This is a genomic window from Gammaproteobacteria bacterium (genome assembly GCA_036381015.1).
Lineage (GTDB): Bacteria > Pseudomonadota > Gammaproteobacteria > Steroidobacterales > Rariloculaceae > ZC4RG20.
In genome coordinates this window covers 1-56616 of sequence record DASVDR010000009.1, presented here as the reverse complement: position 1 = coordinate 56616, position 56616 = coordinate 1, and the positions used below count along the sequence as shown (strand labels likewise).

Annotated in this window: 54 protein-coding genes, 2 tRNA genes and 1 pseudogene; 24 read left to right on the top strand and 33 right to left on the bottom strand. The window is 68.3% G+C overall.

Annotated elements, in window-relative coordinates; genetic code table 11:
• Positions 1 to 52: 52 nt before the first annotated feature.
• The 8 genes from VF329_03415 to VF329_03380 form a co-directional block, all read right to left on the bottom strand.
• Complete coding sequence (locus VF329_03415) at positions 53 to 271, bottom strand: hypothetical protein (GenBank protein ID HEX7080042.1); 219 nt, start codon at positions 269 to 271, stop codon at positions 53 to 55.
• Positions 272 to 323: 52 nt separating this feature from the next.
• Positions 324 to 803: a hypothetical protein gene (locus tag VF329_03410; GenBank protein HEX7080041.1), complete on the bottom strand. Its 480-nt coding sequence runs from the start codon at positions 801 to 803 to the stop codon at positions 324 to 326.
• Positions 804 to 1006: 203 nt separating this feature from the next.
• Entirely contained in the window at positions 1007 to 1342 is a 336-nt protein-coding gene (locus tag VF329_03405) for a hypothetical protein (GenBank protein ID HEX7080040.1), read from the bottom strand.
• A gap of 99 nt (positions 1343 to 1441) precedes the next feature.
• Positions 1442 to 1518, bottom strand: a tRNA-Pro gene (locus tag VF329_03400).
• Between the two features lie 229 nt (positions 1519 to 1747).
• Complete coding sequence (locus VF329_03395) at positions 1748 to 2224, bottom strand: DUF2269 domain-containing protein (protein HEX7080039.1); 477 nt, start codon at positions 2222 to 2224, stop codon at positions 1748 to 1750.
• 2 nt (positions 2225 to 2226) lie between these two features.
• Complete coding sequence (locus VF329_03390; protein ID HEX7080038.1) at positions 2227 to 3513, bottom strand: SDR family oxidoreductase; 1287 nt, start codon at positions 3511 to 3513, stop codon at positions 2227 to 2229.
• Positions 3510 to 4673: an AI-2E family transporter gene (locus VF329_03385; GenBank protein HEX7080037.1), complete on the bottom strand. Its 1164-nt coding sequence runs from the start codon at positions 4671 to 4673 to the stop codon at positions 3510 to 3512. Before VF329_03385 ends, VF329_03390 begins: the two co-directional genes overlap by 4 nt.
• Positions 4670 to 6022 (bottom strand): replication-associated recombination protein A, encoded by a 1353-nt coding sequence (locus VF329_03380; protein ID HEX7080036.1) that lies wholly within the window; start codon positions 6020 to 6022, stop codon positions 4670 to 4672. The genes VF329_03385 and VF329_03380 overlap by 4 nt, the downstream gene beginning before the upstream one ends.
• Before the next feature lie 184 nt (positions 6023 to 6206).
• Here VF329_03380 and VF329_03375 point away from each other — a divergent pair, with 184 nt between their 5' ends.
• The 3 genes from VF329_03375 to VF329_03365 are packed head-to-tail and all read left to right on the top strand — an operon-like array spanning position 6207 to position 9131.
• A complete protein-coding gene (locus VF329_03375; protein ID HEX7080035.1) occupies positions 6207 to 8135 on the top strand; it encodes a gamma-glutamyltransferase in 1929 nt (642 codons plus the stop codon).
• A 34-nt stretch (positions 8136 to 8169) separates the two neighbouring features.
• On the top strand, positions 8170 to 8643 hold the full coding sequence (locus VF329_03370; protein HEX7080034.1) for a hypothetical protein: 474 nt from the start codon (positions 8170 to 8172) through the stop codon (positions 8641 to 8643).
• A 14-nt stretch (positions 8644 to 8657) separates the two neighbouring features.
• On the top strand, positions 8658 to 9131 hold the full coding sequence (locus VF329_03365) for a DUF6644 family protein (protein HEX7080033.1): 474 nt from the start codon (positions 8658 to 8660) through the stop codon (positions 9129 to 9131).
• 5 nt (positions 9132 to 9136) lie between these two features.
• Here VF329_03365 and VF329_03360 read toward each other — a convergent pair whose 3' ends face one another.
• Positions 9137 to 9580: a host attachment protein gene (locus VF329_03360; protein ID HEX7080032.1), complete on the bottom strand. Its 444-nt coding sequence runs from the start codon at positions 9578 to 9580 to the stop codon at positions 9137 to 9139.
• A gap of 122 nt (positions 9581 to 9702) precedes the next feature.
• Between VF329_03360 and VF329_03355 the strand changes: the two genes are divergently transcribed.
• A complete protein-coding gene (locus VF329_03355; protein HEX7080031.1) occupies positions 9703 to 10590 on the top strand; it encodes a sulfotransferase domain-containing protein in 888 nt (295 codons plus the stop codon).
• 17 nt (positions 10591 to 10607) lie between these two features.
• On the top strand, positions 10608 to 10904 hold the full coding sequence (locus VF329_03350) for a DUF1244 domain-containing protein (GenBank protein HEX7080030.1): 297 nt from the start codon (positions 10608 to 10610) through the stop codon (positions 10902 to 10904).
• A 90-nt stretch (positions 10905 to 10994) separates the two neighbouring features.
• Here the strand turns inward: VF329_03350 and ispB are convergent, their stop codons facing one another.
• Complete coding sequence (gene ispB, locus VF329_03345) at positions 10995 to 11993, bottom strand: octaprenyl diphosphate synthase (protein HEX7080029.1); 999 nt, start codon at positions 11991 to 11993, stop codon at positions 10995 to 10997.
• Between the two features lie 240 nt (positions 11994 to 12233).
• On the opposite strand from ispB, the gene rplU reads away from it, so the two are divergent.
• The 3 genes from rplU (at position 12234) to obgE (ending at position 14128) form a co-directional block, all read left to right on the top strand.
• The gene (gene rplU, locus VF329_03340) at positions 12234 to 12557 is read left to right on the top strand and encodes a 50S ribosomal protein L21 (GenBank protein ID HEX7080028.1); all 324 of its coding nucleotides are present in this window, start codon (positions 12234 to 12236) and stop codon (positions 12555 to 12557) included.
• A 38-nt stretch (positions 12558 to 12595) separates the two neighbouring features.
• The gene (rpmA, locus tag VF329_03335) at positions 12596 to 12853 is read left to right on the top strand and encodes a 50S ribosomal protein L27 (protein ID HEX7080027.1); all 258 of its coding nucleotides are present in this window, start codon (positions 12596 to 12598) and stop codon (positions 12851 to 12853) included.
• Between the two features lie 117 nt (positions 12854 to 12970).
• Complete coding sequence (obgE, locus tag VF329_03330; GenBank protein ID HEX7080026.1) at positions 12971 to 14128, top strand: GTPase ObgE; 1158 nt, start codon at positions 12971 to 12973, stop codon at positions 14126 to 14128.
• On the opposite strand, the gene rpsT is transcribed toward obgE, so the two are convergent.
• The gene (gene rpsT / locus VF329_03325) at positions 14111 to 14374 is read right to left on the bottom strand and encodes a 30S ribosomal protein S20 (GenBank protein HEX7080025.1); all 264 of its coding nucleotides are present in this window, start codon (positions 14372 to 14374) and stop codon (positions 14111 to 14113) included. The genes obgE and rpsT overlap by 18 nt on opposite strands.
• A 128-nt stretch (positions 14375 to 14502) precedes the next feature.
• On the opposite strand from rpsT, the gene murJ reads away from it, so the two are divergent.
• The 4 genes from murJ to lspA all read left to right on the top strand — a co-directional run bounded on the left by murJ (position 14503) and on the right by lspA (position 21065).
• Positions 14503 to 16092: a murein biosynthesis integral membrane protein MurJ gene (gene murJ / locus VF329_03320; protein ID HEX7080024.1), complete on the top strand. Its 1590-nt coding sequence runs from the start codon at positions 14503 to 14505 to the stop codon at positions 16090 to 16092.
• 2 nt (positions 16093 to 16094) lie between these two features.
• Entirely contained in the window at positions 16095 to 17024 is a 930-nt protein-coding gene (locus VF329_03315) for a bifunctional riboflavin kinase/FAD synthetase (GenBank protein HEX7080023.1), read from the top strand.
• Between the two features lie 366 nt (positions 17025 to 17390).
• Positions 17391 to 20531 carry an isoleucine--tRNA ligase gene (ileS, locus tag VF329_03310; GenBank protein ID HEX7080022.1) on the top strand — a complete coding sequence of 1047 codons (3141 nt, stop codon included), beginning with the start codon at positions 17391 to 17393 and terminating at the stop codon, positions 20529 to 20531.
• A 3-nt stretch (positions 20532 to 20534) separates the two neighbouring features.
• On the top strand, positions 20535 to 21065 hold the full coding sequence (lspA, locus tag VF329_03305; GenBank protein HEX7080021.1) for a signal peptidase II: 531 nt from the start codon (positions 20535 to 20537) through the stop codon (positions 21063 to 21065).
• A gap of 12 nt (positions 21066 to 21077) precedes the next feature.
• Here the strand turns inward: lspA and VF329_03300 are convergent, their stop codons facing one another.
• The 8 genes from VF329_03300 to VF329_03265 all read right to left on the bottom strand — a co-directional run bounded on the left by VF329_03300 (position 21078) and on the right by VF329_03265 (position 28730).
• Entirely contained in the window at positions 21078 to 21578 is a 501-nt protein-coding gene (locus VF329_03300; GenBank protein ID HEX7080020.1) for a type IV pilin protein, read from the bottom strand.
• Between the two features lie 91 nt (positions 21579 to 21669).
• Positions 21670 to 25074 (bottom strand): PilC/PilY family type IV pilus protein, encoded by a 3405-nt coding sequence (locus VF329_03295; protein HEX7080019.1) that lies wholly within the window; start codon positions 25072 to 25074, stop codon positions 21670 to 21672.
• Positions 25075 to 25114: 40 nt separating this feature from the next.
• Positions 25115 to 25492, bottom strand: coding sequence for a hypothetical protein (locus VF329_03290; protein ID HEX7080018.1), 378 nt, complete (start codon positions 25490 to 25492; stop codon positions 25115 to 25117).
• Between the two features lie 18 nt (positions 25493 to 25510).
• Positions 25511 to 25963, bottom strand: a complete 453-nt coding sequence (locus VF329_03285; protein ID HEX7080017.1) for a PilX N-terminal domain-containing pilus assembly protein — start codon at positions 25961 to 25963, stop codon at positions 25511 to 25513.
• On the bottom strand, positions 25960 to 26988 hold the full coding sequence (locus VF329_03280; protein HEX7080016.1) for a PilW family protein: 1029 nt from the start codon (positions 26986 to 26988) through the stop codon (positions 25960 to 25962). Before VF329_03280 ends, VF329_03285 begins: the two co-directional genes overlap by 4 nt.
• Positions 26981 to 27430: a type IV pilus modification protein PilV gene (pilV, locus tag VF329_03275; protein HEX7080015.1), complete on the bottom strand. Its 450-nt coding sequence runs from the start codon at positions 27428 to 27430 to the stop codon at positions 26981 to 26983. The genes VF329_03280 and pilV overlap by 8 nt, the downstream gene beginning before the upstream one ends.
• Before the next feature lie 52 nt (positions 27431 to 27482).
• On the bottom strand, positions 27483 to 28100 hold the full coding sequence (locus VF329_03270) for a GspH/FimT family pseudopilin (protein HEX7080014.1): 618 nt from the start codon (positions 28098 to 28100) through the stop codon (positions 27483 to 27485).
• Positions 28101 to 28193: 93 nt separating this feature from the next.
• Positions 28194 to 28730 (bottom strand): GspH/FimT family protein, encoded by a 537-nt coding sequence (locus tag VF329_03265; GenBank protein ID HEX7080013.1) that lies wholly within the window; start codon positions 28728 to 28730, stop codon positions 28194 to 28196.
• A gap of 239 nt (positions 28731 to 28969) precedes the next feature.
• Between VF329_03265 and VF329_03260 the strand changes: the two genes are divergently transcribed.
• Positions 28970 to 29386: a Fur family transcriptional regulator gene (locus VF329_03260; GenBank protein HEX7080012.1), complete on the top strand. Its 417-nt coding sequence runs from the start codon at positions 28970 to 28972 to the stop codon at positions 29384 to 29386.
• Positions 29387 to 29465: 79 nt separating this feature from the next.
• A tRNA-Thr gene (locus VF329_03255) sits at positions 29466 to 29541 on the top strand.
• Positions 29542 to 29658: 117 nt separating this feature from the next.
• On the opposite strand, the gene VF329_03250 is transcribed toward VF329_03255, so the two are convergent.
• The 4 genes from VF329_03250 to VF329_03235 form a co-directional block, all read right to left on the bottom strand.
• Positions 29659 to 30366: an ABC transporter ATP-binding protein gene (locus VF329_03250; GenBank protein HEX7080011.1), complete on the bottom strand. Its 708-nt coding sequence runs from the start codon at positions 30364 to 30366 to the stop codon at positions 29659 to 29661.
• Positions 30359 to 32320, bottom strand: a complete 1962-nt coding sequence (locus tag VF329_03245; GenBank protein ID HEX7080010.1) for a branched-chain amino acid ABC transporter ATP-binding protein/permease — start codon at positions 32318 to 32320, stop codon at positions 30359 to 30361. Before VF329_03245 ends, VF329_03250 begins: the two co-directional genes overlap by 8 nt.
• Positions 32321 to 32330: 10 nt before the next feature.
• Positions 32331 to 33290: a branched-chain amino acid ABC transporter permease gene (locus tag VF329_03240; GenBank protein ID HEX7080009.1), complete on the bottom strand. Its 960-nt coding sequence runs from the start codon at positions 33288 to 33290 to the stop codon at positions 32331 to 32333.
• Between the two features lie 96 nt (positions 33291 to 33386).
• Positions 33387 to 34400, bottom strand: a complete 1014-nt coding sequence (locus VF329_03235) for a VOC family protein (GenBank protein ID HEX7080008.1) — start codon at positions 34398 to 34400, stop codon at positions 33387 to 33389.
• A gap of 277 nt (positions 34401 to 34677) precedes the next feature.
• Between VF329_03235 and VF329_03230 the strand changes: the two genes are divergently transcribed.
• Positions 34678 to 35403 carry an SDR family oxidoreductase gene (locus VF329_03230; GenBank protein HEX7080007.1) on the top strand — a complete coding sequence of 242 codons (726 nt, stop codon included), beginning with the start codon at positions 34678 to 34680 and terminating at the stop codon, positions 35401 to 35403.
• A gap of 88 nt (positions 35404 to 35491) precedes the next feature.
• On the opposite strand, the gene VF329_03225 is transcribed toward VF329_03230, so the two are convergent.
• The 3 genes from VF329_03225 to VF329_03215 form a co-directional block, all read right to left on the bottom strand.
• A complete protein-coding gene (locus VF329_03225; protein HEX7080006.1) occupies positions 35492 to 36985 on the bottom strand; it encodes a HAMP domain-containing sensor histidine kinase in 1494 nt (497 codons plus the stop codon).
• 189 nt (positions 36986 to 37174) lie between these two features.
• Positions 37175 to 37783 (bottom strand): hypothetical protein, encoded by a 609-nt coding sequence (locus VF329_03220; GenBank protein HEX7080005.1) that lies wholly within the window; start codon positions 37781 to 37783, stop codon positions 37175 to 37177.
• A 151-nt stretch (positions 37784 to 37934) separates the two neighbouring features.
• The gene (locus VF329_03215) at positions 37935 to 38381 is read right to left on the bottom strand and encodes a polymer-forming cytoskeletal protein (GenBank protein ID HEX7080004.1); all 447 of its coding nucleotides are present in this window, start codon (positions 38379 to 38381) and stop codon (positions 37935 to 37937) included.
• Between the two features lie 655 nt (positions 38382 to 39036).
• On the opposite strand from VF329_03215, the gene lepB reads away from it, so the two are divergent.
• Positions 39037 to 39642, top strand: a complete 606-nt coding sequence (gene lepB, locus VF329_03210) for a signal peptidase I (protein ID HEX7080003.1) — start codon at positions 39037 to 39039, stop codon at positions 39640 to 39642.
• 59 nt (positions 39643 to 39701) lie between these two features.
• On the opposite strand, the gene VF329_03205 is transcribed toward lepB, so the two are convergent.
• From VF329_03205 to VF329_03190, 4 genes are read right to left on the bottom strand one after another with little or no spacing between them, the layout of a single operon-like run.
• Entirely contained in the window at positions 39702 to 41096 is a 1395-nt protein-coding gene (locus VF329_03205; GenBank protein HEX7080002.1) for a nicotinate phosphoribosyltransferase, read from the bottom strand.
• Between the two features lie 42 nt (positions 41097 to 41138).
• Entirely contained in the window at positions 41139 to 41780 is a 642-nt protein-coding gene (pncA, locus tag VF329_03200) for a bifunctional nicotinamidase/pyrazinamidase (GenBank protein HEX7080001.1), read from the bottom strand.
• A 49-nt stretch (positions 41781 to 41829) separates the two neighbouring features.
• Positions 41830 to 42699 carry a hypothetical protein gene (locus tag VF329_03195; GenBank protein ID HEX7080000.1) on the bottom strand — a complete coding sequence of 290 codons (870 nt, stop codon included), beginning with the start codon at positions 42697 to 42699 and terminating at the stop codon, positions 41830 to 41832.
• A complete protein-coding gene (locus tag VF329_03190; GenBank protein HEX7079999.1) occupies positions 42699 to 45245 on the bottom strand; it encodes an AAA family ATPase in 2547 nt (848 codons plus the stop codon). Before VF329_03190 ends, VF329_03195 begins: the two co-directional genes overlap by 1 nt.
• 176 nt (positions 45246 to 45421) lie before the next feature.
• On the opposite strand from VF329_03190, the gene def reads away from it, so the two are divergent.
• A complete protein-coding gene (def, locus tag VF329_03185) occupies positions 45422 to 45970 on the top strand; it encodes a peptide deformylase (protein HEX7079998.1) in 549 nt (182 codons plus the stop codon).
• Between the two features lie 79 nt (positions 45971 to 46049).
• On the opposite strand, the gene VF329_03180 is transcribed toward def, so the two are convergent.
• Positions 46050 to 46349, bottom strand: coding sequence for an RNA-binding protein (locus VF329_03180; protein HEX7079997.1), 300 nt, complete (start codon positions 46347 to 46349; stop codon positions 46050 to 46052).
• Between the two features lie 366 nt (positions 46350 to 46715).
• On the opposite strand from VF329_03180, the gene VF329_03175 reads away from it, so the two are divergent.
• From VF329_03175 to VF329_03165, 3 genes are all read left to right on the top strand, one after another.
• The gene (locus VF329_03175; protein HEX7079996.1) at positions 46716 to 47336 is read left to right on the top strand and encodes a superoxide dismutase; all 621 of its coding nucleotides are present in this window, start codon (positions 46716 to 46718) and stop codon (positions 47334 to 47336) included.
• 131 nt (positions 47337 to 47467) lie between these two features.
• Positions 47468 to 48742 (top strand): gallate dioxygenase, encoded by a 1275-nt coding sequence (locus tag VF329_03170; protein HEX7079995.1) that lies wholly within the window; start codon positions 47468 to 47470, stop codon positions 48740 to 48742.
• Between the two features lie 91 nt (positions 48743 to 48833).
• Positions 48834 to 49511 (top strand): GNAT family protein, encoded by a 678-nt coding sequence (locus VF329_03165; GenBank protein ID HEX7079994.1) that lies wholly within the window; start codon positions 48834 to 48836, stop codon positions 49509 to 49511.
• A 131-nt stretch (positions 49512 to 49642) separates the two neighbouring features.
• Here VF329_03165 and VF329_03160 read toward each other — a convergent pair.
• Positions 49643 to 50812: pseudogene (locus VF329_03160) on the bottom strand (MFS transporter).
• Positions 50813 to 51096: 284 nt separating this feature from the next.
• On the opposite strand from VF329_03160, the gene VF329_03155 reads away from it, so the two are divergent.
• Positions 51097 to 51525, top strand: coding sequence for a heme-binding protein (locus VF329_03155; protein ID HEX7079993.1), 429 nt, complete (start codon positions 51097 to 51099; stop codon positions 51523 to 51525).
• Positions 51526 to 51638: 113 nt separating this feature from the next.
• Here the strand turns inward: VF329_03155 and VF329_03150 are convergent, their stop codons facing one another.
• Complete coding sequence (locus VF329_03150; protein HEX7079992.1) at positions 51639 to 53000, bottom strand: AAA family ATPase; 1362 nt, start codon at positions 52998 to 53000, stop codon at positions 51639 to 51641.
• A 167-nt stretch (positions 53001 to 53167) separates the two neighbouring features.
• Here VF329_03150 and VF329_03145 point away from each other — a divergent pair, with 167 nt between their 5' ends.
• The 3 genes from VF329_03145 to VF329_03135 all read left to right on the top strand — a co-directional run.
• On the top strand, positions 53168 to 54643 hold the full coding sequence (locus VF329_03145; protein ID HEX7079991.1) for a bifunctional 2-methylcitrate dehydratase/aconitate hydratase: 1476 nt from the start codon (positions 53168 to 53170) through the stop codon (positions 54641 to 54643).
• A complete protein-coding gene (prpB, locus tag VF329_03140; protein HEX7079990.1) occupies positions 54640 to 55536 on the top strand; it encodes a methylisocitrate lyase in 897 nt (298 codons plus the stop codon). Before VF329_03145 ends, prpB begins: the two co-directional genes overlap by 4 nt.
• A 267-nt stretch (positions 55537 to 55803) precedes the next feature.
• Positions 55804 to 56616, top strand: an 813-nt coding sequence (locus VF329_03135; protein ID HEX7079989.1) for a DUF1587 domain-containing protein, incomplete at its 3' end; no start/stop codon positions are given.

Below are 56616 nucleotides of genomic sequence, written 5' to 3'. Positions count from 1 at the left end.
AAAAAGCCGGGCACTGAAGGCCCGGCTCGAAGCGTGTGGGCGCGCGCAGCGGTCAGTCGTCGTCGCGCCGACTCATGAAGTCGCAGTAGTCGTTGATGACTGCCTCGGCCTGCCGTTCGCTGAGTGTGAACCCCGCCGTTCGCGGTCCGCCAGATTTCATGCGCTCAATGAGGGTGCCGCGCATCTTGAGAAGAAGCTCGGCAACGACATCAATGCAGTCTTCGTATTGTTCGATTGTTAATCCGAGATCTGACCTATCTAGTGATGACATATCGTCTCCCGTCGGTGTCGTTTTGTGAAAGGGTATCCCGTTCGCGGCCGGATCAGTCGCGCTTCAGCCCGAGCCTGCGCTTCACGTTGTCGAGATGGGCGTGAATCATGTTGCACATGGTCGGGATCTCGTCGATGAGCGGGATATCGTGATCCCCGTCGGTGCCGCAGAAGATGGCCTGCACGAGCGTTGAGGCGGCGATCAGGTCGTCTTCGCAGTCCAGTGCCGGGCGGCGAGGCTCGGCGGGCGTCTCGCGTTTCTCGGCCTCAACGATAGCGCGCTCGGGCCGCTCGTTCAGCACGTGCGAGAACGCTTCCCGCAGGTCTCTCAGGTTTTGCTCGATCATCGTGCCGAGACGGGTCGGCGTGATCTTGTGCATGTCGGCATAGCTGCCGCCCGTGCACACGAGCAGATCAGCGAGGACACTCAGCGCGTCGGCCGCGTCGTTGAACCGGGTCTCCGCGTCGATCCACGAGGTATCGACCGGCTCTCGGACGGTCTCAGAGGACTCGGGTACAGTGGTATCGGTCATGGCTCTTGCCTCTTGAGGCTTGGGTTGTGGCAAGGCTCGGCCGGACGTTGCAGCGTCCGGTCGGGCCGCTTACCGCCCCTTTCGAGGCGGATTCAGCCACCGCTCGAATCGCTCGTTCGAACGGCGGAACAAGATGCCGAGCACGTGCAGCTGATGGCGCGCGTCGGGCGTGCAGCCGAAGCGGCAGGCGCGGCGGCGGGCGCTCATCGGTGATACGCCCCGGCGAGGCAGTGCATGAGTTCGTGCCCAATCATCGCGGTGGCGTCGTCATCGACGGTCTCAGGCCGGCGGATGTAGAGCCGGCACACGAGCTCGCCGTCGACGCGCAGGAGGACGGCGAAGCCATCCTCGGGGCCTCGGCGGAGGATCGAGCGCTCGAAGCTCTCGGCGCCGTAGCGGCGTCGTGCTTCGGCGAGTTCGCGCTGGCTCTCGATCCAAGTCACCTCGAGCCGGAACGCCGTCTCGTCGAGAGTCGGGCGGATCGGCTGCGCGAGGGCGACGTGAGCGGCGAAGAGCGCCAGTACGGCAAGGCATCGCATCGGGCCTCCTTCGGCGCAGGAGGCGCGAGAGACATGCCGTACGAGTGCCGTACGGCTTCGGTCGGAAGGGGGAAAACGCGGCTAAGTCATTGAGTGGATTGGTCGGGGTGATAGGATTTGAACCTACGGCCCCTGCGTCCCGAACGCAGTGCTCTACCAGGCTGAGCTACACCCCGACGTGTCGAGCGGGCTGCGGAAGGGCGGCGCTTGCGTGCGGCTCGGGCTGCCGCGCCCCGTCGCTTCCACGGCGCAATTTTGCGAGATTTTCGGCGCGAATGACACCCGGGCGGCCGTTGCCGTCGGCGCATACGCTCCGTAGCCGGGCGCACCTTATACGCCTCGACGCCGGCCGAGGCAACCCGCGACGCCGTACCCCGCGGGTCCGCCTTGGGCGACCCACGGCGCTCACCGGAACGAGAACTGCGGCCGCGCGATCATCAGCCAGAAGATTCCGAGGACCGCGGCGAAGGCCGGGAATCCGAACGCGAACCAGATCCGAAACAGGCGGCGGTACGCGGCCGGCAACGGTGTGCCCGCTCGAACCGCCTCGCGCGCGAGGTCGCGCATGCGCAGCTGCATCCAGACGACGGGCAGCCAGAACGCGCCGGTCACCGCATAGAGCATCAGCGACACGGCGATCCAGCCGTCGAACACGGGATAGCCGAGCAAGCGGGCGAGCAGGAAGCCCGTGATCGGCTGCGCGACGACGGCGGTGGCCGTGAAGACGAAGTCCGCGAGCACGACGATCGCCGCGACGCCGGCGATCACGGCCGGATCGCGGCGAAGATGCGCGACGAGCATGAAGAATGCGATGCCGGCGCCGGTGCCGAGCAGCACGGTCGCGCCGATCACGTGCAGGTAGAGCAGGACGTGGTACTGCAGGGTCACCGGTCGTCGACGATCGCGAGCGCCACGAGGTTGAGCGCGATGATCGGCCAGATCTTCATCATCGGGCCGATCGGATCGGTCCACAGCGAAGGCAGCAGTATCGTGCCGGCGACGAGATAGAACACGGAGAGGACGACGGCGGCCCAGAGCGCCGGAACGGCCGTGCGGCGCACGGCGATCCCGATGCCGATGACGATGTCGGCCACGGCGCCGGCGACGACGCCGGGCGCGGCGAGCGCGCCGACGCCGCCGCGCTCCATGTACTCGAGCCCGATTTCCCAGCCGGGACCGAGGGAGATCACGCCGGTCAGGATCCAGAAGGCGGCGAGGACCGCGAGCACGACGGGCTTCAGGAAATAGAGACGGGCGAAGCGCCGTTCCTGCACGGACGCGGGCTCCGCCGCGAGCGCGTCCGCGAGCCGCTGCGGCGCGATGCCGGTGGTCGCGATCCACGCGCTCGGGTCGCCGATGGCGCCGCGCACGAGCTCGTGCCGCGCCGTCGTGCGGATCGGCGTGCGCCATCCGAGCAGCGCCGCGAAATCGCCTAGCCGGTAGGCGAGGGCCATGAGCCAACGCGGGAAGCGAGCTCGCCGCGCGGGCCGAAAGCGGAGCCACCGTCGGAACGCGAGCACAGCGTCGCCGAAGGCGAGGCGCTCGGGACCGGCGACGTCGAGCGCGATGCGCGCGGGCGTCGAGGGCTCGACGAAGAACAGGATCGTGTCGACGACGTCGTCGAGCTGGACGATCTGAAGCGGACCCGCGTCGGGCGGGTCGGGGATCGCCGGGAGCCCGGCGAGCCCGCGCAGCAGCGCGCTGCCGCCCCCGGCAGGCCTGCCCACGACCACGGACGGGCGCAGGATCACCCAATCGAGGTCGCGCGACGTGAGCGCATCCTCCCCGGCCTTCTTCGTCGCCGAGAAGGGGCTGAGCGCGCCGCGGTCGGCGCCGATCGCAGAGAGATGCACGATCCGGCGCGGGCCGCCGTCCTCGCAGGCGCGGTAGAGCGCGGCGACGCCGTCGACGTGAACGCCCTGCGTGTGGTCGCCGGGCGCATCCTGCAGCACGCCGGCACAGTTGACGACGGCCTCGACGCCCGCGAGGTGCGGCCGCCAGTCGAGCGGCGACGTGGCTGCGGCGATATCGAGCTCGACCCACTCGACGCCCGGCAGGTCCGCGCCGGGGCGGCGTGCGACTGCGGTCACTTCCCGGCCGTGCTTGACGAGCCGCGCGAGAACCGCCGAGCCGATGAGGCCGCTCGCGCCGAGCAGGAGCACCCGGCTCACTGCGTGCGGCCCGGACGCGTGCTCGCCGCGCCCGAGGCCGCCTGCTCCTTTTCCGCGGCCGGGAGACGCGCAACCTGCGCGCCGGGCGCGGTCTCGGGCGCAGCCGGCGGCGCTTCCTCGCCCTTGAACTCTTCCCGCGCCATCTCCCAGCAGCTCAGGAAGAAGGCCGCGATGATCGGGCCGATCACGATGCCCGCGAGACCGAACGCGGTGAGGCCGCCGAGCGTCGAGAGCAGGATCAGGTAGTCGGGCATGCGGGTGTCGCGGCCGACGAGCACGGGCCGCAGCAGGTTATCCACGAGCCCGATCACGAGGACGCCGATCAGGATCAGCGCGATGCCCGCGATGATCCGGCCGCTCACGATCAGGATCACGGCGGCCGGCGCCCAGACGAGCGCCGCGCCCACGGCCGGCAGGATCGTGAGCAGCGCCATCACGACGCCCCAGAGCACGGGAGCCGCGAGGCCGAGGATCCAGAACGCCGTGCCGCCGATCGCCCCCTGCACGATGCCGACGACGATCGTGCCCTTGATCGTTGCGCGGGAGACCTCGGCGAAGCGCGAGAGGAGGTACCGTTCGCGGGCGTCGCCGAGCGGGAGCGCGCGCACGAGGCCGTCGAGAAGGCGCGGGCCGTCGCGCAGGAAGAAGAAGAGCAGGTAGAGCATCAGAAAGAAGTAGATCGTCACGCGCACGGTGTCCTGGCCGAGGGCGAGAGCCCGTGCGGCGATGAACCGGCTGGCCGCGACGCCGGCCTCGGCCAGCCGGGTCTCGAGCCCCTGCGGATCGATGCGGAATCGCTCGAGCAGGTTCGTGAGCTGCGGCAAGTGCTCCTCGAGCTCGTCGTACAGCCGGTTGAGCTCGATATCCTCCTCGTTCAGCCGTTGCACGAGCGTGGTCGCCTCGTTCGTCACGGCCGTGACGACGCCGACGAGCGGCAGGATCACGATCAGCACGACGAGGAACATGCTCGTGCCGGCCGCGAGCGAGCGGTGGTGCGGCAGGCGCTGCTCGACCCGCGCGTGGAGCGGATACACGATGATGCCGAGCGCGACGGCCCAGAAGATCGGCTGCAGGAATCCGCGGATCAGCCACAGGAACGCGGCCGTGACGAGCACGAGCAGCGCCGCGAAGAAGGCCTTCTGGACGGTCGTCGGGCTCATCGCCTCTCGTCCGGCGCGCGCGCGGACTGCTTCACCTTCGTCCACCATTCGATCCGCTCGGCCAAGGTCTTCTCGAACCCATGGCGGGTCGGCTCGTACCAGGCCGCGCCGCGGAGGCGCTCCGGCAAGTACTCCTGGCCGGCCGCGAGGCCGCCTTCGTCGTGATCGTAGCGGTAGCCGCGCCCGTAACCGAGCTCCTTCATGAGCTTCGTCGGCGCGTTGCGGATATGCAGCGGCACGGGCTCCGCCGGATGCTCGCGCGCGGCGCGCAGCGCTTCCTGCCAGGCGACGTAGGCGCGGTTCGATTTCGGTGCGGTCGCGAGGTAGATCACCGCTTCGGCAATGGCGAGCTCGCCTTCGGGAGAGCCCAGGAAGTGATACGCGTCTTTCGCGGCGAGCGCGAGCGACAGCGCACGGGGGTCCGCGAGACCGATGTCCTCGCTCGCCATCCGCACCACGCGGCGCGCGATATAGAGCGGGTCTTCCCCGGCGTCGATCATGCGCGCGAGCCAGTAGAGCGCGCCCTCGACGTCGCTGCCGCGTACCGCCTTGTGCAGCGCCGAGATCAGGTTGTAGTGCTGCTCGCCCGATTTGTCGTACTGCGGGATGCGACGCTCGAGCACTTGGATCACGAGGTCGGCGCTGATCTCGCCCGCGCCGCGCGGCAGCTTTCCGCGGGCGTGATGCCACACGGCTTCCGTGACGTTCAGCGCCCTCCGGGCGTCGCCGTCCGCGTGGCGGGCGAGGAGCTCGATCGCGTCCGCGGTCGGCGCGAGCCGCGCCCCGGAGTCGGCGGCGAGGCGCGCGAAACCTTTCGCGATGATGGCCGCGATGTGCTCGGGTGCGAGCGGCTCGAGCACGAACACGCGCAGCCGCGACAGCAGCGCCGAGTTCAGCTCGAAGGAGGGGTTCTCCGTCGTCGCGCCGATCAGCGTGATCACGCCTTCCTCGACGTACGGAAGGAACGCGTCCTGCTGCGCCTTGTTGAAGCGGTGGATCTCGTCGCAGAAGAGAATGGTGCCGCGCCGATCGGTGACGAGCCGTTGCTGCGCCTCGCGGATGATCTCCCGCACCCGCGGCACGCCCTCGGTGACGGCGCTGAAGACCTCGAACGCCTTGTCGGTGTAATTCGCGATCAGACGCGCGAGCGTGGTCTTGCCGCTGCCGGGAGGCCCCCACAGGACCATGCTGCCGACGCTGCCGCGCTCGATGGCTTCGCGCAGCGGCTTACCGGGCGCGAGCAGGTGCTCCTGACCGAGAAAGTCATCGAGCGTGCGCGGGCGGAGCAGATGCGCGAGCGGTGCGCCGCCGGTCGCGTCGGCGTCGAGCAGGTCCTTCTGGGGGGACACGTCGGCTCACGGTTGGACCATGATGCACCGATTGTAACCCGGTCCGGGAAAGCGGATTCGGCCCGGAAGGTTTCGCCGCACCGGCCTCGCCGGGCGGCGGCGGCGACGATGCTCCGGTCTCCCGGATGGTCTCGGTGCGATCAGGTTCCCCCCTCAGGAGCCGCAAGCCGGTTACACTTGGCCCATGGCACATCAACTCATTCGGGGGGCCTGCAGGTCCCTCCGCCGCGCCTCGACGGCCGGCCCCGTCGCGCTCGCCGCATTCGCGCTCGTGCTCCTCGCCGGGCAGGCGGCCGGCCAGGAAAACATCGGCACCGTGAAGCCGGTCCTGCACGGCAAGCATTGGATCGCGATCGCGGGCAAGCCGCTCGCGGCCACGGCCGGGGCAATGACGTTCGCGAAGGGCGGCAACGCCGTCGACGCGGCTTGCGCGATGCTCGCGGCGGCGGCGACGATGTGGGACACGCTCGGCTGGGGCGGCGAGACGCAGGCGCTGATCCACGACCCGCGCACCGGCGAGGTCAAGGGCATCAACGCGCTCGGTGCCGCGCCGTCCGGCGCGACCCCCGAGTTTTTCCAGTCGCGCGGAATGTCCCAGCCCCCGGACTACGGCCCCCTCGCGGCCGTCACGCCCGGAACCCCGGGCGGGCTGATGGTCATGCTCGCCGAGTTCGGCACGATGAGCCTCGAGGAGGTGCTCGAGCCGGCGCTGCAGATGGCCGAAGGCTATGCGATCGAGCGCGCCGCGGCCGAGACGATGGAAGCGACGAAGGAGCTCCTGCGGCAGTGGGAGGGGTCCCGGCGCGTCTTCCTCCCGCATTACGATCCGTCGCGGCCGCGCGCCTGGTGGGCGCCTCGGCCCGGCGAAGTGTTCTCGCAGCCCGATCTCCTCGCGACGTTGATGAAGCTCGTCGAGGCCGAGCGGTCCGCGCTCGAGGACGGTAAGAGCCGCGAGGAGGCGATCATGGCCGCATACGATCGCTTTTACCGCGGCGACATCGCCCGCGAGATCGCCGCCGGAACGCAGGCGGCGGGCGGCCTGATCACGGCCGAGGACCTCGACGAGTGGCGCGTCTATATCGAAGACCCGGTAGTCACGAACTACAAGGGTATCGACGTCTACAAGCTCACGACCTGGGTTCAAGGCCCGGTGCTGTTGCAGACGCTGAACATCCTCGAGAACGTCGACCTCCAGGCGATGGGGTACAACAGCGTTCGCTACATTCACACGCTCTATCAGGCGATGAACCTGGCGTACGCCGACCGCGATTTCTACTACGGCGACCCGTACTTCCCGCCTGCGGAGCCCATCGAGGGCCTGCTTTCGAAGGAGTACGCACGGGAGCGATTCGGCGAGATCAACTGGCGTCGAAACGATCCGCAGGTGCCCCCCGGCGACCCGTATCCGTATCAAGGCGAGGTCAACCCGTACCGCCATCTGCTCGAGACCTGGTCGCCCCGAGTGCGCCGCGGACCGCCGATTGCCGCGGAGCGCGAGATCCGGACGTTGACCGACGACCAGGCGTTTCTCGCCGGCACCACGTCGATTCAGGCGGCCGATGCCGACGGGTGGGTCGTCTCGATCACGCCGAGCGGAGGGTGGCTTCCGGCGTTCATCCCGGGCAAGACCGGGATCGGGCTGTCCGAGCGGATGCAGAGCTTCGTGATGGATCCGCGATCGAACCCGTTCAACGTGCTCGAGCCGGGCAAGCGGCCGCGCGCCACGCTGAGCCCGAGCATCGCGCTCAAGGACGGGAAGCCTTTTCTGTCGTTCGCCGTGCAGGGCGGGGATGCACAGGACCAGAACCTCCTCCAGTTCTTCTTGAACGTCGTCGAGTTCGGCATGAACGTGCAGGAGGCGGCGGAAGCGGCGAATTTCAACAGCTACCAGATGCACAGCTCCTTCGGCCGCCACGAGGCGCAGCCGGGCCGCCTGCTTCTGCGTGACGACGTCCCGTCCTGGGTGCGCACGAAGCTCGAGACCATGGGCTACCGCGTCGAGACGGCCAGGCTCACGTCGGGCCCCATCAACGCGATCGAGTTCGACCTCGAGCACGGCACCCTCTGGGGAGGCTCCAGCGATTACGGCGAGGACTACGGCATCGCCTGGTAGCCTCGCGTAGGCTGCCCGCCCCACGTCGTTCTCGATGGACTTCTTGGCCTGGTTGCAGAGCACGGCGCTGGCCACGGCGGTGGCCGAGACCGTGTGGGCCTATCCGCTGCTCGAGACGGTGCACGCAGTCGGGATGGCGATGCTGCTCGGCTCCCTCGGCTTGATCAACTTGCGCGTCCTCGGCTTCAAGCCGGAGCTTCCGCTGCTCGGCACGCGTGATCTGCTGCCGCTCGCGTGGCTCGGGTTCACGTTCAACGCGATCTCGGGCATTGCCTTGTTCACGTCCGACGCGATCTACTTCTTCAGCAGCTACACGTTCAGGGTCAAGCTGGCGCTGATCCTATTGGCCGGCGTCAACGCGGTGCTGCTCGGGCGCAAGATTTTCGATGAGCCCGCGGCGAGCGCGGCGGAGACGCCCTCCGCCGGCGCCAAATGGCTGGCCGGGGCGTCGCTGACGTTCTGGGTCGGCGCGGCGGTCGCCGGGCGGCTCATCGCGTACCTGCCCTAGCTCCGGGGGCGCGGATGGAATTTCTGATCTGGCTCGAAAGCACTCCTGTCGCTCAAGCGATCAAGACCTCGGTCTGGATGTACGCCACGTTCGAGACTGCGCATTACATCGGCCTCGCGATGCTCGTCGGCGGAATCATGCTGATCGATCTGCGGCTGCTCGGCGTCGCGCGCAGCTTGCCGCTGCCGGCCATGCTGGGCTTGTTGCGGTGGGTCTGGGTCGGCTTCCTCATCAACGTGACCACCGGCACGCTCATGTTCGTCTACGGTGCCACGTCGTTCGGCGTGAACCGGATGTTCTGGCTGAAGATGACGCTGATGGTGCTCGCGGGCATCAATGCGCTGATCTTCACGATCGCGGCAGCGAGATCGGGGAGCGACTGGGTGTCGATCGGCCGCACGCCGCCCGCAGTGAAGGTCATCGCGACGCTCTCGCTCGCCCTCTGGCTCGGCGTCATGACCGCCGGGCGCTGGATGGCGTACGTCTAGATCCGTCAGCCGAAAAGGACGTCTCGCAGGCGCACGCGGATCTCATTCGACGTTTGCGCCGTCCAATCCTTGTCGATTTCCGCGGCGATCGACTCTTGTAGAGGCCGTCCGAACGCTTGGCGCAGATAGCCGAGAAAGCGCGGCTCGGCGACGAGGTAGAGCCGGTCGAACCGCTTTCGCTTCCGGGCGGCGTCGAGCGTCTCGCCGATCTCCTTTGCGAAGCGGATGGCCTCCTGCTCGACCGGCTCGACGGACGAGGACATCGCGTGACGGCCGTGGCCGACGCTGTCGAACGCCTGCCCGGGGCGATCCGCGTTGATGTCCTGGTTCTTGAGCCGCGTGGCGGGCGCGACGAGGTCGGCGATTTCCTGCAGGGGACCGTGGCGGCTCGACTGCTCGAAGATGCGGCAGCGGGTCTTGTCGGCGACGGCGATCCAATCCTTGCTCATGGTGCCTCCGACGCCGGTTGAACCGGCAAGCTGTGTCGTCGATGGGGTCGTCCGTGAACGACGTGCCTCCGCGAGGTATCCTACAGTTCCCCGCGCCGCCGTGAACATCGACGCCGATACCGATGCCTGCGCCCGTCCGCCGCCCTCGTTACGTCGTGCACGACGGTTTTCGCATGCCGATGGGCTTCCCCGTGGAAGGCTTCGGCTCCGGCCTGCGCTACCGGCCGCGCGCTTCCGATGTCTTCGTCTGCACGTATCCGAAGTGCGGAACGACGTGGATGCAGTACATCGTCTTCCTGATTCGGAGCCGCGGGCAGCCGCTCGGGCCCGGGCAGCGCCTGGATCAGGTGTTTCCGCATCTCGAGGAGGTCGGCGCCGGTCCGGTGGAGAAGCTGCCGGAGCCGCGGCTGATCAAGACGCACCTGCCGTTCTCGATGGTGCCTTACGACGCGGCGGCGCGTTACATCTACGTCGCGCGCAACCCGTTCGACTGCGCGGTCTCGTTCTTCCACCATACGCGCGGCTTCGTGCAGCACTACGACTTCGCCGATGGCACGTTCGACGATTTCTTCGAGTGCTTCATCGCCGGCGAAGTGGACTTCGGCGACTACTTCGAGCACCTTCTGTCGTGGTACGCGCGCAAGGACGACTCGAACGTGCTCTTCGTCACCTACGAGCGGATGCAGGAGGAGACCGAGGCCGTCATCCGTGAAGTCGGCGAGTTTCTCGGCGGCGCCGCCCGCGACGTTGTGCGTGATTCTCGCCTTGTCGCGGCCGTGCTCGAGGAAAGCAGCTTTCGGAGCATGAGCCGCGAGCAGCGGCGCTGGTCGAGCGCCCGAGCGCCGGGCGCGCCGGAATTCGTCCGCAAGGGGATCGTCGGAGACTGGCGCAACCACTTCTCGGCGGAGCAGGCGAGACGCCTTGCGGACGAGTTCGCGCGCCGCACCGGCGGGAAGGGAGCCTACGAGCTGTGGCCCGACGTCGTGCGCGAAGCGCTAAACACCTTTTAGAGAATCGGAAAGAGAGTATGGACGAGCAGACCCGAACGGAGCTCGACGCAGCCGTCTTTCGGCGGCTGCTTCGGCACTTCGACGAGCGCAAAGACGTGCAGAACATCGAGCTGATGATTCTGGCCGGCTTTTGCAGGAATTGCCTCAGCAAGTGGTACGTGGAGGCGGCGCAGGAGAGAGGTCTCGACGTCGACCTCGAAACGGCTCGCGAGCGCGTCTACGGCATGCCATACGACGAGTGGAAGTCGCGCTACCAGCCGCCGGCCACGCCGGAGCAGCTCGCGCGATTCGAGGCGGCGCAGAAGAAGGCGTAGGCGCGGCGCGACAACGAGGCCCAGCTGGCTTCTCGCCGCATCGTATGCGGGGACGGCGGCGGGAAAGAGGCTCTGCGCGCTCGTCCGCCGTCAAAAGCGCCGGTTGACGGCGAACTGGGCGAGGCCGGCGAGGCCCTCGCGGCATTTCGACGGCGGGAGGACGGACAGGGCGGCGATCGCGGCGTCGGCTTCGGTGCGCGCCCGCTCCGCCGTGTAGCGCAGGCCGCCGGAGGACTCGATCGCGAGCTGGATGGACGTGAGGTTTTGCGTGCCGCCGGTCTCGATCGCTTCGCGGATCATGTGGCGCTCCGCCGCGCTGCCGTGGTCCATCGCGTAGATCAGCGGCAGAGTCGGCTTCCCCTCCGCCAGGTCGTCGCCGATGTTCTTGCCGAGCTCCTCCGGTTTCGCGGCGTAATCGAGCGCATCGTCCACCAGCTGAAAGGCGAGGCCGAGGTGGCGGCCGAAGCCGATGAGGGCCTGCTCGACACGCTCGTCCTGCCCCGCGAGGATCGCGCCGATTCGCGTGCCCGCCTCGAACAGCTTCGCGGTCTTGCGGTAGATGACCTCCATGTAGTCCGCCTCGGTGATGTCCGGGTTGTTGCAGTTCATCAGCTGCAGAACCTCGCCCTCGGCGATGGTATTCGTGGCGTTGGCCATCACGTCGAGGATCTTCATGTCGCCGATCTCGACCATCATCTGGAAGGCTCGCGAATACAGGAAATCGCCGACGAGAACGCTTGCCTGATTGCCGAACTTCGCGTTGGCCGTGCGCTGACCGCGCCGCAGCCCGGAGCCGTCGACGACATCGTCGTGAAGCAGCGTGGCGGTGTGGATGAACTCGATGATGGCGGCCGCGGAGATGTGCGCGTCGGCGCGATATCCGCACGCGCGCGCGGCGAGCAGCACCGCGAGCGGCCGCAACCGCTTGCCGCCGTTATGGATGATGTGATGGGCTACCTGGTTGACGAGCGCGACGTCGCTGCCGAGGCGCCGATAGATGACCCGGTTGACGCTGCCCCAATCGTCGCCGACGAGTGATCTGAGTGCGTCGAGGGAAGGTGCCGAGTGTCGGCTTGCGGCAACATGCATCAGCGGATGATGCCTGATAGCGCGCCCGTTGGCGAGCGCCGGCCCCGACTCGATGCACGCGTCGGCGTTTTTCGGGCGCAACCGTCGCACGCAGCGCACGCGTCGCGGCCGTCCCCGCGCTTCCCGCCTGCGGAGCGCCCGCGGGGCGCCGTTCGTTGACCGCGTTTCCGCCGCCCACTAGAATTCCTCGCTTTTCCGCCGCCCGGCGGAGCTTCATCAGCGGCTTAGGAGCATCTTGCGGTGTATGCGGTCTTTCGTACAGGCGGTAAGCAGTACCGCGCGAGCCCCGGCGACCGGCTGAAGGTCGAGCGCCTCGACGCGGCCGTCGGCGACGTCGTCGACTTCGATCAGGTGCTTCTCGTCGGCTCCGGCACGGATATCCGCATCGGCTCGCCGCTGATTCCGGGCGGTAAGGTACAGGGCAAGGTCGTCGATCAAGGTCGCACGAAGAAGATCGAGGTCGTGAAATTCAAGAGGCGCGCCCACTACAGAAGGACGCACGGGCATCGGCAGCACTATACCGAGGTGGAGATCACGTCCATCACGGGCGGCGACGCCGCCTAGCCACGCCGGCTCGGCGCGCATAGTGAGGAGATTCGGTCATGGCACACAAGAAGGCAGGCGGCAGCTCGAAGAACGGGCGCGATTCTGAATCGAAACGGCTCGGCGTCAAGCGCTTCGGCGGCGAGCAGGTCGCGCCGGGCAACATTCTCGTGCGGCAGCGCGGCACGCGCTTTCATGCCGGCGCGAACGTCGGTGTCGGGCGCGATCACACGTTGTTCGCGCTCGCCGCGGGGCGGGTCGCGTTCGACACGAAGGGCCGGAAGAAGCGCACGCACGTGAGCGTGGTCACGGACTGACCCGCGTGCGGTGAAGCCGGCTCGAAAAAGCCCCGCCGGTCGGGGCTTTTTTCGTCCCGGCGAGCCCGGGCCGCGGCGAGGCGACGGCCGGGCCCCGATGCGCCGGCGGCAGCGGCCGTGAAATTCGTCGACGAAGCCGACATCCGCGTCGAGGCCGGTCGAGGCGGCAACGGCTGCGTGAGCTTCCGGCGCGAGAAATACATTCCGCGCGGCGGCCCGGACGGCGGCGACGGCGGCCGCGGCGGCAACGTGTACCTCATCGCTCGCGAAGGCCTAGGGACGCTCGCGGATTTCCGCGTCCAGCGGCGCTTCAAGGCCGAGAACGGCCGGGGCGGCGCGGGGCGCAACATGACCGGAGCGTCGGGCGCGGACCTTTATGTGCCGGTTCCGGAGGGCACGGAGGTCACGGACCTCGACACCGGCGAGACGCTGGGCGACCTGCGCCGGGCCGGCGACGTGCTGCTCGTCGCACGGGGCGGCCGCGGCGGACGCGGCAACACCAGCTTCAAGAGCAGCGTGAATCGCGCGCCGCGGCGGGCGACGCCGGGCGAGCCCGGCGAGGCCCGGCATCTCCTGCTGGCTCTCAAGGTGCTTGCCGATGTCGGCCTGCTCGGCGCCCCGAACGCCGGCAAGTCGACGTTGACGCGAGCCGTCTCGGCAGCCCGCCCGAAGGTCGCGGATTATCCTTTCACGACGCTTCATCCGCACCTCGGCGTCGTTCGTGTCGGCGTCGAGCGGAGCTTCGTGATCGCCGACATTCCAGGCTTGATCGAGGGCGCCGCGGAGGGCGCGGGGCTCGGCATCCGCTTCTTGAAGCATCTGGAGCGCACCCGTCTGCTGTGGCACGTGGTGGCGGCGGGCCCCGACCGGGGGCTCGACGACGTCGCAGCCGAGATCCGTGCGATCGAGGCCGAGCTCGAGCGCTACTCGGCGGTGCTCGCGGGCCTGCCGCGCTGGCTCGTGCTGAACAAGCTCGATCTGATGCCGCCCGGGGAGCGGGGCGAGCACGTCGAGCGCGTCGTCGCGAAGCTCGGGTGGTCGAGCCCGGCCTACGGGATCAGCGCATTGACCGGGGAGGGAACCGAGATCCTCGTGCAGGACGCGATGCGCTTTCTCGAGACGCACCGGGGCGCCGAGGCGAGCGAAGCGCCGGAGGCGAGGGGAGCGCCCGAGGCGACGGATGCGGCCGAGGCGGGCGAAGCGCCAGAGGCGGACGAGGAAGAGGGCAACGGGCCGGACACGACGCCGGCAAGCCCCTCAGGACATCGCGCGTAGCTTCGCGTTCAGGCGGCTCTTGTAGTGCGCGGCACGGTTCTTCGCGATCAGGCCCTTCGAGACCATCTTGTCGATTTCCGGCACGGCTTCGCGGAAGCGGGCCGCGGCGGCCTCCTTGTCACCGGATTGGACGGCTTTCAGGACCTTCTTGATCGCCGTGCGGCCTCGCGACCGCAGTGCCACGTTGTGCGCCCTCCGCTCGACGTTCTGCCGCGCGCGCTTCTTAGCGGATTGAATGTTGGCCAAGGTGTCGTTCCGTTTGACGGTCGGCGGGGACCCGTGAAAGGGGCGGTATTATTCGAAGCCCTCGAAATCAAGTCAAGCCGGTCGCCGCGCCGGCGCCCCTTATGGAAAGTCGGCCCGAATCGCCCGCAGTGACCGCGCCCCGGGAGGATCTGCTCGCCTCCACCGGCGTGGTCGGCGCGATGACCCTGGTGTCTCGGATCACGGGCCTCGCCCGCGACATCGCGTTCTCGCACTGGTTCGGGGCGGGCCTTCTGATGGATGCGTTCTTCGTCGCGTTCAAGATTCCGAACCTGCTTCGCCGCTTCTTCGCCGAGGGCGCATTCTCGCAGGCATTCGTCCCCGTGCTCTCGGAATACCGGAGCGTACGGTCGCCGGCCGATGTCCGCGCGCTCATCGACCGGACGGCCGGGACGCTCACGGTCGTGCTCTTCGCCGTGACGGCGATAGGCGTCGTGGCGGCGCCGCTCCTGATTCTCGTCTTCGCCCCCGGCTTCGGTGGCGGCGACGGGCGCCAAGAGCTCGCCGTCGACATGTTGAGGCTCACGTTCCCGTATCTTCTGTTCATCTCGCTGACGGCCCTCGCCGGCGGCATCCTGAACACGTACCGCCGGTTCGCCGTCCCGGCGTTCACGCCCGTGCTGCTGAACGTCGTGCTGATCGTCTTCGCCGCGTGGATCGCGCCGCGCTTTTCGCAGCCCGGCGTCGGCCTTGCGGCCGGCGTCCTCGTGGCCGGCATCGTGCAGCTCGCGTTCCAGGTGCCGTTCCTGCTGAAGCTCGGGTTGCTGCCGCCGCCGCGATGGCAACGGGTGGATCCGGGCGTCGCGCGCGTGCTCCGGCTGATGGTGCCGGCCGTCTTCGGATCGTCGGTCGCGCAGATCAACCTGATGCTCGATACGCTGATCGCGTCGTTTCTCGCGGCGGGCAGCATCAGTTGGCTGTATTACTCGGACAGGCTGATGGAATTTCCGCTCGGCGTCGTCGGCATCGCTTTCGCGACCGTGATTTTGCCGAGCCTCGCCGAGCAGCACGCCCAAGCGTCGCGTGACGCGTTCGGGGCGACCTTGGACTGGGCGCTGCGCTGGGTGCTCGTCGTCGCACTGCCCGCCGCGCTCGGCTTGCTCCTCACGGCCGAGCCGCTGCTCACGACGATCTTCTACGGGGGCGTCTTCACCGAGCGCGACGTCGCGATGTCGGCGGCGAGCTTGCGGGCGTTCGCTCCCGGTCTGATCGGGTTCATCCTCGTGAAGGTGTTGGCGTCGGCGTACTTCGCACGGCACGATACGCGCACGCCGGTCAGGATCGCCGTGCGTGCTCTGCTGTTGAACCTGGTGCTGAATGTGCTTTTCGTGACGCTGCTCGTCGGGACGGACCGGGCGCCGCCGCACGCGGGACTCGCGCTCGCAACGTCGTTGGCGGGGCTCTTCAACGGCGCGATGCTGCTGTCCGGCCTCGTCCGGGCCGGCATCTATCGCCCTCGCGCGCGATGGCGGCCGCTCCTCGCGCAGGTCGTCGCCGGCTGTGCGGTCATGTCCGCCTATCTCGTCTGGGTGCTGGGCGAGGCCGGCGATTGGCTCGCGATGGCCCGCGGCGAGCGCCTCGCGTGGCTCGGCGTCTGCGTGCTCGGCGGCGCGGCGGCTTATTTCGCGGCGTGCTTTGCCGCGGGCCTGCGGCCGCGCGCGCTCGCGCAGGGCCGTTCAGGCCTGCGGTCTCGCGATTGAGCATGCGCTTCTGTCGCACGATCGGCGCGCTGCGGCGGCATGCGGCGCCGAACGGCCGGTCGGTGACGATCGGCGCGTTCGACGGCTTGCATCTGGGGCACCAGGAGATATTGGCGAGGCTGCTCGAGTCGGCGCGCGAGCGAAGCTGCCCGGCGCTCGTCTTCTCGTTCGAGCCGATGCCGGGCGAGGTCCTGTCGCCGCGAAACCCGCCGCCGCGGCTGACCTGCTTCCGAGAGCGCTTCGAGCTGCTTGCGCGGCACGGCGTCGACGAGTTCTTCTGCCCGTCCTTCCGGCAGATCCGGCGTCTCTCGCCGGAAGTCTTCGTCGACTCGCTTCTCGTCGCTGCGCTCGACGCGCGGCACGTGATCGTCGGCCACGACTTCCGTTTCGGATTCGGGCGCGGAGGAGGTCTGGACGAGCTACGCGCGGCGGGGCGACGACATGGATTCGGCGTCACGGTCGTCGAGCCCGTGTCGTGGCAGGGGCAGCGCGTCAGCAGCACATTGATCCGCGCGGCCCTCGCCGCCGGCGACCTCGCCGCCGCGAAGGGCATGCTCGGCCGCGACTACAGCATGTCCGGCCGCGTGATCCGCGGCCTGGGCCTCGGCCGGCAGCTCGGTTTTCCGACCGCGAACGTGAGCCTGAAGCGGCGGCGGGCGCCCATCGACGGCATCTTCGCCGTCCGCGTGGAGGGCTTGGACGACCGGTTGCTCGACGGCGTCGCGAGCGTCGGCACACGCCCGACGATCGGCGGCGGGCAAGCGTTGCTCGAGGTGCTGATCTTCGATTTCGACCGCGACGTCTACGGCGAGCACATTACGGTTCACTTCGTCAAACGCCTGCGCGAGGAGCGGCATTTCGCGGATCTCGACGCACTGAAGGCGCAAATCGAGCGCGACGTCGTGGAAGCCCGGGCTGCGCTTCGCGCCTGAATCGCGTACACTCGCCGCAAAGCCGTGAAGGGGACGAGTAACCGGCCCGCGGCGGGCACAGCGAGCAGGGGATGGTGGAAGCCCTGACCCGCGCACCGGCGAATATCACCCCGGAGCTGCTGTTCCGAACACCGCGGCATGTCGAGCGGGCGCCCGAGGCGGCCGCGCCGCGCGATCAGTAGGTTCAGTCGTCTGGCTCCCGTCAGCGAGCCGGGCTGCGCGCGCAGCCCACGAGGCCGAGTCCGCAAGGACGCGGCAAAGCCGGGTGGTACCGCGACCTCCCCATCGCCCCGGCGCCGCCGCCGGTCAGGCCGCACCGAAGCCGCCGGCTGCCGCGGGGCCAGTCCAAATTCGCGGAATCGATCGATGTTCGAACCAGTCGCTGCCCGTTACGACGGGCCGGCCCTCGAGAAGGAAGTCCTCGAGTTCTGGCGGCGCGAGGACGTATTCAAGCGCGTGCTCGAAGCGGGGCGCGGCCGGCCGTCGTTCGTCTTCTACGAAGGTCCGCCCACGGCCAACGGCCGGCCCGGCATCCACCACGTGCTCGCGCGCACGTTCAAGGACCTTTATCCGCGCTACAAGACGATGCGCGGTTTCCACGTCCCCCGAAAGGCCGGCTGGGACACCCACGGTTTGCCGGTCGAGCACGAAGTCGAGAAGGCGCTCGGCATCTTCGACAAGAAGCGGATCGAGGAGGAGGTCGGCATCGCGAGCTTCGTAGCGAAGTGCCGGGAGTCGGTCATGCGCTACGTCGCCGACTGGGAGGCCATGACCGAGCGCATGGGCTACTGGGTCGACATGAGCGAGGCCTACTTCACGCTCCACAACGCCTACATCGAGTCCGTCTGGTGGCTGCTGAAGCAGATCTGGGAACGCGGCTTGATGTACCAGGGGTACAAGGTGGTCCCGTACGATCCGCGCATCGGCGCGACGCTGTCGTCCCACGAGGTCGCCCTCGGCTATCGGGAAGTCGAGGACCCTTCGGTGTTCGTCCGGTTCAAGGTGCAAGGCGAAGAGAACGTTTTCTTCCTCGTCTGGACGACCACCCCGTGGACGCTGCCCTCGAACCTGTTGCTGGCGGTGCATCCCGACGTCGAGTACGCGTGGGTCCGGCACGGCGGCGAGACCTTGATCCTCGCGCGGGACCTCGTCGAGCGCGTGCTCGGTGAAGGCGCGGAGATCACGCGCACGGCGCTCGGGCGCGAGCTCGACGGGATGCGATACGAGCGCCTGTTCGACTATTTGCCGGCCGAGGGCGACATCTGCCGCGTGCGCACGGCCGAGTTCGTCACCACCGAGGACGGCACCGGCATCGTGCATATTGCGCCGGCTTACGGCGAAGACGACCTGCGCCTCGGTCAAGCGCACGATCTTCCGGTCGTGCACGGCGTCGGCGAGGACGGCTACTTCCTGCCGGACGTGAAGCCCGTTGCCGGCAAGTTTTTCAAGGAGGCCGACCCGGTCATCATCGGGCTGCTGCGCGAGCGGGGGCTGCTCTTCCGCGAGGAACGCTATCGGCACAACTATCCGTTCGGCTGGCGGACCGGCGATCCGTTGATCTACTACGCGAAGAACGCCTGGTACATCCGCACCACGGCGTTCCGGGAGCGGCTGGTCGAGCTGAACAAGGGCATCCATTGGGTGCCGGAGTACATTCGCGACGGCCGCTTCGGCAACTGGCTCGAGAACAACATCGACTGGGCGCTGTCGCGCGAGCGTTTCTGGGGCACGCCGCTGCCGCTCTGGACGGACGGCGCCGGCGACTACATCTGCATCGGCTCGGTAGCCGAGCTCGAGGAGCGGGCGGGCCGAAGCCTTGCGGGCCTCGACTTGCACCGGCCGGCCGTCGACGAGGTCACGTTCGTTCACGACGGGCGCGAGTATCGGCGCGTCGCCGAGGTCATCGACTGCTGGTTCGATTCGGGCGCGATGCCGTACGCGCAGTGGCATTACCCCTTCGAGAACCGCGAGACGTTCGAGAAGAGCTTCCCGGCGGATTTCATCTGCGAGGCGATCGACCAGACCCGCGGCTGGTTCTACACGCTGCATGCGATCGCCACGATGATCTCGGACAGCGCCGCGTACCGGACGGTGGTCTGCCTGAGCCACATCGTGGACCAGGACGGCAAGAAGATGTCGAAGTCGCTCGGCAACATCGTCGACCCGTACGACGTCTTCGATTCGGTCGGCGCCGACGCGCTCCGCTGGCACTTCACCGCGCGGGTCGCGCCGGACGTGCAAAAGCGCGTGTCCGTCGAGATCATTGGCGACGTCGCGAGCAGCTTCATCAACACGCTGTGGAACACGTACGGCTTCCTGGTGATGTACGCGCGCCTCGACGACGTCGATTTCACTCGCGACGTCCCGTACGAGGCGCGGCCCGAGATCGACCGTTGGGTGATCTCGCTGCTGGAAGAGACGGTGCGGACCGCCACGGATGCGCTCGAGCGCTACGACGCGCTGCAAGCGGGCGCGGCAATCGAGCGCTTCGTGGACCAGCTCAGCAACTGGTACGTGCGGCGCAACCGGCGGCGCTTCTGGAAGGCCGCGAGCGGCGACGACAAGCAGGCCGCGTACGTCACGCTGTACGAGTGCCTCGCGACGCTCGTGCGGCTCCTCGCGCCGTTCGTCCCTTTCCTGAGCGAGGCCATGTACCAGAATCTCGTGCGGCGCGTGGACGCCTCCGCGCCGATGAGCGTGCACATGACGGAGTGGCCGGAGCACCGGCCCGAGCGCCTCGACGCGTCTCTGCTCGCCGAGACCGAGATCGTGCAGCGGGTCGTCGGGCTCGGGCGCGCCGCGCGGAACGAGTCGCGCCTGAAGGTGCGCCAGCCCTTGAAGCGCCTTCTCGTGCGTGTGCCCGACGCCGCCGCGACGCGCGCGGTCGAGCGCCACGAGGACCAGATCCTCGACGAGCTGAACGTCAAGTCCATCGAGCTGCTCGCCCGCGACGCCGAGCTCGTGAGCTATCGAATCAAGCCCAACCTGCCGTTGCTCGGCAAGCGTTACGGGAAGCTCATTCCCGCGATCCGGCAGTATCTCGCGACGGCGGACGCCGCCGCGGTCGCCTCCGCCGTGGCGCGCGGCGAGACGCAGCGCGCCGTGATCGAAGGCTGCGAGGTCGAGCTCCCACCGGAGTCCCTGCTGGTCGAGACCGCGTCGGCCGAAGGCTTCGCCTGCGCGGAGGAGGGCGGCTATCTCGTGGGGCTCGATACGTCGTTGGACGACGGGCTGCGCCGCGAGGGGCTCGCGCGCGAGCTCGTCCGCGCCGTGCAAGACGCGCGCAAGCAGGCCGGGCTCGACGTCGCGGACCGGATCGTCCTCGAGATCGACGGCGACGCGGCCGTCCACGATGCGCTCCGTGCGTTCCGCGAGTACGTGATGACCGAGACGCTCGCGAGCCGCTGGGCGGCGCCCGATTCCGATCGGGCCTTCGTCGCGGAGCAGTCCGGAGGCGAGCACCGTTGGATCATTCGACTCGCCAAGGATTCGCGGGAGGGCGTGTAAGGAATGGCCGAACGTCGCTGGTTGGGGTTGAAGGCCGGAGCGAGCAACTGGCTATGGCTCTCGCTCGCCGTGATCGTGCTCGATCAGGCGACGAAGGCCGTCGTCGTGCGGCATTTTCAAGAGTTCGACGAGACCGTTTTGCTGCCGTTCCTGACGCTCGTCCGGCTGCACAACGAAGGCGCCGCGTTCAGCTTCCTGAGCGACGCTTCCGGATGGCAGCGTTGGCTCTTCACCGGCCTCGGGATCGCGGTCAGCGCCGGCATTCTGTTCTGGCTGCGACGCCTGCCGGCCCGCGGGCATCACCTGCTCGCTTCGGGGCTCGCGCTCGTGCTCGGCGGCGCGCTCGGCAACGTCATCGACCGCGTGCGGTGGGGGCACGTGGTCGATTTCATCCGCGTGCACTACGCGGAGTGGTACTTCCCGGCCTTCAACGTCGCGGACTCCGCGATCACGATCGGCGCGGCGCTGCTCATTCTCGACAACCTCGTCGCGATGCGGCGCGGCGCCGTAAAGGCGAAGGCGGACGGTTCGTAGCACGGCCCGCCGCTACCAGCAGCGGCCGTTCGGGTCGGGCGACGCGTCGCGCACGCCCTGCGAGTCGATCGAGAACGAAGCGCATTCGTCGTCGTCGGTCATGTCGACTCCGTTCGTGCCGCCTCCGGCAGCCGGGGTAGCGGTCGCCGTGTAACCCTCGGTCAGTCCGCCGGCGGCCGCAGTGATCGAAAGCGAGTAGACGCCGTTCTCGGTCTTGTCGCCCGTGAAGCCGAGGGCTTCCGGATCGGCGGTGTACGTGTTGTTCTGGAGGTACCAGCGCTCCTGATTGGCCTGTAGCCTGAGCAGCGCCGATTTCGCCTCGGTGCGATGCGCCCGCTGCGTGTACGCCCGATAGCTCGGCACGGCAATAAGGCCGAGGATCGCGATCAAGACCACGACGACCATCAGCTCCACGAGCGTGACGCCGGCGGCGCGGCTGAGCGGCGACGGCCATGCCCGGCCTGCGGCACGGAGCCGGGTCCCGCGCCTCGAGATTCGTTCTTGAACCGTCATGATTTCATCATTCTCCGTTGCATGACTCCGGCACGCGCGTGCGCCCCGGCCGAACCTGGCCGGGGCGCACGGCTCGGGCGAGCGGCGCGCGTCAATCGTCGATGCTTTCCTGACTCCAGAAGGTCCTCACCGGGGCATTCGCGAATCCCGGAGGGAAGCAGAAGAGCGAGACGCACGCCACCGGCGGCGGCGTGCACTCCTCGCCGACGCAGCCTGTCGGGTCCTCCGGCGACGGGAACAGGAACACCACTTCGCTTGCGATCGACCCGCCGAATTCACGGTAGCGGTCCGTGACGTCGAGCGAATCGGGGTCCGTCTCCTCGTCGAAGTTGTTCGGCACCGGGCGGCCGGTGAAGAGATCGACGACGTACAGCCGGTTCGTCCCGAGGCGCGGCGTGCAATCGTTCGCCGTCGCGCTCGCACCCGGGATGAACGTCGTGAAGAACACCTTGTTGTCGAACGTCCTCGCCTCGGCCAGCACCTTCTCGCCTCGCCAGACCTTCGGATCGCCGTCGCTCGCGCGATGCTCGCGGAGCTCCATGCGCCAGCCGTCGGCATCGGCCGGAAGCAGCGTCGCGAGGGTGTCCGAATCGATGATGTCCCTGATGTCGGGTAAGTCTGCCTCCGTGATCGGGTCGGCCTCGCGCGCGTCGAACTCCGCTTGAGTCAGCGATTTGAACGGATTCTGATCCCTCAGCGCATAGAAGCGATCTTGTGTCAGCTCGCTGTTCGGATGTGCGCGATGACCGGAGCCGATGCCGATGTGCATGAAGTTGAAGTCGCCGTTGTTGACGATCGCGACGTCCGGCGCATAGTAGAAGCGGCGCGTATCGGCGTAGGGCGGATCCGCGGCGGGAGCGCCGCCGAGCTGAGCGATGACGCCGCCGTGGACGAGCTCACCCTTCGGCTCGCCGTTGAAGATATCGAATCGCCATATCTGGCCGCCCAGGTCGGCCGCGTACATCCGGTCGGCGAACTTGTCGCCGTCGAGGTCCACGACCTTGATGTCCGCGGCGAACGAGTACTTCATGTTCGGCATGCTGGTCGCGGCGGACATATCGCCGCCGCCGGCCGTGACGTGCCACAGCAGGTTGCCGTTCAACGCGTCGACGATCACGATGCCGTTGCCGATATTCGGTGCCGGCGGCAAACCGGGCTGATCGTGACCGTCGTCGTAACCGGCGCCGAAGACGAGCACCAGCTTCTGATCGTTGCCGCTGGCATAGCTCGCGCCGGAGATGTTGATTCGCGTAGGCACCGGGTTCGACCAGGTCTCTCCCATGCTTACCGGCAGGGCCGACGCATCGAGCTTCCACATGAAGTAAGGCTCGTCCGGATCGGTGACGTCGAGCGCATAGTAGGTATCGCCGCCCCGGCGCAATCCGAAGTAGAGGTACACCTTGTCGGTGCCATCCACACGGCCGTTGTTGTCGGTGACCATGTGCACCCGCAGCGAGCCGTCGATCCCGTAGTGCTTCGTCGAGGTCGACTCGTCGTGGTAGAGGTCGACCATGTCGGGGAGGAATTCCTCCGGGATGAAGGCCCAGTGCTCGTGACCGTCCTCGGTATCGATCGCATGGAGATAGCCGTCGTTGGTCGCGAAGTAGACGATCGAAGTGTTTTCGTCGTACATCACGGTCGCCGGCTGCGAATGCAGCGGATCGCCCATCTGGTAACGAACCAGCGTCGCCGATTCGCCGTCGACGTTCGTCACGTCGACGCCGCGAATGAAGTCGATCAGCAAGTCGCGCGCCGGGTCGCCGGTGGCGCCGAGGCCGAGAAGCTCGGCGGTGATCGCGGTGTTCTCCTTCGTAACCAGATTCCCGTCGGCGCTCAGCAACGAACGGCCGACGGTGCAGCCGAGGCACGTGAAGAGGCGCCGTGCGGTCGGGTCCGGAAGCTCGTTCGCCGCGCCGCCCTTCTCGACCGATCTACCGTCCACCGCGTCGGACCAGAAGCTCTTCGAGCCCTCGGCGAAGTAGTCGCCGTCGACGGCGGGCTCGCCGTTCGCGTCGACGATCGTCGCGTCCGACGGGCGCAAGCGGTACTTCTTCAGGTTGCCGGGCCAATGCACGTTGCCGGCCGGCTCGAACATCGTGATGTAGAGGTCGTTCAGGTGCTGCATCCGGTTGAAGCTGTTGATCGTCAGGGCCGGCGACGTGAAGGTCGTCTGCGTCTCGAGGATGTCCCTGACGATGCTCGTCAGCGCGGTCGTGAGCTCGGCCGTATTGTTCGCTTGGAAATAGCGCCCGCCGCCCTTCTGAGCCGCGGCCTCGAGCACCGGAATGTCCTGCGCGAAGCCGATGGTGTGGGTGATGACGTTCTGAAAGCCGTCGAACTTCGTCGGAGAGATGTCCTTCTCGTACAGGTACTCGGCGAGCTCGTCGAGGCAATCGCCATCGCAATTGGCGCCGATCAGCTGCTCGATCTCGTCGTCCGCGTCGTCGTCATGCGTCGGCAAGCCGTCCGAAAGGTACACGATGAAGTTTTTCTGACAGCCGAACTCGACGGGAGTCTTGTAGATGCTCGGATCGCTGGCCGTCCGGGCCGCGTTGACGCTCTTCTCTGGAGCCGCATAGTTTCCGAAATGGACCTTGCGACCGAGGTAGTAAAGCGCCGCTTCGTACATCGTCTCCGCGAGCGGCGTGTTGCCGTCCGCCGGCAATCCGGCCATGATCTCCTGGAGCGGCTCGCGAGCCGTGGAGATGTCCTCCATTGCAAAGATGACCGGCCCGCCGTTGTCGTGCCAATCGTCAAAGTTCCAGTTGTAGCGCATCAACCCGACGTTGATGCCGTTGACCGTATTCAGCAGGTCGGCGGCGACGTCCTTGACGATGTCGATCTTCCGCTGATACTCGCCCGGCGTGCTGTGGTACCAGTTCAGCCAGTTGCTATCGTAGAAGGTGTACGTGTCGCGGTCGCGCCAATTGATCTCGTCGTCCTCGTCGGCGCTCCACGGATCGCCGCGGTTGTTTGCCCACAGCTTCGTGGTATCGATGCCGTCGCCGTGCACGCCCCCGTCGTCCTGGCACTCGACGACGCGCGTGTGCCGGTCGTCGCTGACGTCCCTCCATTTCTCGTCGCCGGCGTCGTATTGCGCCATCCGGTCGATGTAGTAGCCCGCCGTGGAGAACGCCTGCACGGCCGCGTCGCATAGGAAGGAGTCGCGTTCGACCCAGTTATCCGATTCCCGCCACCCGTCGCAGTTGGGCGGCCAATTGTCGTCACCCTTCTGCCAATATACGCGATCGGTGGGACACGGGCCTTCGTAGGTTCCGGGAATGTAGGTCGGCTGCGTCCAGATCTGGTCGTGCATGCTTCCCGATGTGTCCATGATCAGCAGCACGTTCGGCCGCGTCTCCGGAAACTGCGAGCTGTCGACGACGAAGAGCTCGGTGTCGTCGGCGAGCGCCGGCGCTCCGGCGACGAGCGTCCACAGAAGCCCGAGCGCGGTCGCCGCCGCACGCTGAGGGGCCACACGGATCGTCTTGTTCATCACTGCACGCTCCCTGTCTCGAGCGTCCGGCCGGCGAGCTTTACTGCGCGGCGAGACGCGGATACTGAACGACGCGGATGCGCGTTACGTTCGTCGTTTCGATGTCGTAGTGGACGTAAACGCCCTTGATCGTGTCGTCGTCGGCGCGAAGCGCCTCGACCATTTGCTTGAAGTCGGCGAACGCGAGCTCCGTCCCGTCGAGGAAATATCGCGTGGCGGACGTGACCCGCAGCGACTTCGGATCGCATGTGTCGCATTCGCGAAAGATGACCGTGCCGGCTGTGCTGTCGGGCAGGGTCACGGTGTCGAGGGTGAGCTCGTACGAGCGCTCGACCAGCTCGAACACCCTCTTGAAGGCCCACGCGTTCGGGCTTGCGAGAAGGCAGGCCGCCAGCAAGGGCAAGAGTATTTTGGTCATGATCGTTCTCCCGGTTCGTCAGCAGGCGGGGCCCGCGACGTAAAAGCTTTGCGTATGTGTGGATTGCGCGCCGCGCGGGCCTTCGCCGACGGAGATGGCGTCGAAGTGATAGGCGCCGACGCCGCCCGTGACTCCGGCGCTGAACGCGGTGTCCGGATAAACGGTGCACGCCGTATTAGTCGTCGTGGCTTGGGCGCTGATGTCCGTCGTGATCGTCCGCGTGACCGTCACCGGCCCCAGCGTGTTCCAGTTGCGCTCCGCGATGGCCGCGTCGATGCCGGTTTCGGCCGCTTGGAACGCGTCCTGCTGAGCTTCGGCGTTGCCCGCCATAACGAGCTCGAGCGTGGCGGTGTTCATCCCGGATACGCCGAGAACGGTCATCACGAGCAGGAGCACGAGGCCGACGACGAGCGCGGCGCCTTGCTGGCTCGACTTCGCGGGATGCGATCCAAGAGTGGCTCTCATGCTCATATCACCGTTCTCGCGTTGCGCAGAAAGATCGTCTTCGAGACGACGATGCGCCTGAAGGCGTCGTTGAACGCGGCCACGTTCTGGTCCGCGTACACGTAGTTCGTGGAGTCGGTGTAGCCGACCTCGGGGTCGAGTGCCCGGAGGCGCACCCATATCCGAACGGCGAGGACTTGAGCGTCGGGGATGAACGTTGCGCTTCCCTCCACCAATATGCCGTCGCCGGGATTCACGTAGCGGTCGATCGATCCTCGCCCGGCCGCGCCGACGGCGTCGGTATCGACGCCGAGCTGGACTTGAAAGTCCTCGACGCCCGGCAGCACTTCCTCGTCGACGACGACGGGACCGCCGGCACCGGACGTCAGGCGCTTCACGCGCAGCGACGGGATCGTGTTGTCGGTGGTGCTCAACGTCGAGGTTTGGCTGACGTAGTAGCCGTTCACGATGAGCCGGTGCGTCTGGCTCGTGCCGGGTAGCGTGGGCACGGTCGTCCCCTGGAAGATTTGCCCGTCCACCGAGCGCGCGGACTGGACGTAGAGCGTGTTGGCGTCGAGCGAACCCGTGATCTCGTCCTCGCTCACGCGCCGGACGATCAGCGTGTCGGCGTCGGCCGCGGCCGTGCCGCCGAACGGATCGCATCCGGTGCCCCACGCATAGCCGTTATTCGTGGCCTCGACGACCGCCTCGACGTTGATGGCCCAGTTCGTCTCGCACTCCTGCGGGCCGAGACCCGCCGGATCGTCGGGGCCGGCGCGGCCCAGCAGCTTGGTCGGCCGCGACGTCAGCCCGAAGTAGCCGGCCATCCGAATATCGGGCTCGAGCCGGTCGAGCACGAATCGGGCGTTCTCCTGCAGCCGCGACACGGAGTCGGCGACCCGGAACGTCGACCGGCTCTGCACGAAGACCGTGACGGCGCCGAGCAGCAGGAACGATCCGATCGCGAGCGCCACCATGAGCTCGACGAGGGTCATGCCGGTCGCGCGACGGCGCCCGTGCGCGCGGCCGAAGTCTTGCAGCGGGTTACTCATCGGGGACCTGAATCGTGACGGTGTGCGTTAGCGTGCCTTGACCCACCTCGTCCCAGCTCACGCTGATCGTGTAGGTCGGCGGAACGGTGGCGGTGTCGACCGCAATGGACGTCTTGCCGTCCGGCAGGAGCTGCTGCACCTGCTGTTTCCACACGAAGACGTCGTGAGCGGCCATATCCGCAGGTGTACAGTCGGCCGGGCCTCCGGTCTGCGGATCGCAGTCGTGGTCCGCGCCGGCGCCCGCGTACGCGGCCAAGCCCAAGCGGTTCACTCGGATGCGATCGGCCATGTCCGCAACCAGGTTCACGGCCTGCGTGCGAAATTGCGCGGTGCGGCCCGCGGCGAGGCCCTGGCCGTACATCGCCGCGATGCCGATCATGCCGACGGACAGCACGACGAGCGCCACGAGCGCTTCGATCAGACTGAATCCCCTCTGCTTCATCGCCTCTTCGCCTGACTGCTTGAAACGCTGCGAGAGAAACCCGTACCCGCGGCTACGGGCAATCGGCCGTGACTCCGGCCGTCGCGAGATCGCTCACGGCATCGGCGACGTCGGCGATCGACTGCCGCACGACGCTGCGCCCCGTGGGCTCGATGCGCACGGCTCGCGCGGAGGACAGACCGCCGAGCGAGGCGACGTTGCCGCGGTCGTCGCAAAGCAGCACGACGGTCGCCGGGTCGTCCGGATGACCGGCCGCTTCGCGAGGAAAGCCGTTTGCCCCGTAAACGATGTAGCCGCTGTCGCCCCAGGCTTGAAGGGTGCCGCCAGGCCCCTGTCGCCGCAGCAGCACGGTATCGCCCGCATCGACGACCGCATCGGCATCGTCGTCCACGAAAACGACATAGGCGCCGTCGGCAGCATCGAAATCGCCGCAGACGGGCGGATTCGCGAGCGGATCCGCCGAGGCGCAGAGCGTGACCGGCGCCTGCCGCTTCACCGCTTCCCCGCGCGCCAACAGCACGCCGGTGACGAAGTCGTTCGCGGCCGCCGTCATCGCGTTGCTGCGCTGAAACTCCATGAAGTTCGGCACGCCGATGCCGAGCACGATGCCGGCGACCAGCAGCGCGATCATCATCTCCCACAGCGTGAAGCCGCTCTCTCTCGCGTTCATGGCGCGCGAATATAGAGCCGGCGGCGGGGACCGGATCGCCCGAGCCGACGATCGGAGGATTCGCGGCGACGAGCGGCGAATCGCGCGGCGGCGTTATGTCGAGTGCGCGCAAGACAGCGGACGGTTGCCGGGACCGCGGTCGGACACGCGCGGTCTGCCGGTGTAGCTCACGATGACCGCGCGGGCCGCCGGCGCGTCGCGCCGATCGCAGAACGTGATCGTGCCGTTCGTGCTGCGCTTCGTGAAAGGGCGGAATTCGAACAGCGGCCGGTTCGACGTAATGCGCCCCTCGACGCGCGGTGTGTACGCGAAGAGGAGGGGTTCCTTCGGGGCTCGATGCGGCGGGCGAAGGCCGTCCTCGTTGACGAACACCATCCAGCCGGCGTCGTAGCGGATCTCGCGGCCGCCGCAACGAAGCCGGTCGGCGGTCTTGCAGACCACGACGGCTCGCCTTCGCTTGCTCGCCTCGCTGCGGGCGAGCTGAACGGCGACGACGAACCCGTTCACGTCGGCCGTGCGCCGCGCGTCCAGCACGAACGCCTCGAACGTCGGCACGCCGACTGCCAGCACGAGCGCGGCGACGGCGAGCGAGCAAAGCATTTCCCAAAGCGTGAAGCCCCGAGGTCGCATGACGGTGCTCCCGTGATGAGCGGCATCCGGACGCGTGGCGCCCCCGGGCCGCCGGATTTACCCGTTGCCGGGCGTGGGGAAGGCTAGACGGGGCGAGAGCCGGAGGGCTACGCACGAAATCGGCCGATCCTCGCGGATAAATCGGCGCGGTCCGCGGTCAGAGGGCCCATGCCGGTAGCAATTTCGTCGTGCCGCTAGGTATACTTGGCAACCACTTGATTTTTATGACGGGCCCGTCCGTGACCCGAGATCGTATCGCAGCGCTTCTGACCGAACGGGGCGTGTTTCCCACGCCGCAGCGCCTGGACGTCGCCGAGGCCATCCTGGCACAGCCGCAGCATTTGTCGGCCGATCAGATCATCGCGAGGATCCGCAAAGCGGGCTCGCGCGTGTCGAAGGCTACCGTGTACAACACGCTGAATCTGTTCCGCGATCGCGGGTTGCTGCGCACGGTGGAGGTGGATCCCAGCCGGCAGTTCTACGATTCGACGATCGTGCCGCATCATCACTTCTATAACGTGGAAACCGGCGAGCTCGTCGACATTCCGCTCGAAGGCGTGCAGCTCGCGCTTCGGGCTCCGCTGCCCGACGGCACGGAGCAGGTGGGGGTCGAGGTCGTAATCCGCGTCCGCGGGCTGCCGGCCAAGTCGAAATGAGCGCGGGGCGGCCGCGAGCGGTTCGACACTTGCGTGCGCCGATCGGCTAAGATCCGCGCTTCAGCCCGTCAGTCACCAAGCCGGTGTAGCTCAGCTGGTAGAGCAACGCATTCGTAATGCGTGGGTCGGCGGTTCGAATCCGTCCACCGGCACCACCCGTTAATAAACAAACGCTTACAGCCCATACCTGCGAGTCATTCGAGCCGAGCGGCGTCGCCAGGTTCTGCCCGGTCATCGAGAGCTGCCGCGGCGGTCGAATCTGCAGTGATCGCTCAAAGGCCCAGGTACGCTTGCCGAATTCGATCGTCGTCCCGCAACGTGGCGTGATCGCCCTCGAGAAAGACGCGGCCTGTTTCGAGCACGTAGGCTCGATCGGCGAGCTGCAGCGCTTCCGCCACGCGCTGCTCGACGAGAAGCACTGCGAATTCCGCCTCCCGGCGTATCTCGACGAGACGCTCGAAGATCTCGTCGGCCAGCGCGGGGGCGAGGCCCATCGACGGCTCGTCGAGCATGAGAAGCCGGGGCGCACTGGCAAGACCGCGCGCGATCGCGAGCATCTGCTGCTGCCCGCCCGAGAGCGCGCCCGCCGGGTCGTGCGCGCGCTCGGCAAGCACCGGGAACCACTCGTAGATCCTCTGAAGGTTCCGCTTCCAGCCGCGCCGTCCCGGCTCCGTCGACGCGCCGACCTCGAGATTCTCGAGGACACTGAGCGACGGGAAGACCTGACGTCCTTCCGGCACGTGCGCGATCCCGAGATGCGCGCGCCGGACGGCCGGCAGAGCCGTCAGATCGCGGCCGTCGAAGCGTATGGACCCCGAGGTCGGCGGCACGAGACCCGAAATCGTATTGAAGAGGGTCGTCTTTCCCGCGCCGTTCGGGCCGACGACGGCGACGAACTCGCCCTCGCCGACGCGAATGGACACGTCCTTCAGAACGCTCGACGCCCCGTAGCCCGCGTGGATGCGCTCCACCTCAAGCATTGGCGAGCCACTTCTTGCCGAGGTAGGCCTCGATGACGCGCGCGTCCTGCGTCACGGCCTCGGGCTCGCCTTCGGCGAGCACCGCGCCGTGATCGAGGACGACGAAACGATCGACGAGGCGCACCATCGCGTGCATCGTATGCTCGATGACGGCGACCGTGATGCCGAGAGCCGGAAGCGGACGAATGCGCTCGATGAGCTCCTCCACCTCGCCGGCGGAGAGGCCGGCCAGGATCTCGTCGAGCAGCACCAGCCGAGGCCGGGATGCGAGCGCACGAGCGAGCTCCATGAGCCTGAGCTGCATGTTCGTCGCGTTTCCGGCGGGGAGATCGGCGGCGTACGAGAGACCCACCGCGTCGAGAGCTCGGGCCGCGCTGTCGCGCGCGCTCGCGTCCGTCGGCGCATGCACGTAGGCGCCGACGACGACGTTGTCTGCGAGGGTCATGCGCCGAAAGGGCTTCACGACCTGGAACGTGCGGCCGACGCCGCGGCGGCAGATGCGGTTCGGCCGCTCGCCCGTGATGTCCTCGCCTTCGAGCAGCACGGTCCCCGAGTCGGGCGGGATGAAGCCGTTCAGCAGGTTGAACAGTGTCGTCTTTCCGGCGCCGTTCGGGCCGATGATGCCCAGGATCTCTCCGCGCCTGACCTCGAGACTCACGCCGTCGATCGCCCGCAGACCGCCGAAGGATTTCGTCAGGCCGCGCACCTCGAGCACGGGCGCACTTAGCCGCGCGGCTTGATGGCGCGCCGCGCGGACGCTTCGTGCAGCCGCTGCCGCCGGCGCGTCGGGCGCCGTGCCCGAGCCGGAAGAGGGCGGTGCCGTGTCCGAGACCCGCGCCGTGTCCGAGACCCGCGCCGTGTCCGAGACTTGTGCCGCGGCCGAGACCCGTGCCGCGGCCGAGGGCTGCGCCGCGGCCGAGGGCTGCGCCGCATCCGAGACCTGCGCCGCTGCCGAAGGTCGTGCCGCGGCCGGCGACGTCACGCCCGCCTCCGTCCGCTTCGAAGCGGCGCGCCACTGCAGCACGTCGCGCAGCTTCCAGAAAATTCCCTCCGGCGCGAGCCGAATCACGGCAATGATCGCAAGCCCGTAGACGACGCCCTGGATCCCAGGCACGTTGTTGCCGAGCTTCGCGTAGAGCAGATCGCTCAAGGGCACCAGGACGGCTGCTCCGATCACCGGCCCCCAAACCGTGCCGACGCCGCCGAACATCGCGACGACGAGCGCCTGGGCGGAAACCAGCATGCCGAACACGGCGTCGGGCGTCACGACGAGCAGGACGACGGCATAAAAGCCGCCGATCGCACTGCCCATCGCGCCGCTCGCCGTGATCGCCTTGAGCTTCGTGCGCAAGGTGTCGATGCCCGCCGCCTCGGCCGCGATCTCGTCCTGCTTGATCGCGAGCAGCGAGCGTCCGAAGCGGGAGCGCTCGATCACCCGCGTGACCGCCATGGCCGCGAGCAGCAGGCCCGACGCGAGCCAGACATAGATGCGCTGATCGTCGAACTGCATGTACGCGGCAGGCGCCTCGCGCATCATCGGCAGCGCGAGCTCCTGAAGCCCCAGCCACTGAAAGACGTAGAGCAGCGCGAGCGGATAGGCGAGCATCGCGAGCGCGAAGTAGTGGCCCCGCAGGCGGAACGTGGGAATGCCGACGACGAGGCCCGCGACGGCGCCGAGCACGCCCGCGAGCGGAATGCCTATCCAGGGCGTCAAGCCGAAGACGCCGAGCGCGAGCGCGACGAAATAGGCGCCGAGGCCGAAGAACGCCGCGTGCCCGAACGACACGAGCCCGCTGTAGCCGCTCAGCAGATTCCACGACAGCCCCATGACGGCCCAGACGGGGACCGTCGTCATGATGAGCTGCTGGTAGGAGTTCGTGACGAAGAGCGCGAGCACGCAGTACGCGGCGACGACGCCGAGAATCCAATAGCGATGCCGGGAGGCGCGCACCATCATCTCGCGCTCAGGCACGGCGGACGGCGCGCCCGAAGAGCCCGTCCGGCTTCAGTAGGATCACGATGAGAAACGCGACGAAGATCGCCGTGTTCTGAAGCTGGATGGGCAAAAACAGCGTCGAGAGCTGCTGCACGAGCCCGATCGTCAACCCGCCCAGGAACGCGCCGCTGAGGCTTCCGAGCCCGCCGAGCACGACGCCCGCGTACATGATGATGACGTACTCGAGGCCGACATACGGCTGAAACGAATGCGTCGAGGCGAGCAGGCCTCCGCCGACCGCGGTGATCCCGACGCCGAGACCGAAAGCGATACGGTATGCGCGCGCGACGTCGATGCCCATGTAGATCGCGGCGCGCGGATTGTCGGCGCTCGCGCGGAGCGCACGTCCGAGGCGCGTCCGGCCCATGACCGCGGCGATCGAGGCGACCACCGCCAGCGCGACGCCGGCCGCAACCGTTTGGCCCTGATTGACGAACACGCTCACGCGGTCGCCGTAGAGCGGCCCGACCTCCCACGCGCTATAGGAGAGCGGCGTCGAGATCGACTCCGGAGCCGATCCGAACACATAGAGACCCGCATTTTGGAGCACCAGCGAGAGACCGAGCGTCAAGATCAGCTGCGCGTGCTGCCCTTCGCCCTCGAGGGCACCGGCACCCATGCCGGTGACACCGGCCAGCAGGCCCCTGTGCACGACCAGGCCCACGAGGAAGATTGCAGGGCCCGCGAGCAGCGCCACGACGAAGGGACCGGCCGCGTCGCCGAGCAAGGACTCGCCCCCGAGCACGCCGAACGCATAGAAGGCGAAGTACATGCCGAGCATCATGAACTCGCCTTGAGCGAAGTTGATGACACGCATGACGCCGAAGATCAGCGTCAGGCCGACGCACAGCAGCCCATAGTTCGTCCCCGTCAGCAGCCCGGCCGCGAGCGCCTGGAGGAAGTTCTCGACGTATTGCAGTGCGTCCATGAGGCGGCACCTCCCAGCCGCTCATTTTCCCCCGATGTCGACACGGCGCGGGCGGGCTCGCAGTGATGAGCCCACGCCGAAGATACCAGCACCTCCTCAGCGAGCGGCCGGCGCTGCCGATCTCTCGAACAGCTCCAGATTCATGCCGTTCGGATCTTCGACGAAGATATTGCGGATGCCGTTGCCGAAGTCGACGAGCTGACCGTTGGCGGAGATCACATTCACCCCGGCTGATTTCATCTGCGCGACGATCCCTTCGATGTTGGTCACCTGTATCGCCATGGCCGGCGCGCCGGGGTCACGAACCCGCAAGTGGAACTTCGTGCGCGGCACGCCGCGAAACTCCGTGAACTCGATCGGCGTGCTCGGCGGCAGCGTGCCGCGCTGCTTCCGAAACTCGACGTCCTCCGGCGCCCCCACGAGCTTCGCCAGCGCCGCATCCTTCGTGAAGGCCGCGTCGCCGTCCAGCGCAACGCCGAGCATTCCGGTATAGAAGCTCCGGGTCGCGGCCGCATCCTCCATCGTGAAAGCGAGCGACACGCCGTACACGTTGCCCTCGGGCGCGTCGGGCGGAGCGGGCGCCTCGACGAGCTGCAAGAAAAAGCCGTCCGCGTCGCGGAAAACGATCGAGCGCGCCTTACCCGTCGCCGTCTGGATCTCGACCGGCGCGCCTCCCGTCGTGACGATCTCGGCATTCGCCTTCTTGGCGGCAACCACCAGCGCGTCGATGTCGCGCACGTGGAACACCACGCTCGCCGCACCGGGGTCGGTGTACTTTGCCCGTCCGGGCCGACGCTCGAGCCCCGTGAAATGAGTCAGCTCGAAGCGCGTGCCCCCGGGCAACGAGACCATCGACAGCCGCAAGCTCACCCCCGGTGCGTTCGTCAGCAGCGGCACGGCCGGGTTCGGGAAATCCCGCGCCGTGCCCTCGATGCCGAACACGTCGCGGTAGAACGCAAGCGTCGTGTCGAGGTCGTCGACCGCGTGAATCGCGTGCGACAGGGCCACGGTTTGTCCGACGGGCGTCGGGTCGGCGGGCTGCGCGAGCAGCGGGTTCGCAGCGCAAGCGCCGAAAGAGAGCATGATGAGACTCGAGATTCGAGTGCGCACGGCCGTCTCCTTAATATCTTCTTGTGCGGATATCGTCTTCGTCGCCGGACTTTTCGGTCTCTTTTCAAGCGCTCGAGCCGCACGTTCGCGTGCCGCAGGAGCCTACTCTACTATTCCCGTCCGGGCATCTACTCGTGCATCCCGGCCGCCGTCGATTCGTTGCGCGTGGCGGAGGAGGGCGCTGGCGGAGCTCGACTAGCGTGGATACTAGCAGTGAGGAAAACGGGCGGAGCGTTTCGGTAGCCGGAGCGTGCCGGCCGCGGGGAGGATCACGGGGATGACAACCGAAGGACGGCGCGCCGCGGTCACGGGCGCAGCGAGCGGCATCGGAGCCGCGACGGCTCGGAAGCTCATGGCCGACGGTTGGCGCGTCGCCTGCCTCGACCGCAACCTCGAGGGGGCACGCGCCACGGCGGGCGAGAACGGACTCGCGATCGAGGTCGACGTCGCGGACGAAGCATCGTGCGTCGGTGCCTTCGCACAAGTGCGCGACGCGTGGGGAGGCCTCGACGCGCTCGTGACGGCGGCCGGTGTGATCGAGACGACGCCGTTCCTCGAGACCACGCCCGCCCAGTTTCGCCGGCTGTTCGACATCAACGTCATCGGCTCTTTCCTGAGCGTCCGCGAAGGCGCCAAGCTCATGCAGGCGGGCGCGCGCATTTGCCTGGTCGCGAGCATCTCGAGCTACACGGGCGGCGGATACGTCGCGACGGGCGCCTATGCGACGAGCAAGGGCGCGGTGCTCACGATGATGAAGAGCTGGGCCCGGGCCCTCGGCGGGCGCGGAATCGCCGTGAACGCCGTCGCGCCCGGGTTCATCGATACGCCGTTCGTCGCCTCGGCCATGAGCGACCCCGTGCGGCGCAAAGAAGTCGTGGCGGCCGTCGGTGCAGTCGGAACCCCCGAGCAGATCGCGGAATGCTGCGCATGGATCGTCTCGCCCGCGGCGAGCTTCGTGCACGGCGCGACGTTGATCGCCGACGGCGGCGTGCTGATGCGCTGATTCGCGCGACCCGAGCTCCGGAGCGCTCGAGATCGAGCGGCCGTGTTTCGCCAGGCGGGGCGAACTCGAATCCGTCCACCGGCAGCATTCAACGCTCGCTTCCGTTCGCGCGCGCCGACCACATCGCGCCGCCGTTTCCTCGGGCGGCGCGGACGAGCTGTGAATCGCCCTCGACGCTGACGCCCGAGTCCACGCGGGCTTCAGAGCGCGGCAGTCGCACGCGAAACGTCGAGCCGGCTCCGACCCGGCTCTCGACCTCGATCGAGCCGCCGTGCGCATTCACGATGCGGCGCACGACGGAGAGCCCGAGCCCGGCTCCGGCCATCTCGGTCTTGCGCCGCCGGAACGGCAGGAAGACATCGGCGAGCTCCGACTCGGGGATCCCGATGCCGCTGTCCGTGACCGACAGCACGGCTGCGCCGGGCTCCTCGCCGACGACGATCCGGATCGAACCGCCGTGCGGCGAGAACTTGATCGCGTTGCTCAACAGATTGCTGACGACCTGCTCGACACGCAGCGGATCCGCCTGCACGATCACCGGCCGCTCCGGCATCTCGGTCTCGATGCGATGGTCCGGAGATGTCGGTGAATAGAGGCGCACGATGTCCTCGACGACGTCGCGCACGTCGAGCGCCTCGGGCCGTATCTCGAGCTTCCCCGCTTCGATGCGCGTGGCGTCGAGGAGATCCTCGACCATTCGAGCGAGCCGATCGACGTGCCGGTCCAGGCGAACGTGCAAGCGGGCGCGGCGGGCCTCGGACTGGTCCTGCACGAGCGCCTGCATTCCGAGCTTCAGAGCGCCGAGCGGATTGCGGAGATCGTGCGCGACGCCGGCGAGAAACGCGAGCTGCTCCTGGCGCTGCCTGGCCAGCGCGTCCGCCATCTCGTTGAAGCCCTCCGCGAGCTCGAGCACTTCTCGGCAGGAGCCGCCGCTGACGGCGCGAGCGCCGTCATCGCCCGCCCGGAGCTTCGATATCGTGCCGTGAAGGTCGATCATCGGCGCGAGCACGTAGCGGCGCAGCGTGAGGGCCGCGGCCAACGATGCGGCGACGAGCACGCCTCCGGCGACGAGCGCCACGATCTCGGCGATGCGGTTGACGCGAAGGGTCCGGGCATGGGCGGTCAGTATCCGGGCTTCGTTTATGCCGCGCAGCGTTTCGAGCCGATCGACGGTGGCGTTCAACGAGGTCTGCGTGAGGCGCAACAGATCCTCGATGTCGAGGTTCCGCGCCTCCAGGTTCCGGCGCTCCTCGAAGTAGGCGGCGAGTCCGAGCGAGATCTCGTCGACGAGCTGCTCCTCGTCGGCGGACGAGATGGATGCGCGCGCTTCGCTGATCAGCCGCTCCAGCTCCGCAGCGATATCCGCACGTGCATCGGCCAGCGCCGCGCTCGGATTGACGGCGTAGAGATTCGCGATCCGCTGGTACATCAGCAGCGACAGCTCGAGCTCGTCGGCGACGGCGCGGCTGCGGGTATCGCGAACCACCGTTGCCATCGTGTGCTCGACTTGACCCGTCGACCAGACGAGCACCGCAGCCGTCAGCACGGTGATCGTGCCGAAGGCCGCGATCGCCGCGGTCACCACGGTGCGGATGCTCGGAGCGCGATGTCCCGTGCGAGGCCCGGTCACTGTGACCCTCCGGACGATGCGAATCGAGGAAAAGGCGGCTTGACGAGCTCCCCGGCCGGAGCGAGCGTGGCCCCGCGAATTAAGGTGCCAGAGCGCGCGCCGGTCGGCAACGGCCGCCGCCGCCCCCGGCAACACGCAGCTTCAGAGACGGAACAGAAACTCCTGCATGCCGTTCCGCAGCAAGCGCGCCCGCTCGACAGTGTAGCCGTGCATGCAGTTGACCAAGTCCTCCGGGGAATAACGCGGCGCGTCGCGCTCGCCCTGCACGGGTGCGACGTTCACGAGCCGCTGCTCGTCGAGCGGGACGAAACACCCCGGCTTCACGGACATCTTCTTCGACGAGTACACGATCAGCGCATGCACGAGCGCACCCGGCCTCGCGCGCTCGGCCACGGCGGCCATCACGGCCGTCAGCGCCGGTCGATTGAGATAGTTCAGCAAGTCCCAGCACAGCACGACGTCCGCGGGCTCGGGCCCGCGCACCGGCAGCAACGCCTCGGCGCGCTCCCGCAGGAACTCGGGCTCGGCCTCGTCGAGCTGCTGCAGACCCTCTCCGAGGTCGACGATGTCGAGCCGCGCGCGAAACTGGCCGAAAAGCGCGATCGTCTCGGTGCGGGCGGCCCCGAGGTCGAGCACGACGCAGCGATCGACCGCGCGCAGGCGCTCGAGCAGCGATCCAAACAGGGGCGCGTTGAGCGCCTCCGCACCGGCAGGCGTCTCCGGGGCGGCCGAGCGTCCGGGTGAGTTCACTGCGTCACCGCAAGCATCATCGAGGGAGCCGCGGTCCGGACGGAACAGCGCCGCCCGGATCCGCGACCGTGAAGTCTACCGCCTTTCTCGGCGACGTTCTCGTCCCGCTCGCCGGGGTCGGCGAGCCGTGCGGACGCTCGAGCCCGGATGCTCAGCCCCGCTTCGCGCCGGCCGCCGCTTCGGGTTTCGACGAGGCGCCGTCGCTCGGCTTGAAGGACGGCTTCGCGCCGGTATCGACGGCCGCCGGCTGGCTCGAAGGCCCGCGCCGCTTGCCGAGCGCCGCCTCCACCGCTTGCGGGTCCATCTCGATCGAGCCTTTGAAGCGGGCGCCGTCCTCGAGGCTCACGCGCGGGGAGGTGATGTTCCCGCGCACTTGCGCGCTCTTGCGGATGCTGACGCGCTCGGAGCCGTAAAGGTCTCCTTCCATGAAGCCTTCGACGAAGATCGAATGCGCGTAAACGTCGGCGCTGACCTTGCCCTTCGGGCCGATCGTCAGGCTGTTGTTTTTCAGCTGCACCGTGCCGGCGACTTCCCCTTCGATCAGCAAGTCCTCCTCGCCCCGCAGGTCGCCGTCGATGTGGATCGACGGTCCGATCACGGCCGCTTCGCGCGGGCTCGACGGCGCCGGCGCGGCGCGGCGGGTTGAAGACGATGCTTCCGGAGGGAAGGGCGCCGAAGGCGCGCTCTCGTCGCGTGACACCGAATCCCCCTTATCCGTTCCCTTCTTTCCGATCTCGAACATTGCTCAAGCCCCCCAGGTGTCGACGCACCTACAGTTTCATTGACGATGAACGCCCGTTCGGGCGGACCGCACGGGCAGCCGGGCTGCGCCAGGCGCGCCTCCGTAGTCAGAGGGTGTCTCGCCGCGCCGTGGCGATCCGCTTGCGCGGGTCGCGAACGCGGCCTTCCGGAGCTCCGACACGTCGAGTCGGGCCCCAAGCGCTTCTTCCGGTGCGATGGTGAGTGCGCATCATCGAACGGGCGCAGGCGGCCGAACCAGAAGTGCGAACCTTGGCCGTAACCGTATGCGCTATCTAGCATATTTTTCATGCCGAGGACAAGTTGTCCCGCCGGCGGAACGACCGCGGCGATCCGATCGCCGGAAGCTCCGCGCGTTGCGGGCGTGGTCCCACCGCTTCGTCGTGCCGCATCCGCGCGGTTATCCTCGTTCGGTGAGACTTGCGGCTGCGCCGACCTGAACGCGACGGCGGCCGCGGCATCTAAGAACTTGCATCGTCGTCGGAGAGGGGAAAGTGCGCATCAAGAAAAGCTCCGTGGTCTCGGAGGGAGTCTCCCTGGTGATTCTGCTCGCCTTGTTGACCGGTGCGCGCTCTTCGCTGGCGGATCACTACTACGTGCCGAGCGGCTCGATGGAGTACGCCTTGATCCCCGGCGACCGGGTCATCGTCGACAAGACGGCTTACGGGCTCCGCATCCCGTTTACGACGATCGACCTCTTCGGCTCGAGAAGCCCGGAGCGGGGGGACGTCGCCGTCTTCGATTCGCCGCGGGACGGCACGCGTCTCATCAAGAGGATCGTCGCCGTCGGCGGCGACGTGGTCTCGGTGAAGGACGGCCTGCTGACGGTGAACGGCAAGACGGTGGACCGGCGGAGGGGGCCGTTCGAGGCCGTCGAGACGATCGGCGATACCGAGGCGATTCTGAACCTCGACCGAGGAGGCGGCCCGGATCTTCCGCCCCAACGGGTCCCCGAGGGCATGGTCCTCGCGCTCGGCGATCATCGCGGCAGCAGCCTCGACGGGCGGTACTGGGGGTTCGTCGACGAGACCGAGCTCTACGGGAAGGCCGTCGCGGTCTACTACCGCCGCGGAGAAGGCTTCACCTGGTTGCCGCTGTAAGGCTCGCCGGCTCGGGCTTCGGCCGCGACCGTCGGGCTTCGGCGCTTCCGGCCCCCAGCTCAGCCCGCTCGGCCCGAGCTCGATTCCTTGCCGCTCGGGCTACGCGCCGCACGCGCATCGGCTTCCGCGGCGAGCCGTTCGAGCTCCGGATCGAGGTCGACCGGGTACGCCCCGGCCCGCTCCAGCGACCTCAGCGCCGGCGGCAAGCGCTCGAGGCCGTCACGGACCCGCGCGCGAATCTCCTCGAGCGTCGGCAGCGGCTCTACGAGCCGGCCGCCGCGGAGCACCGGCCCGAGCAGCGCCTCGCCGGGCTGAGACGCGGAGGCCGGCGCGATCATGTCGCGCTCGAACCGGCCTTCCGCGTCGAGGCGGCGGAAGACCTGCTTGCGGCCGGGAAGGGTGGCCTTGCCGGGCGACCGCTTGCGTCGCGGTTGCCCGGCATACTCCTGGAGCTTGTAAGCGCAGTCGAGCGACGGCGCGTCGATCGAAGCATCGAGCGCGGTCCCGACGCCGAACCCGTCGATCGGCGCGCCCGCGTGGAGCAGCCGCTCGATGTCGTGCTCGTCGAGCCCGCCGCTCGCGAAGATACCGATCCTCGGGCCGGGCGCGCGATCGAGAATCGCGCGGACGCGTCGTGAGAGGGCGTCGAGATCGCCGCTGTCGATCCGCACCGCCTGGACGCGAATGCCTTCGCGCTGGAGACGGCCGGCCAGCTCGACGACCTGCTCCGCGGCGCGCAGCGTGTCGTAGGTGTCGATCAGCAGCACGACGGCCCCGCGGTGTCCCCGCGCGAACCGCTCGAAGGCTTCCGTCTCGCTGTCGTGAGCCTCGATGTACGAGTGGGCCATCGTGCCGAACACCGGGATCTCGAAGAGCGGATGTGCAAGGACGGTCGCCGTGCCGGCGAAGCCGGCGGCGTAGCTCGCGCGGGCGGCGAGCAACGCGGCTTCGGCGCCGTGTGCGCGGCGCATGCCGAAGTCGATCAGCGCGGCGCCGTCCGCGGCCAGCACGAAGCGCGCCGCCTTCGACGCGATCATCGTTTGGAAATGAAGCAGATTCAGCAGGCGGCTCTCCACGAGCTGCGCCTCCATCAGCGGCGCGGTCACCCGCAACAGCGGCTCCTGCGGGAAGAAGATCGTGCCTTCCGGCATCGCGTGCAGGTCCCCGGTGAAGCGGAACGACGCGAGATGCTCGAGGAAGCGCTCGTGAAACAACCCGGTCTCCGCGAGCGCAGCGACGTCGCGCGGCTCGAAGCGCAGCGTCGTGAGATATTCCACGGCCTGCGCGAGGCCCGCGGCCACGAGGAAGTTGCGTGTCGGTGGCAAGCGCCGCACGAACAGCTCGAACACGGCCTCGCCGTTCATGCCCCCGTCGAAATACGACTGGAGCATCGTCAGCTGGTAGAGGTCGGTCAGCAACGGGCTGGCGTGCGTGCCGTCTCGAGCACCCTGCATGGTTGCCGTTCCTTTGCGCCTTTCGCCCGGCGGCCTCGGAGATCAGAGGAACGACGCCGACTCTGCGAGCCGAATGCCGCGTGCGACGCAGGCCGCCCGCAGCTCGTCGTCGCCGGCGGGAGCGACGGAGCGGGTCGCATCCCACAGCACGGTGGTCTCGAAGCCGAGGTCGCGGGCATCCTCGGCCGTCCAGCGCACACAAAAGTCCCGTGCGAGGCCGCACACGTACACGTCGCGGACGCCCCGCTCGCGCAAGTAGCCCCCGAGCCCGGTCGGCGGCCGCTCGCCACGCTCGTCCCAGTTGTTGCGGAACCCGCTGTAGGAGTCGACGGCGGGATTCGTGCCTTTGCGCACGACGGCTTCCGCCGCATCCCACGGCAGCGCGGGCGACAGCTCGGCGCCCGGCGTGCCCTGAACGCAGTGATCCGGCCACAGCACTTGCTCGCGGCCGTAGAGCTCGATCGTCTCGAACGGCGTGCGCCCTGGGTGCGACGAGGCGAACGAGACGTGGCCGGGCGGGTGCCAGTCCTGAGTCGCGACGACGAGCGGAAACCGGCGCGCGGCGAGCAGACGTCGAATCGGCTCGAGCACCGCGTCGCCGTCGGTGACGGCGAGCGCGCCGCCGGGAAGGAAGTCCGGCTGCACGTCGACGACGATGAGCGCGCTGCGATCGCTGATCGGCATGACCTCACGATAACGCCGCGGCCGGGGGCTGGCCAGACTGGGCCGCGCGTCAGCCGGCGTGCCCGCGCACGAGCATCACCGCCGCGCGCAGCCGCCGCACGAGACCGGCGACGAGCTCCGCGTCGAGGCTCGCGGGCGCGGGCAGCACCAGCAGGCGCGCGTGCCGCGCGGACGCCGCGAGGGCCGACGCGCGCGCTTCGGCCTCCGTGCTTATCCGCTCGATCGTCACGGCGCCGGCAAACGCCGCGCCGCGCGACCGGGCGAGCGGCGCGAGCCGCGCGGCCGCTTCCCGCGCGGTCGGGGCTTCGCCGCGGCCGGCGAGCACGACGCTGAGCGGCGCTCCGATGCGCGCCGCGAGCCGCAGCGCGCCGTCGAGCGCGGAGCCCGCCGTCGCATCGAGATCGGCGGGCCGGCCGACGACGAGCACGACGTCGCCGGCTTGCGGCCACCGGCCCGGCGTCAGGAGCAGCGCGCGGAGCGGTATCGTCGTGCCCGCGCGTCCCCAGACTTCGAGCGCGGCGCGCGCCGCGTCGGCGTCGGCGACGAGCGCGTCGGCCCGCTCGACCGCGCGGCTCAGCACGTTCGCGCAGTCCCCGCGCGCGACCTCGAACGCGGCGCGAAGGCCGAGACGTGCACCCTCGGCCTCGAACAACCGGCGCAAGGCGCCCGACCGGGCGCGCAGCTGCCGCTCGAGCCCTGCGAGCTCGAGGCGGCGGTCTGCGCCGGACATCTCGATCTCGCGCGCAAGTTGCGATCCGGCGTGTGCGAGCAGCGCTTCCTCCTCGACGAACAGCCCGACGACCTCGGGCGCCGCCTCGCCGAGCAGATAGCGGTACACGTCGAGGGCGAGACGGTCGCGCGCGGCCGCGGCCGTCAAGGCGACGAGAATGCGGCCGCTCGCCCGTGCGCTTTCCGCCACTACTCTTCCTCGGTCTTCGACTTCGACTTCGCCTTCGTCCGACGTGCCTTGCGCAAGATCTCCTGGCTCATCTGCTCCCGCTTCGCTGCGAGCTCCTGCAGCCGGTGCTCGACGCGATAGTTGACGGTGCCTACCGGGAACTTGCCGCGTGCGTTGCGTTGCCCCGCCGGGACGCCCGTGAGCAGCGTGATCGCATCGTCGATCGTCGCGATCGGGTAAATGTGAAAGAGCCCGTCGCGTGCCGCTTGAACGATGTCCTCGCGCAGCATCAGGTGCTTCACATTGTCCTTCGGAATCAGGACGCCTTGCTCGCCCGTGAGCCCGCGGCGGGCGCACGTGTCGAAGAAACCTTCGATCTTCTCGTTGACGCCGCCGATCACCTGGACCTGGCCGTGCTGATTCACCGAGCCGGTCACGGCGAGCGACTGCTTGATGGGCAGGTCCGCGAGTGAAGAGAGCAGGGCGCACGTCTCGGCGACGGAGGCGCTGTCGCCTTCGACGCCGCCGTAGCTCTGCTCGAAGACGAGGCTCGCGTGGACGGACAGCGGCGTTTCCGCCGCATAACGCGAGCCGAGGTAGGCGGAGAGAATGAGCACGCCTTTCGAATGGATCGCGCCGCCGAGCTCGATCTCCCGCTCGATGTCCACCACCTGCCCGTCGCCGATGCGCACGTTCGCCGTGATGCGCGTGGGTTGACCGAAATGGAAGCTGCCGAGGCCGAACACCGAAAGTCCGTTGATCTGACCGATCTTCGCGCCGTCCGTGTCGATCAGCAGATCGTTGCGCTCGATCTCCTCCTGGAACTCCTCGCGCAGACGGTCGACCCGGCGAATTTGCGCTTCGATCGCCTGCTGCACGTGCCGCCGCTCGACCGTCTCGGCCGACTCGCGCTCCGCTCTGAAGCTCGCCTCGCACAGCAGATCGGCGACGTCCCGCAGCTGCGTGGTGAGCTTTTCCGCGTCGCCGATCATCCGCGCGCCGTGCTCGATCACGCGGGCGACGGCATCGGCCTTGAACGGCAGCAGCCCCTCGCGCTTCGCGAGCGCGCCGATCAGGCGGCCGTAGCGGTCGGTGCTGCTCGGATCGCGATCGATCCGGTTCTCGAGGTCCGCGGCGACTTTGAAAAGGTCGGCGAAATCCGGGTCGAGCTCGCACAGAAGATAGTAGATGAGCCGCTCGCCGATCAGGATCACCTTTGCGTCGAGCGGAATAGGCTGCGGCTCCAGCGAGACGGTGCTGACCAGGCTCAAGCTCTGGCCGGGCGACTCGATCCTGATTTCCCTTCCGAACAGCGCGCGCTTCAACGCGGGCCACGCGAGAGGCTCGGCGAGCACGCGCTCCGCGTCGAGAATCAGATAGCCGCCGTTCGCGCGATGCAGCGCGCCGGGGCGAATCATCGTGAAGTTCGTGACGAGCGCGCCGAAGTGCGCTGCGTGCTCGACGCGGCCGACGAGGTTACCGAGCGTCGGATGCTGCTCGTAGACGATCCGCACGCCGCCGTCGCCGGAGTGGTCCACGACGACGTTGACGGTGTAGCGACCGAGGGCGGGGTGGGCAGGGGAGGCGGGCTCCGTGCCGTCGAGCCGGGGACCGCCGGGCTCGGGCGGCAGTCCCGCGGGCCCGGCGGCCGCCGGGCGCTCCGCGGGGAAGAAGAACTGGATGTTCTCGATGACGTCCTCGCGTACGCGGTCGAGGTAGCCCGCTACGTCCGGAAGCTCTCGGTAGGCTTCCTTCAGCTGCTCGATCGGCGGCGCGGCCGCGAGCTCCGTCACGCGCCGATTCAGATCCTTGATCCGCTCGCGCCGCTCCTTATTCCAGCGCGGCAGCGTTTCCAGGTGCTGGCGCAGCTTGTCGGACATTGCCGCGACCGCTTTTCGCGTTTGCTCGCGCTCCTCCTCCGGCAGCTTCTCGAACTTCTCGTCGTCGAGGAGCTCTCCGTCGCGAACCGGTGCGATGGCGAAGCCGTGCGGGGTGCGCACGACGCTCACGCTGCTGCTGCGTGCTTCCTGCTGCAGCGTCTCCATCGCGGCGCGGTACCGATCCTCGTATTCCTGGTGAATCTCCGCGACGGAGTTGCGGTAGTGCTCGCTCTCGAACGCGGCCGGAATCGCTTCGCGCAGCTCGTCGATCAGCCGCGCCATGTCGCGGCGCAGCACCGTGCCGCGCCCGGCCGGCAGCGCCAGCACGCGAGGCTTCCGCTCCTCGTCGAAGTTGTTCACGTAGCACCAGTCCAAGGATCCGGCGCGGGCGGGTGCGCGCTTGCGCAGAAACTCCTCGACCATCGCATGCTTCAAGCTGCCGGAAGGCCCCAGGACGAAGATGTTGAAGCCGTCATGGCCGACGTGGACACCGAAGTCGAGCGCGTCGAGGAGCCGGTCTTGACCGACGGCGAGCTCGGTATCGCCGAGCTCCGCGGTCGTCGAGAACGACAGCGACGCCGGGTCGCAGCGGCGGTAGAGCGCGTCCGGAGAAAGCGGAGCGGGAGCCGACGGCATCGCCGCTCGGAGAGTCTTGACGGCCTTGGCCTTGTTCGCCTTCTTCACCATGTCCCGGCGCCGTTTCCTCGGATCGGTTGATTCGGGCCGGCGGCGGCGCGCCGGCGCGCACGGAGCGTGCGCCCGCACATTTCATCACGAAACGCCGGGAGCGCGCCCGAGGCGGGGGCGTAGGCGCCGCCCCGGGGCTGTGGCACGATGGCCTTCGGGTTTCCGAGGTGCAAGACATGGCAGTCCGCAGGATTTTGCGTATGGGACATCCGGTGCTCCGGCAGGTCGCCCGGCCCGTTCAGCCGGCCGAGCTCGGAAGCGATGAATTGAGGCGGCTCGTGGCCGACATGATCGACACGCTGCACGACTACGGAGGGATCGGCCTGGCCGCGCCGCAGGTCGGGGAATCGCTCCGGCTTGCGCTCGTCGAGGTTCCGGGCGGCATGACCCGCTACGGTGAGATCGCGCCGATGCCGCTCACGGTCTTCGTCAACCCGACGCTCGAGATCGTCCCCGATGCCGACGTGGCGGGATATTGGGAGGGGTGCCTATCGGTCCCCGGGCTCCGGGGCTTCGTCGAGCGGCCGCAGCGCGTCAAGGTGGCCTACACGGACCTCGACGGCGAGCGGGACGAGTTCGAGCTCACGGGCTTCTTGGCAACCGTCTTCCAGCACGAGTTCGACCACCTGGACGGCAAGCTCTACATCGATCGGATCAAGGATCCGCGCCTGCTCGGCTTCGACGAGGAGTACGAGCGCTACCTCGCGCCGCGCGACGCGGCTTGATGGCGCGCCGAGAAAGGTTGGCGGGCGGCCGGCCCGGGGCGCGATTGCGGGCCGGGCGGCCGCCCGCCGATGGAGGGGTTTACCAGCGGTTGCCGGTGTAGCCGCGTCCCCCGCCGCCGCCGGATCTCGGCTTCTGCGGCCTCGCTTCGTTGACCGTCATCGGACGGCCGCTGTAATCGGCGCCGTTCAGCTTGTCGATCGCCGCCTGAGCTTCCGATTCGCTCGACATCTCGACGAAACCGAAGCCTTTGCTTCGGCCCGTGTCGCGGTCGGTGATCAGCTTCGCCGACTCGACTCTCCCGAAAGGCGAGAACTTCTGAATTAGATCTTCTTCGGTGACCGAAAACGGCAGGTTGCCGACGTAGAGTTTTCTGCCCATATGACCTCCTGTGGGGCTTCGAAACCGTCAACGGAGGATATGGGCACCACGCCCGTAGACTCGGATGAACGGTTCAGTCCGGGCGATTGTATCAGTTCCGGCGTGTCCGCTCGACTGCTGCGATGCCTGCCGCGGCCGCGAACGGACGGGCCGACCCCGCGACGCGTCCGCCGGTCGGTCCCGGCTTGCGCCCGGCGGCGCGAGCGGGCGTCGCCGTGGTTGCGCGCCTCGACGGCGTGGGCTACTGTCACGCGTTTACCCCTGAACCCGAAGCTGCCGGGCCGGGCTCCTGGCGTATCGGCGCCGAGCGCGCCGCATGCGAGCCCTGTTCGAGCAACCATTGCGCGAAGAATAAGGAGGTTCAAGATGTCAGACGCCGACCGCTCGCAGCCGTTCTCGCTTCCGCCGCTGCCATGGAGCGAAGATGCGCTCGCTCCGGTCATCTCGAAGCAGACGATCGAGTTTCACTACGGCAAGCACCACGCGGCCTACGTGAAGAATCTGAACGGGCTCGTGTCCGGCACCGACATGGCCGACATGCCGCTCGAGCAGATCGTGCGCTCCGCCGCGGGCGCCGCGGACAAGACCGCGCTTTTCAACAACGCCGGTCAAACCTGGAATCACACGTTCTTCTGGAACTCGCTCGCGCCGCAGCGCACTTCGCCGAGCCGCGCGCTGCTCGACAAGGTGAACGAGTCGTTCGGGAGCCTCGAGCAGTTCGAGGAGCAGTTCGTGAAGGCGGCCGCCGCGCAGTTCGGCAGCGGCTGGGCATGGCTGACCCTCGACGGCGGCAAGCTCGCGATCGAGACCACGGCGAACGCCGACACGCCGATGGCGCACGGCCGAACGTGTCTCTTGACGGTCGACGTCTGGGAGCACGCGTATTACCTCGACTACCAGAACCGCCGCCCGGATTTCCTGAAGGCCGTCGTCGGCAAGCTGCTGAACTGGCGCTTCGCGAGCGAGCAGTACGAGGCGGCCGCCTGACTCGCGGCCGTCCGCGGCCGCCGCGCCGTGCCGGCGCGGCGCGCCCGTCCCCTCCCGGGTGTTGAGACCGGGCGCGCGTCCCTGCGATCATCGAACGCAGGCTTCGGGCGGAACGACCCAAGGACAGCATCATGGCAAGAATCGTAGGCGGCATCGCCACTTCGCATACTCCGACCATCGGCTTCGCGCTCGATACGCACAAGGAGCGGGACCCGGTATGGGCGCCGATCTTCGAGGGCTATCGGCCGGTGCAGCAATGGCTGAAGGACAAGAATCCCGACGTGCTCTTTTTGATCTACAACGATCACGTCACGTCGTTCTTCTTCGATCATTACTCGCACTTCGCGCTCGGCGTCGGGGATTCGTACCCTGTCGCGGATGAGGGCGGCGGCCCGCGTGCGCTGCCGCCGGTGAAGGGGCACCCCGCTCTGGCGCAGCATATCGCGAAGTGCCTCACGGCCGACGAGTTCGATCTCTCGTACTTTCAGCGCCGCGGTCTCGATCACGGCTGCATGTCACCGCTGTCGGTACTCTGGCCGCACGAGCCCGATTGGCCCGGCGCGATCGTGCCGCTGCAAGTGGGCGTGCTGCAGTTTCCGATCCCCTCGGCGCGCCGTTGCTACAAGCTCGGGCTCGCGCTCGGCCGGGCGATCGAGAGCTATCCGGAGGATCTCGACGTCGTCGTCGTCGGCACCGGCGGGCTGTCCCACCAGGTGCACGGCGAGCGAGCGGGGTTCAACAACACCGAATGGGACATGGAGTTCATGCGCCTGCTCGAGGAGGAGCCCGAGAAGCTCACCGAGATCACGATCGCGGAGTACGCGCGGCTCGGCGGGCTCGAAGGCTCCGAGGTCATCATGTGGCTGATCATGCGCGGCGCACTGACCCCGAAGGTCAAGAAGGTGCATCAGTCGTATTACTTGCCGTCGATGACGCCGATCGCGACGCTCGTGCTCGAGAACGACCCCACGGTGCCGCGGCGCAACGGCGCCGTGCTCGAGCACGCGAACCGCGAATGGGCGGGCATCGAGAAGCTCGACGGCACGTATCCCTTTACTCTCGAGACGAGCGTGCGCGCCTTCCGGCTGAACGAGTTCCTGCACGGCCTCGTCGAGCCCCGCAGGCGAGAGCTCTTCTTGAGGGACCCGGAGGCCGCGTTCGAGGAGGCCGGGCTCACGGAGGAGGAGCGGGACATGGTCCGCCGGCGCGATTGGCGCGCGATGATCCGCTACGGCGTGATCTTCTTCATGCTCGAGAAGCTCGGCGCGGTGATCGGAACGACGAACCTGCATATCTATGCCGCGATGCGCGGCCAGTCGCTCGAGGATTTTCAGAAGACCCGCAACGCGCAGGTTCTCTACTCGGTCGCGGGACAGGACGAAGGGAAGAAGGACTGGGACCGCTGACAGGTCCCCTGTCGAGCGCGCCGCGCGCGGTTCGACGGCGCTGCGGAAGCCGCGGGGCTGCCGAGCCGCCGGCCGCGCACGAGAACGCCGAATGCACCGTCGAACCGAAACGGCGGCCGCGCGGATCGGGCGTATCAGGCTCGAACGGCCGTCGCTTGCCCGGGAAGCGGAGTTTCTGCGCGGCGTGATCCGCAGCCGTGCGCTTCACCGAGCGTTCGTCGAGCCTCCCTGCACCTCTTCCGAGTATCACGCCTATCTGCGACGCCAGCGCCGACCGAGCCAGGAGTCGTTCTTCGTGATCGACGCGGAATCGGGTCGGCTCGCCGGCGTCGTGAACGTGAACGACATCGTCCGCGATTCCATTCAGTCGGCCTCCCTCGGCTATTACGCCTTCGTGCCGTTCGCGGGGAACGGGCTCATGCGCGAAGCGTTGCGCGTCGTCGTCGGCTGGTGCTTCCGAGACCTCGGCCTGCATCGCCTCGAGGCCAACATCCAGCCGGGAAACATACGCTCGGTCGCGCTCGTGGAAGGGCTCGGGTTTCGGCTCGAGGGCCTTTCCCCGCGTTACCTGAAAATTCGGGGGCGCTGGCGCGATCACGAGCGCTGGGCGCTGCTCGCGGAGGAGTGGCGCCGCTACGCGTCGCGGGCGGCTTCCGGCGCTGGCGCGTTATCGCGCGTGCGGCCGGCAGCGCGCGTGCGCCACGACCAGCCGAGCACGACCGCGAGTACCCCGAGCGTCAGCGCGATCAAAGCGCCGGCCGCGGTCTGAAAGCCGTCGGTGAACGCCGCGAGAAGACCTCGGTCCGCCCGCGGACCGACGGCGGCGAGCGAGGCGACGTAGCCCGCGTTGCCCATCGTCAACGTCACGATCGCCGTGCCGAACGCGATCCCGATGACGTTGCCGGTGTTCCGGCAAAGGTTCACGAAGCCGGCCGCGAAACCGTGCGCGTGCGCATCGACGGCGTTCAGCATCGACGTCGAATTCGGCGCGTTGAACGTCGAGAGCCCGAGCGCCATCGTCATCAGCCCGCCCACGATCACCCAAACCGGGCTCGTAACGTCGAGCAGAGAGAACTGCACGAGCCCGAGCAGCGCGATGACGAGCCCCAGGTTCGCGAAGCGGCGCACGCCGAATCGGTCGGCGATGCGTCCGACGAACGGCCCGACGACGGCCGTGACGACGGCGGCGGGCAGCATCAGCAAGCCGACTCGGGACGGATCGAAGCCCTTCACCCCTTGCAGGAAGAACGGCGCGAGGAAGCGTGTCGACGACACGCCCATGAAGGCGACGACCGAGCTCAGCGCGCCGAGACCGAAGGCGCCGGAGCGAAGCAGGCGAAAGTCGAGGATCGGCGCTGCGCTGCGCCGCTCGATGCCGATGAACGAGATTGCGAGCACGGCGACGAGCAGATACGCGGCGAGGACCGGCGGCTCGGTCCAGCCGATCCGCGGCCCGAGCGTAAGCGTGAGGAGCGCGGCGACGAGCAGCGTCGAGAATGCCGCCGCGCCGGCCACGTCGAACCGCGCCGCTTCCGCGCGCTGCCGCATCGCGCGCCGGCGCAGGATCAGCTGCCCGGCGATGGCGATCGCGAGCATCGCCGCTGAAGTCATGCCGAACAGCGCGCGCCATCCGATCGTGCCGACGATCAGGCCGCCGGTCGCGGGCCCGGCGATCGCACCGAGGCCGACGCCGCCCATTTGCATGCCGAGCACGCGGGCGCGCTCGTGAGCTCCGTACTGGCCGATGAGGAGCGCCATCGCGGTGCTCTGCGTCATCGACGAGCCGACGCCGACGAGAACGCGCGCGAGAACCAGCGAAAGGATCGTCCCTGAGAGCGACGCGAGCAGCGCGCCGATCGAGAACAGGCAGCAGCCGAGAACGTAGATTCGCTTGCGCCCGATCGCATCGGACAGTCGGCCGAGCGGGACGAGCAGGGCAGCGATCGTGAGGCTGTTGCCGATGACGACCCACTGCGCGGTCGGCAAGTCCGTATCGAACTCGAGCGCGATCGTCGGCAGCGCGACGATCGCGGAGCTCGTGTCGAAGACCGTGACGAAGATTCCGGTCACGCAGACCAGGAATACCCGGTGTTTGTGCTGCAAGCGCGTGCGCGTCCTGATACCTCGGCCGACGGCCGCCGGCGCGGGTCAACGTGGAAAGGAGCAAATGGTAGGGAAGGCCGCGAGCCGCAACCAGCCCCGGAGCGACGGCCGGGAGCGGGTCGCCGCGCCCGACCGGTGCGGCCCGTGTCCGGCCGCCTTCGCGGACCGGTTTGCCAAGCGGCGCGCGCGCCTTATTCTGCCGTTCGACAAGCCGCGATCGGCGCGCGGACGGATGTCCGAACGGAGGGACGATGGCTCAACTTACTCTCGAGCAAGCGAACGCAATCATTGCCAACGCCCTCGCCAAGGCGCGGCAGATGAAGGTGCCCCCGCTCAGCGTCGTGGTCCTCGACGACAGCGGGCACTTGAAGGCGATGCAGCGCGAGGACGGCGCGAGCATGTTCAGGGCGGAAGTCGCAACGGGCAAGGCGTGGGCGGCGGTCGCGATGGGCGCGTCGAGTCGGGCGCTCGCGCTCCGCGCGAAGGACAACCCGAACTTCTTCGTCACGCTCGCCGCCACGGCCGGCGGCAAGTTTCTGCCGCAGCCCGGCGCCGTGCTGATTCGGGACGGGTCCGGCCGTCTGCTCGGCGCCGCCGGCGCGAGCGGCGGCACGGGCGACGAGGACGAGGCCTGCTGCATCGCGGGCGTCGAGCAGGCCGGGCTCACGGCGGAGGTCTGACGCGGGCCCGCTGGGCCGCGAAACGCCGTCTTCGGGCGGACCTCGCGGGCTCCGGGAGTCGAGCGCCGCGCAGGGCCCTCGGCGTCGGGCGCGGCCCGCGCGATGCGCGAGCCCTACGAGCGGACGTCGGCGAGCTCGGCCGGCTCCGGCCAGTCGGACCCGTCCGGCGAGAGGATCGCGGCGGCGACCTCCGCGGAGAGCGCATCGAGCTCGTGATCCTCGAGCAGCGTCAACGTCGCGGCCGGATCGAACTCCGGCTCGCCGACGGCCGCTCCCGCCCAGGCCGCGGCCGCTCGCGTCGCGGCGCTCGGCGCGCGGGCGGCCTCGCGCTGCACGGCGCGTACCGGGGTCCCCCGCTCCGCGGTGCGCGCCGGGGTCTCCCACAACTCCGCGTCCGGGGCGTCCCACGGCTCGGCGTCCGCTGCATCCCACTCCGCCGCTGCCGGTTCGCCGATGTCGACGAACTCGGTCAGGACGGGGATGCCGTCGTTGTCGGCCCGCTCCGTAGCCCGGCTCGGATCGGCGGCCTCGGCGAATGGCGTGTCGGCAGCCTCTGCGAAAGGCGCGTCAGGGGTCTCGGCGAAAGGGAGGTCGGCGGCCTCGGCGAAGGGCATGTTCGTCGCATCGGCGGAACGCGTGTCGGTTTCCGCGGAAGGCCCGTCGGGAGCCGCTTGCAGATCGACGGCGGCGCGGAGCACGAGGTCGGCCGTCGCCACCGGCTCGCCGCGGGCGGCGGCGAGCGCGAGCGCAGTCTCGCAAAGATTGTTCAGCACTCGCGGGATTCCGCGGGAGCGGCGCGCGAGCTCGGCGAGCGCGTCCGTCGCGAGCAATGCGTCGAGGCGGACGCCCGCGGCGGACGCCGCGCACGCGAGATACGCCTCGACGTCGTCGGCCTCGAGCGGCTCCACTCGCCGGACGAGCCGGACGCGTTGCCGCAAGCCGGTCAACGCCGGCAGCCGGAGGTGCTCGAGCAGCGCGTCCTCGCCCATCAAGATCACGTTCGCGCCGGGGCAGCCGTTCGCGTCCGCTGCCGTGAGCGAGTCGAGCGCGCGCAGCACGGCGTCGCCGACCTCGTCCGCGCGCTCGACGCCGATGAAGATGCGCGTATCGGTCGCGCCGAGCTCCGTGAGAAACTGCCGCCAGGTCTGGAGCCGCTCGACGCGGCTGTGCTTGTACGGCTCGAAGCCGAACTCGGCGAGGAGCAGCTCGAGCAGGTCGTAGGGATTCGACGGCGGCGCCGCGAGCCACGCAGACGCGACGCGGGTGCTCGGGGACGAGCTGCGCAGCGCGTTTGCGGCGAGCGTCGTCTTGCCGACGCCGGGCGGGCCGTGCAGCACGACGACCGAATCGGGCGCACCGAGCCCGATCCGCATGTACTCCGCCGCCGTGCGCTGAGCGTCGCCGATGAACACGGCCTCGTCGTGGGCGATGCCGGCGAAGAGGCGCCGTTCGAGCCCGAAATGTCGTGCATACATGGCGCTGACCCGATTTCCCGTGCGGGAAGACGCGGACAGTCTGCGCCGCGGGCGGTACCGATTCCCGAAGGCGCATCACAAAACATAACGCGGGCGGCGGGCCGTGCGCGGCCCCGGGCGGGCCTCGGGCTAAGATCCCGAAACGCCCGTATCCTGAAGGCCCCGCGATGAGCTCGATCGGCACCCGAGACGCCACTCGTCCCCCGCCCGACCCGCTGCTGACGGCGATCGCCGACTACGTGACCACGTTCGACGGCGGCTCGGCCGAAGCGCGCGACATCGCCCGATATTGCTTGATGGACTCGCTCGGCTGCGCGGTCCTCGCGCTCGGCTTCCCGGCGTGCAGGCAGCGCCTCGGGCCGGTCGTGCCCGGCGCGGAGCTGCCGGGCGGGGTCCGCGTGCCGGGCACCTCCTACGAGCTCGATCCGGTCAAGGCCGCATTCGATATCGGCGCAATGATCCGTTGGCTCGATTACAACGACACCTGGCTCGCCGCGGAGTGGGGGCATCCGTCGGACAATCTCGGCGCGATCCTCGCCGTCGCCGACTACCTGGCCCGCGGCTCGTCCGCCGCGCACGCGCGGCCGCTCACCGTCGGCGACGTGCTGACCGCCGCGATCGAGGCGCACGAGATCCAAGGCGTGCTCGCGCTCGAGAACGCCTTCAACGCCGTCGGCCTCGACCACGTCTTGCTCGTGCGCGTCGCGAGCACCGCGGTGGCGACGCGCCTGCTCGGCGGCTCGCACGCGCAGATCGTCGCTGCGGTATCGAATGCCTGGCTGGACGGAGGCGCGCTTCGCACCTACCGTCACGCGCCGAACACGGGCCCGCGCAAGAGCTGGGCCGCAGGCGACGCCGCGAGCCGAGCCGTCCGCCACGCGCTGATGGCGCTTTCGGGCGAGCCGGGCTATCCGTCCGCTTTGACGGCACCCGTCTGGGGCTTCGAGCATGCGCTGATGCGGGGCCGGCCGGTCGTGTTGTCGCGGCCGCTGGGCTCCTACGTGATGGAGAACGTGCTCTTCAAGATCGCGTACCCCGCGGAGTTCCACGCGCAGACGGCCGTCGAGGCGGCCATCGCACTGCACCCCGCGGTGCGCGGGCGGCTCGACGAAGTCGCCGAGATCGTCATCGAAACGCAAGCGCCGGCGCGCCGCATCATCGACAAGACGGGTCCGCTTGCGAATCCGGCCGATCGCGATCATTGTCTTCAGTACATGGTCGCGATCGCTCTCATTCACGGGGATCTCACCGCGGACCATTACGAGGACGCGGCCGCCGCCGATCCTCGCGTCGACGCGCTGCGCGCCGCGATGAAGGTCGTCGAGAATCCGCAGTTCAGCGCGGACTATCTCGACCCGGACAAGCGCGCGATCGGCAACGCCGTTCAAGTCACGTTCGCCGACGGCACGCGCACGGCGCGCGTGGCCGTCGAGTACCCGCTCGGTCATCGGCGGCGCCGTGCCGAAGGCATTCCGCTTTTGCTCGAGAAATTCGCGCGCAATATCCGCACGTGCTTCGACGCGGCCTCTGCCGAGCGGATCGAGGCCGCGTTCGCCGATCGCGAGCGGCTCGAGGCGATGCCGGTCGAGGCGTTCATGGGGCTGTGGGCGCCGCAGCGGCTCTCGAACGGCGGCGGGCGATGAACGAAAGCGCGGGCGCGAAGCTGAGAAGGGCCTGGGTCGAGGCGCCGCCGCTGCTGATTCCCGGCGCCGTCAACGCGTATTGCGCGCGGCTTGCCGAGCGCGCGGGCTTCAAGGCCCTGTACCTCTCGGGAGCCGGCGTCGCGAATGCATCGTTCGCGCTGCCCGATCTCGGTATGACGACGCTCTCCGACGTCCTCGAGGACGCGCGCCGTATCACCGGCGCCACTTCTCTCCCGCTGCTCGTCGATGCGGATACCGGGTGGGGCGGCGCGTTCAATATCGCGCGGACGACGCGCGAGATGATTCGCGCGGGCGTCGCCGGGATGCACATCGAGGATCAGGAGCAGGCGAAGCGCTGTGGTCATCGCCCCAACAAGGCGATCGTCCCGGCCGAGGAAATGTGCGACCGGATCAAAGTGGCCGTGGACGCGCGAACGGACGACGATTTCGTCGTGATGGCGCGCACCGATGCGTTCGCGCACGAAGGCCGCGAGGCTTCGATCGCGCGCTGCCGGGCCTACGTCGCGGCCGGGGCGGATGCGATATTCGCCGAAGCGCTGCGCACGCTCGAGGACTACGCGGCTTTCGTCGCCGCCCTGGACGTTCCGGTCCTGGCGAATCTGACGGAGTTCGGCGTGACGCCGGCGTTCACCGCGGCCGAGCTCGGTGCCGCGGGCGTAAGCATGATTCTCTATCCATTGTCCGCGTTCCGCGCCATGAGTCGAGCGGCCGAGCGGGTCTATCGGACGATCATCGAAAGCGGAACGCAGACCCCGGTGCTCGATTCGATGCAGACTCGCGAGGAGCTGTACGACGTGCTCGGCTACCACGCTTACGAGCGCAAGCTGGACGAGCTCTTCGCCGCGAGAGGCGACTGCGACGAAGGCGACTGACGCTCGCCCCTCGCGCCGCCCCGAGCGGTCCCGGATGTTGCGCCGAAGCAATAAGTGAAAGCCGCAATCCGGGCCGTTCGCCCACGCCCTATTGGTGGAATCCGCACACCTTCTAGCTTGGAGAAACTTCGGCGAAGACGTTAACATTCAGTGAGTAAGGACCGCGTCAGAACCGTGGGCGGGTTCGAGCCATGGAACCGGCTATTGCGGTGGATTTCTAACCTCTATCTATCTCCATGGCCTGAGACGGCGGTCGAAGGAGGGCGAGTGAAACGGATTGGGCTTTGGGGGTCGGGGGTTGGCGTGACGCTGGCGCTCGCGGGCTGCGGCCCGTCGGGCCAGGAGCTCGCGAGCGAGACGATCAGCACCTACTGCGTCGATTGTCACAACGATCTCGAGCGCGTTGCCGAGCTTTCCCTCGAAGAGCTCGATCTCGAGCACATCGGCGCCGAGCGCGAGACCTGGGAGAAGGTCGTCGAGAAGCTGCGCGCGGGCATGATGCCGCCGCCGGAGGCGGAGCGGCCGGAGCTCGAGACCTACGTAGGCGTCGCCGAATGGCTCGAGAGCGAGCTCGACGAGTCGTGGGAGCCGTATCTGCCGCCGCCTGGCGCGCATCGCTTGAACCGCGCCGAGTACGAGAACGTGATTCGCGATCTCCTCGGCATCGAGGTGGACGCGTCGAAATTCCTTCCGGTGGACGACTCGAGCAACGGCTTCGACAACCAGGCGGGAACGCTGACGTTGTCGTCGACGCTGCTGGAAGCCTATTTGTCGGCCGCCGGCCGCATCAGCCGGCTCGCGATGGGCGATGTGGACGCGCCGACGCAGACGGTGTACCGCGTGGCCGAGGACACGACGCAGAACTATCACGTCGAAGGGCTGCCGTTCGGCACGCGCGGCGGGCTTTTGGTGGATCACTACTTCCCGGCGGACGGCGAGTACAACATCAAGATTTTCTCGGTGAACCTCGGGAACATGGGCAACTTCCGCCCGTTCGGCGAGGTGGAGGGCGAGCAGCTGGAGGTGCTGCTGGACGGCGAGCGGATTGCGCTGTTCGATTGGGACAAGGAGCTGAAGGGC

Excerpts from the sequence above, each read along its gene's own strand:
- VF329_03290 (HEX7080018.1), bottom strand. The coding sequence starts at position 25,492 with ATGACCAAAATACTCTTGCCCTTGCTGGCGGCCTGCCTTCTCGCAAGC.
- VF329_03375 (HEX7080035.1), top strand. The coding sequence starts at position 6,207 with ATGGCACATCAACTCATTCGGGGGGCCTGCAGGTCCCTCCGCCGCGCC.
- pncA (HEX7080001.1), bottom strand. The coding sequence starts at position 41,780 with ATGCCGATCAGCGATCGCAGCGCGCTCATCGTCGTCGACGTGCAGCCG.
- VF329_03385 (HEX7080037.1), bottom strand. The coding sequence starts at position 4,673 with ATGAGCCCGACGACCGTCCAGAAGGCCTTCTTCGCGGCGCTGCTCGTG.
- VF329_03405 (HEX7080040.1), bottom strand. The coding sequence starts at position 1,342 with ATGCGATGCCTTGCCGTACTGGCGCTCTTCGCCGCTCACGTCGCCCTC.
- VF329_03350 (HEX7080030.1), top strand. The coding sequence starts at position 10,608 with ATGGACGAGCAGACCCGAACGGAGCTCGACGCAGCCGTCTTTCGGCGG.
- VF329_03240 (HEX7080009.1), bottom strand. The coding sequence starts at position 33,290 with ATGGACGCACTGCAATACGTCGAGAACTTCCTCCAGGCGCTCGCGGCC.
- VF329_03360 (HEX7080032.1), bottom strand. The coding sequence starts at position 9,580 with ATGAGCAAGGATTGGATCGCCGTCGCCGACAAGACCCGCTGCCGCATC.
- VF329_03265 (HEX7080013.1), bottom strand. The coding sequence starts at position 28,730 with ATGCGACCTCGGGGCTTCACGCTTTGGGAAATGCTTTGCTCGCTCGCC.
- VF329_03410 (HEX7080041.1), bottom strand. The coding sequence starts at position 803 with ATGACCGATACCACTGTACCCGAGTCCTCTGAGACCGTCCGAGAGCCG.
- def (HEX7079998.1), top strand. The coding sequence starts at position 45,422 with ATGGCAGTCCGCAGGATTTTGCGTATGGGACATCCGGTGCTCCGGCAG.
- VF329_03230 (HEX7080007.1), top strand. The coding sequence starts at position 34,678 with ATGACAACCGAAGGACGGCGCGCCGCGGTCACGGGCGCAGCGAGCGGC.
- VF329_03245 (HEX7080010.1), bottom strand. The coding sequence starts at position 32,320 with ATGGTGCGCGCCTCCCGGCATCGCTATTGGATTCTCGGCGTCGTCGCC.
- ileS (HEX7080022.1), top strand. The coding sequence starts at position 17,391 with ATGTTCGAACCAGTCGCTGCCCGTTACGACGGGCCGGCCCTCGAGAAG.
- VF329_03370 (HEX7080034.1), top strand. The coding sequence starts at position 8,170 with ATGGACTTCTTGGCCTGGTTGCAGAGCACGGCGCTGGCCACGGCGGTG.
- VF329_03280 (HEX7080016.1), bottom strand. The coding sequence starts at position 26,988 with ATGAGTAACCCGCTGCAAGACTTCGGCCGCGCGCACGGGCGCCGTCGC.
- ispB (HEX7080029.1), bottom strand. The coding sequence starts at position 11,993 with ATGCATGTTGCCGCAAGCCGACACTCGGCACCTTCCCTCGACGCACTC.
- pilV (HEX7080015.1), bottom strand. The coding sequence starts at position 27,430 with ATGAAGCAGAGGGGATTCAGTCTGATCGAAGCGCTCGTGGCGCTCGTC.
- VF329_03205 (HEX7080002.1), bottom strand. The coding sequence starts at position 41,096 with ATGCAGGGTGCTCGAGACGGCACGCACGCCAGCCCGTTGCTGACCGAC.
- rpmA (HEX7080027.1), top strand. The coding sequence starts at position 12,596 with ATGGCACACAAGAAGGCAGGCGGCAGCTCGAAGAACGGGCGCGATTCT.
- VF329_03155 (HEX7079993.1), top strand. The coding sequence starts at position 51,097 with ATGGCTCAACTTACTCTCGAGCAAGCGAACGCAATCATTGCCAACGCC.
- VF329_03365 (HEX7080033.1), top strand. The coding sequence starts at position 8,658 with ATGGAATTTCTGATCTGGCTCGAAAGCACTCCTGTCGCTCAAGCGATC.
- VF329_03175 (HEX7079996.1), top strand. The coding sequence starts at position 46,716 with ATGTCAGACGCCGACCGCTCGCAGCCGTTCTCGCTTCCGCCGCTGCCA.
- VF329_03285 (HEX7080017.1), bottom strand. The coding sequence starts at position 25,963 with ATGAGCATGAGAGCCACTCTTGGATCGCATCCCGCGAAGTCGAGCCAG.
- VF329_03300 (HEX7080020.1), bottom strand. The coding sequence starts at position 21,578 with ATGACGGTTCAAGAACGAATCTCGAGGCGCGGGACCCGGCTCCGTGCC.
- VF329_03295 (HEX7080019.1), bottom strand. The coding sequence starts at position 25,074 with ATGAACAAGACGATCCGTGTGGCCCCTCAGCGTGCGGCGGCGACCGCG.
- VF329_03250 (HEX7080011.1), bottom strand. The coding sequence starts at position 30,366 with ATGCTTGAGGTGGAGCGCATCCACGCGGGCTACGGGGCGTCGAGCGTT.
- VF329_03145 (HEX7079991.1), top strand. The coding sequence starts at position 53,168 with ATGAGCTCGATCGGCACCCGAGACGCCACTCGTCCCCCGCCCGACCCG.
- VF329_03165 (HEX7079994.1), top strand. The coding sequence starts at position 48,834 with ATGCACCGTCGAACCGAAACGGCGGCCGCGCGGATCGGGCGTATCAGG.
- VF329_03150 (HEX7079992.1), bottom strand. The coding sequence starts at position 53,000 with ATGTATGCACGACATTTCGGGCTCGAACGGCGCCTCTTCGCCGGCATC.
- prpB (HEX7079990.1), top strand. The coding sequence starts at position 54,640 with ATGAACGAAAGCGCGGGCGCGAAGCTGAGAAGGGCCTGGGTCGAGGCG.
- VF329_03315 (HEX7080023.1), top strand. The coding sequence starts at position 16,095 with ATGCGCTTCTGTCGCACGATCGGCGCGCTGCGGCGGCATGCGGCGCCG.
- VF329_03170 (HEX7079995.1), top strand. The coding sequence starts at position 47,468 with ATGGCAAGAATCGTAGGCGGCATCGCCACTTCGCATACTCCGACCATC.
- VF329_03270 (HEX7080014.1), bottom strand. The coding sequence starts at position 28,100 with ATGAACGCGAGAGAGAGCGGCTTCACGCTGTGGGAGATGATGATCGCG.
- VF329_03355 (HEX7080031.1), top strand. The coding sequence starts at position 9,703 with ATGCCTGCGCCCGTCCGCCGCCCTCGTTACGTCGTGCACGACGGTTTT.
- VF329_03190 (HEX7079999.1), bottom strand. The coding sequence starts at position 45,245 with ATGGTGAAGAAGGCGAACAAGGCCAAGGCCGTCAAGACTCTCCGAGCG.
- VF329_03415 (HEX7080042.1), bottom strand. The coding sequence starts at position 271 with ATGTCATCACTAGATAGGTCAGATCTCGGATTAACAATCGAACAATAC.
- lspA (HEX7080021.1), top strand. The coding sequence starts at position 20,535 with ATGGCCGAACGTCGCTGGTTGGGGTTGAAGGCCGGAGCGAGCAACTGG.
- VF329_03180 (HEX7079997.1), bottom strand. The coding sequence starts at position 46,349 with ATGGGCAGAAAACTCTACGTCGGCAACCTGCCGTTTTCGGTCACCGAA.